Genomic DNA, 57197 nt, shown 5'->3' with positions numbered 1-57197 from the left:
CCGGGCGGCGTCGGCGGCGTAGTCGAGGTCGGTCCATGCACCGTCGAGATCGTCGATGATCCGCTTCACGGTGGCCCGCCCAATCCATGCACGGCAACGCTCCGCGTCGGTCGTGGCAAATTCGAGGGCGGATTCGAATGCGTAGAGTGCCGACTGCATGTCACCGACGTCATACAGGACATTGCCATGCAGACACTCGAGTGCGGCGTGGTCGCTGCGTCGATGCGCAAGATCGAGCCCCCGTTCGACAAGCCGAAGCGCGGATTCATACCGGTATCCCGACGCCTGCGAGCGCGCTGCTTCGCAGTAGGCGAGCGCCGCCTCCGGCTCGCCCGCGCGATCGAGATGCTCCGCCCGCAGGACGAGATCACGCTCGCCGTACCACTGTGCGGCGCGACGATGCAACTCGCGACGCCGGCTTTTCAGCAGCCCGTCATAAATGGCGTCGCGAACCAATGCGTGATGAAAGATGAATCCCGTGCCTTGACGTCTCAACATGAGACTGGTTACAAGCGGTTCCAACGCAACGCCGGCATCGGCGTCAGCGCTATCGACAAGAAAATCGACCGCCTCCTTCTCGAACAGCTGGCCGAGCACCGAAGCAGCTTGCAGCACGGTCCTGTTGACGGGATCGAGACGATCCAGGCGCGCCTGTACGAGGCTTCGCACCGACCCCGGTACGCCAGTCCCGTTGCTTTCCTGCGCATCGGTTAGCAACTGCTCGAGAAACAGCGGGTTACCCGCCGCCCGGGCGATGCAGCGTCCTGCCAGATCCGCCTGCGCACCGGAAAACGATTCGGCCATGGCATGCGCGTCGCTGGCGCTCAGCGGACCCAGATCGATCAGCGAACATTGCTCACCGGTCACGACGCGCCACGGTTCTTCGAGCGAATTGCCGTGCGTTCGCGCAGTCAGCACGAGTACGGCCGGGCATTCCGCCGTCGTTGCCGACAGTCCGGCGAGGTCACGAAGCGTCGATTCGTCCGACCAGTGAATATCTTCGACGACCAGCATCCGGGGCCGGTGGCGGCTCGCGCGTCGGACAAGCCGCGTGAGGACGTGCCGTCGGCCGCGGACGCGCATCGCGTTGTCCATCGCTTCGTAGACGGCACGGTCTTCGAACGCCATTGGGAACTCGATCAGATCCTGAAGGAAGAGTGCGTCGCCCGCGTCGATCAAACCGGTCTTGATCGCGTGCTCGCTGCAAGTTGCACTGGCATCGTTATCGGCTAGGCAGCCAGATGCCAGCAAGCCGCTCACGAGAGACTGAATAGCGCCCCGTCCGGTTGACGCGCCGAAGTCGAGCACGAGGCCGGTATGGCAAAGGAAACCTGACTCCCGCGCCTCGCGTTCGAATTCTTCGACGAGGCGTGTTTTGCCGATCCCTGCCTCGCCACGCAGCAAAACAGTGCGTCCACCCCCGGTCGCGCGGCACGCATGGAGCACCGATCGAAACTCCGCCAGCTCGTCACGACGACCTATGAACGGCCTGCCTCGGCACGAGCGCCGAAGGCCGACAATGCCCCACGCTGGGACCGTTTGCGCGAAGCCCTTGACCGTAAGCGCACCGCGTTCGACACAGTCCAGACGATCAGCCAGTGGGCGCCGCACAGTTTCCGATATCAGGATCTGCCCCGGCCCGGCCGCATTGGTGAGACGTGAGGCGAGATTGACCGTGTCGCCGGTGACGGTGTATTCCCTGTAAGTCGCACTGCCGGTGCCGCTTGCGACGACCTCGCCGCCGGCTATGCCAATGTGTACGGAGACTGAGCGGCCGAGCGCGCGCGACAGATCGGGCATCCCGTCCCTGACTGCGAGCGCCGCTCGCACGGCGCGTTCGACATCGTTTCCATGCGAGACTGGCGCACCGAATACTGCCATGACGCAATCGCCGACATGCTTGTCGACGTGCCCGCCGTGCTCCTCGATGATGCGGTCGACCTGTTCGAAAAAACGATCGAGCACAGCGAGCACTTCCTCTGCGTCGACCGAGCGGCTCATCTGCGTGAAGCCGGATAGATCGGCGAAAAGGACTGCGACCTGCCGCCGTTCTCCTTTCAAGTCGCCTGGACTCGTGGCCAGATGCCGGGGCTCGGTTCGCGCCCTCAGTTCAGCCAAAGCATCAAGCAGTCTGCGCCGATGACCGACTGACGCGATACCGAGTTCCTTCAGATCGTCCGCGGTGAGATTGCGGAGTACGTCGGGGTCGATGGCGTTCTCGCGAAACACCGATTCATACCGCTCCATTCCGAGGCTGTGCAGCCACGTGGCGACGTCCACGAGCACTCCCGAGTGGAAGTTGTCGGATCCGCTAAAGATAGCACGTGGCCGGTTATGCCGAGCGGTAGCCTGGCGGGCAACGACGCCATCGCCCGTTTGTTCACTAGACGCTGCGGTCCGCGCCATCGATCGCAAAGTTCATGGCGGAATCAGGTGGGGCGCTTGCATGGCAGTCTCGCGCGATGCCAGAACCGGTACGCTCAATGGCCTCGTCGAGCGGCAAGCGCTGCGAGTGAATCCACGCCACGCGGAGATGGTTGCGGTGATTGAACGCAGACGGCGGCCGCCGACAGGTGGGAAGTAGGCTCAAGCCCATTTGCCGTCCATTCGAACGGAATCGGTGGCGGCCGCCGGAATAGCGACGCGAGTAAAGGGCTCGCGAGGCGTTCGATGAAGGCAAATAGACGTCAATTGCCTCACATCAGCACGATGTCGTACTGCTCCTGACTCAGATTCGATTCCACCTGCAACGACACCGGCTTGCCGATGAAATCGATCAGCATCGCCAGATGCTGCGACTCTTCCTCGAGAAACAGATCGATGACCTGCTGCGAAGCGATCACGCGAAACTCGCGCGGATTGAACTGCCGCGACTCGCGCAGAATCTCGCGCAGCACGTCATAGCAAACCGTTCGCGCCGTCTTCACCTGCCCCTTGCCCTGACAAACCGGGCACGGCTCGCACAGCACATGCGCGAGCGACTCGCGCGTACGCTTGCGCGTCATCTCCACGAGTCCGAGCTGGGAGAAGCCGTTGACGGTCACACGTGTGCGATCACGCGATAACGCCTTCTTCAGCTCGCCCAGCACCTGGTCGCGATGCTCAGGATTTTCCATATCGATGAAATCGATGATGATCACGCCGCCCAGATTGCGCAGCCGCAATTGCCGCGCAATCGTGTGCGCGGCTTCGAGGTTGGTCTTGAAGATCGTGTCGTCGAAGTTGCGCGCGCCGACGTAACCGCCGGTATTCACGTCGATCGTCGTCATCGCCTCGGTCTGGTCGATCACGAGGTAGCCGCCCGACTTCAGGTCCACGCGACGCGACAGCGCGCGTTGGATCTCTGCCTCGATGTTGTACAGATCGAAGAGCGGCCGCTCGCCGGTGTAGTGGTGCAGCTTCGACGATACCGCCGGCGTGAACTCGCCCGCGAAATCGGCGAGCATCTGATGCGTCTCGCGCGAATCGACCTGGATGCGCGACGTTTCATCGTTGACGAAATCGCGCAGCACGCGCTGCGCGAGATTGAGATCCTGGTAGAGCAGGCTGGTGGGCGGCATGCGCTGCGCCTGCGACAGAATCGTCGCCCACGTCTTGCGCAGGTACGCGACGTCGGCCGCGAGCTCTTCGCTCGTCGCGTCTTCGGCGATCGTGCGCACGATGTAGCCGCCTTTCTCGTCGGCGGGCAGCACCGCGGTCAGGCGTGCGCGCACGGCCTCGCGCTCGGCTTCGCTTTCGATCTTCTGCGAGATGCCGATATGCGGCTCCTGCGGCAAATACACGAGCGTGCGCCCCGCGATGCTCACTTGCGTGGACAGCCGCGCGCCCTTGGTGCCGATCGGATCCTTGACGACCTGCACCATCAGCGTCTGGCCTTCGAAGACGATTTTTTCGATCGGCTGATGCGGCGTTTGATGTTGTGCTTCGCCGGCAATGCGCGGATGCCAGATGTCGGCGACATGAAGGAACGCGGCGCGTTCGAGGCCGATGTCGATGAACGCCGATTGCATGCCCGGCAGCACGCGCACGACCTTGCCGAGATAGACATTGCCGACGCGCCCGCGCGACAGCGTTCGTTCGACATGAAGTTCCTGGACGGCGCCCTGTTGAACGAGCGCGACGCGCGTTTCCTGCGGCGTGACATTGATCAGGATTTCTTCATTCATGGTGTTGTTCTAGAAGTCGATGCGCGCTGCACGCAGGAGGGCAGCGGTTTCAAAGAGCGGCAAACCCATGATACCCGAATAGGACCCGTCGATATGTTCAATGAACTCCGCCGCGCGTCCCTGCACGCCATAAGCGCCCGCCTTGCCGAGCGGCTCGCCGCTCGCCGCATAGCGGCTCAGCGCATCTGCGTGCACTGCAGCAAAACGCACCTTCGAGACCGACAGCGCCGCCGGCAGCAAGGCGCCATCGGCATCGATCACGGCGAGCGCGGTCAGCACTTCGTGCGTGCGGCCCGCGAGGCGCGTGAGCATCGCGACTGCGTCCTCGGCATCGATGGGCTTGCCGAGAATGGCATCGTCGATCGTGACGGTGGTGTCGGCGACGAGGATCGGCCGCGCCTCGTGGCCGCCGTCGACGAGCCGCGCGCGCGCCGCATGGGCCTTCGCGATGCATACGCGCTGCACGTAGTCGCGCGCGTGCTCGCCGGGCCGTTCGGCTTCGAGCGCTTCGGCGTCTTCGTCGGGGCGCGGCAGCAGCAGTTCGAATCGCACGCCGAGCTGTTGCAGCAACTCCTGACGGCGCGGACTTTGAGAGGCGAGGTAGACGAACGGATGCAGCGAAGCGGAGGGCGTGGGCATGAACGGGTCTCGATGGAGCGGAAAACGGATGGCGTGAGGGGCGAGGCGAGCGATGCGCAAGCGCATCGACACCAGCCGACCCATGACGCAATGCGGCAGCGACTGGTTCAGACGCGACGGGCCGAGCGCCCGCGACGCGCCATCACCAACGAACGGGGGCAACGCGTCGCCGCGCCTCGCTCAGGCACTCACGCGCGATGATAGGGGTGATTTTGCGTGATGGTCCACGCGCGGTAAAGCTGTTCGGCCAGCAGCACGCGCACCATCGCATGAGGCAGCGTGAGGCTCGACACGCGCAGCATCATATCGGCCCGCGCCTTCAGCTCGGGATCGAGCCCGTCCGCGCCGCCGATCAGAAAGGCCACGTCGCGGCCGTCCTGTTGCCAGCCCGGCAACGCGCCCGCGAGCTGCATCGTGGTCCAGTCCTTGCCGCGTTCGTCGAGCGCGATGATGCGTGCGTTCTTCGGCAACGCGGCTTCGATCTTCTGCCGCTCGGCGGCCATCACGCTGTCGGCGGAACGTCCCGACGAGCGCTGCTCCGGTTTGATCTCGCGCAGCTCGATGCGCAGCTCGGGCGGCATGCGCTTCGCGTATTCATCGAAGCCGGTCGCGATCCAGTCCGGCATCTTGTGGCCGACGGCGAGGATGTGCAGTTTCATCGCGAGCAAAGATGGAGCATGGCTGACACGTCCGGCTTACTTGCGGCGGGCCGTGGCCTTGCGCGCGGGCTTCGCCGCAGGCGCTTCCTCTTCGTCCTCGTCGTCGGATTCGCTCGCGCGCGCGCCGCCGAACGGACTCGGCGTCGACAGCTTGATGCGCACCGGCTTGTCACCCCAGATTTCCTCGAGGTTGTAGTACTGGCGCAGCGCCGGCTGCAGGATGTGGACGATCGCGTCGCCGCAATCGACGAGCACCCACTCGCCGATGTCCTCGCCCTCGGTGCTGACGATCTCGCCGCCGGCTTCCTTCACGCCTTCGCGCACGCTCGACGCGAGCGCCTTGGTTTGCCGGTTCGAGGTACCGCTCGCGACGATCACGCGATCGAACAGCGAGGTCAGATGGGTGGTGTTGAACACCTTGATGTCTTGCGCCTTGACGTCTTCGAGAGCGTCGACGATCACGCGCTGCAGTTTGCGAATATCCATGGAGTTACCGGTGGTACAGATGATGTTGAATCAGCTAACGGCGGGGGTTACGCGCGTTGCCAGAAGTTGATTGTTTGCCCCTAACCCTTGTCAGTACGGGCTTTCAGGGAAAACGTGGGATTCCCTGTTGTCGAGGGCTGTTGATTAGTTTTGATAGAATCCGCTTACACAGGGGTTACATGGGTGGGCCGTGTAACCGCTCGTGTACCGGAGGCATCAATGGCCACAGTGAATTTTACAACAGGGCGCGTCGCGAGCCACGCGTGCGAGGCCGGGCGCTCGCAGTCGTTCATATGGGATAGCGGACAACCGGGGCTTGGACTGCGGGCGACGGCGGGCGGCGCGAAGGCGTTTGTCTATCAGGGCAAGGTGGCCGGCGCGACCGTGCGCCTGACGATTGGCGACCCGGCAACCTGGTCTATCGGGAAGGCGCGAGGCGAGGCGCGCCGGCTGCAACTCATTGTTGACGCCGGGCGCGATCCGCGCATCGAGGCGGGCAAGGTCGCGGCCGGGGTACTGGCCGAGCGGCAACGGATGACGCGCGAGCGTGCGACGCTGGCCGATGGCTGGAATGCCTGGGTCGAGGCGAGGCGCGAGAAGTGGGGAGCGCATCACCTGCGCGGGGTGCTGACGGCGACGCATGACGGTGCTGACGGGGCTGTTCGTGGGCCGCTGGCGGATTTGATGCCGCTGCGACTGGCGGCGCTCGACAAGGATGCAATCGCGCTGGTGCTGGAGCGCGAAACACACGAACGGCCGGCGCGGGCCCGCCTGTGCTGGAGCTATCTGCGCACGGCGCTGCGGTGGATCGACGAACAGCCGGAATATGCGGGACTGCTGCCGGCGTCTGCCCGCTCGCGTTCCATCGCGACCGATCACCTTGCCAAACCGCAGGCGAAAACGGACGCGCTCGAACGCGGGCATCTGGCCGCGTGGTTCCAGGCGCTCGACGTCGTGCCGACGCTCTCGCGCCGGGTGTATCTGGCAGGGCTGCTGCTGACCGGTGCCCGCCGTGAGGAACTCGCCGCGCTGCGCTGGCGTGACGTGTCGCTCGAATGGCACACGCTTTCGATTGCCGACAAGGTGGAGGACGCCGGCCGTGTGATCCCGCTGACGCCGTATTTTCAAAGCCTGCTGGAGGTGCTGCACGAACAGTCGGGCGGCGCGCCGGATGCGTTTGTGTTTCCGTCGACGGCATCGCCAAACAAATCGCTAACGCGCGTTTGCAAGGTCGCAGGCGTGCCACGCGTGACGCTGCACGGCCTGCGCCGTTCGTATGGCTCGCTTTCCGAGTGGATCGAGTTACCCGCTGGTGTTGTCGCGCAAATCATGGGCCACAAGCCGAGCGCGACCGCAGAGCGGCACTACCGGGTGCGTCCGGTCGACCTGCTGCGGCTGCACGCGACGAAGCTGGAGCGCTTCATTGTCGAAAACGCCGGCATTGCCTTCGCGTACCCCGCCGCGCGCGGGGCGCTGGAGGTGGCCGCATGAAAAGCGCCGACGAACTGAAGGCCGAGTTTATGGACGTGTCGGCGCTCCTGCACGAGCATCAGCGCGCGCGGGCCGGGCTAGCTGCTGATGACGTGTCAGCGCACGGACGCTGGCGTGTGCAGTTCGACGCGCTGCAGGGGCAGGCGCGGGAGTTGGCGCAGCTATGGATCATGACCGTATACGCGTTTGAAACGGGGCACGCGACGCCGGAGGCCAGAATGCTCGGCTATGTCGCGCGATCCGTTATGGGGAAGCCGGGCGGGCCGCAGGCGACGAGGCTGCGTGATGTTAACTTTGCCCTGGCCGTGGGCTGGCGCGTGTGGCGGGAGGGCACGAAACTGAACAAGGCAATCCGTGAGGTGGTAGCGGAAAACGCGCCCTACGTGACCGAGGACATGGTTCGTAATGCGTGGTACGCCAATAAGGCCCATGTTGAATCAATACCAGGCATGCAAGCAAACCCCGACGACGACTAAGCACAAAAGTGTGTAAATCCCGCTGCGTTTTACATGTAATTTCCCCGGACTTTTACATGTAAAGCGCGCCTCGTTTAACACTACCGGTCCTGCCTTCCTCACGCACACAATCCTTCTCAACACAACGGGCAATCCCGAAGTGTCAAACCATAGAGAAGGAGGTTGCGACATGGAGAGCAACAAATCCCCCACTAAAACCGTGCTGCCGGAAATCCTCACGACAGCGGAAGCGGCGCGCGCAATCAACCGTCAACCGCAAACGCTGCGGAAATGGGCATGCCTTGGCAATGGGCCGCTCATTCCGGTGCGTATCCATGGTCGACTTGGCTGGAAGGCCGCAGACATCGCCGCGCTGATTGGCTAACCACTACTCGGGAGATCTCCATGACCATCCGCCATCCTTGGCAAGATCAACGTGTGCACGTCACCCAGGGCAAGTACAAGGATCGTACGGGTAAGGTGTTGCGCATACTCGCTGACTACGGCGAGGCCGGCTTCGCTGAACTCGAATTCGACCCGCCGCAAGCGTCGCAACCGAAGCACAAGGAACGCGACCTGATATCCATGCAGTACATCGGGCACGTGGCGGGCGCATCATGACCGGCTCACATGAAAGCGCCCGCGTGGCGGCGGGCGCGGACTACTCACCTGGACGGGGCGGCACGCCAGACGGCGCGCGCGACAAGCATAAGCCGAATGGCGGGTCCGTGCAATTTGCCACCAACGATGCGCAGGTCCGTCAGTTCGTCGACCTGGCACGCCCGGACGGCGGCGCGCTCACGATCCTGTCTATCGCTGCGGCCGGCGGCGCGCCGGCGGCGCGGACCTTCGACGTGCCGGCAGAAAACGGCGCGCTGGTCGCCTACGTGCGTAAGCACAACTCGATGGCGCGCAATGTTTATTGGCTGCCCAATGGCGCCCGCGTCCGGGACTGCAAGCCCGACAAGACCGGAATGACCCGGGCCCACTTCTGCTGGGCTGACTGCGACCCGGACGTTGCTCAATACGGCACCTACGACGCTGCGCGGGCGCATCTGCTCGGCGAACATCTCGAACGTCTGGCATTGGTCGCAAGTTTCGTGATCGACTCCGGGCACGGCCTGCAGGCGTTTTTCCAGCTCGCCGAGCCGGTCGCACTGCCTGGATGCCTCGAAGCATTCGAGCGCGTGAATGCTGCCATCGGCCACGCGTTCGACGGTCCTGGAACGTTCAATTGCGACCGCATCATGCGGCTGCCTGGCACGACGAACTATCCGACGCCACCGAAACTGGCGAAGGGTTACCCGGCTGCACCTTCACACGCGAAAGTGCTGTGCAGCGCCGGTCGCGTCTATACGCTCGACGAGCTGGCCGGCATGGCCATTCCGCGCGACACGCACGACGACGAAGTCCGGCACCGGTTCGAGGCGCTGCTGAAAACCGACGCGAAACTGCGGGCACGCTGGCAGGGTAGCGTCGAAGGGCTGACCGACACATCGGGGAGCGCGCGTGATTTCAGCCTCTACGCGATGCTCGTGGCGCGCGGCTTCACGCACGACGACGCGGTTGACCTGATGACGCCGTGGGAGTGCGGGAGTATCAACGGGCGGGCGCAGGGGGCGAGGTACTGGGAACGGATGCGCGAGCGCTCGGCCGTGCCGGCGGGCAGCAGGCCCGCGCCAGCACAGGGTTACAGCGTGGACGATTTTTTCACGTATTTGCCCGCTCACAAATATCTGCACGTGCCGACCGGCGAGTTGTGGCCCGCGTCAAGCGTGAATGCGAAGCTGCCGCCGGTAAAGGTGAGCGGCGACCAGTGCGTCAGCGCGTGCTCATGGCTCGATGAGCACCGCGCGGTGATGCAGATCGTGTGGATGCCGGGAGAGCCGCAGGTGATCGCTGACCGCGTGATGCAGGCCGCCGGCTGGCAGACACACGCGGGTGCACAGTCCTTCAACCTCTACCTGCCGGCCGCGCCGGTCACGGGCGACGCATCGAAGGTCGGGCCGTGGATCGGGCACCTCGAGCGGCTGTACCCGGACGACTGGCCGCACCTGGTGAGCTGGTTCGCGCACACGGTGCAGCACCCGGAAGACAAGATCAATCACGCGATCGTGCTCGGCGGCGGTCCGGGCATTGGCAAGGATACGTTGCTGGAGCCGTTGCGCCTCGCCGTCGGCGCGCATAACACGAGCGATATCACGCCGGCAGTCATGTTCGGTCGCTTCAACCGCTGGGTGCGCAACAAACTCGTGCGAGTGTCTGAGGTGCGCGACCTGGGCGATCTCGACCGGTACGCGTTCTATGAGCATTGCAAGCCGTATCTGGCAAGTCCGCCTGACGTGATCCGCGTGGACGAAAAGAACCTGCGCGAATACTACGTGGCGAACGTCAGCAACGTAATTTTCACGACGAACCATCTGACCGACGGGCTCTATCTGCCCGCCGACGACCGTCGACACTACGTTTGCTGGAGCACGTGCACGAGCGCCGATTTCACCGAGGCGTACTTTCGCAAACTCTGGACGTGGTACGCGGCCGGCGGCATGGCGAACGTGGTGGCGTTCCTGCGCGAACGGAACATCGCGACGTTCGATGCGAAGGCGCCGCCGCCCAAAACGCCCGCGTTCTGGCAGACGGTCGCGGCCGGCGAATCAACCGAAAGCGGCGAGATGCGCGACCTGCTCGACCTGCTCAGGAACCCGGACGCCGTGACACTCACCGACCTGATCGACGGCTCGATGCGTCACGGCCTGTCTGCACTCGAAAACGAGCTTGGCGATCGCAAGAACCGGCGCCGGGTGCCTCACGTCATGGAGCGCGCCGGCTATGTGAATGTCCGCAATCCGGACGCGGACAGCGGCCTGTTTCAGGTGGCAGGCCGGCGCGTGGCGATCTATGCAAAACGTTCGATGACCGTCCAGCAGCAGATTCAGGCGGCCCGCGAGCGCACGCGGCGCGAGTCATCGCCCTGAAGTCCCGGAGGTGAATGCAGTAATTGCACTGGATTTCTATCTTGTTCCCACGCGCGCGCCCAGCCCCTGATTTTTACAACCTGAACGACAGCTGCGGTAAATGATGGGGATAGGAGTTCACTGTAATCACTACCTCTACTGCGCACGTAAAGGAGGTTTCGATGATCGATGCACTGCTCGGCGGGTCGCTCGCGAAAGACCCGGAATCCCGCACGGCGAAGAACGGCAACCCGTATGCACTCGTCACCCTGCGCGTGCCGAACGGTGGCAACATTGCACTCTTCGCCCGCATCACGGCATTCGATGCGCATGTGCGCGACGAACTGCTCTCGCTCGGAAAGGGTGACGCGCTGAGTGTGGCCGGGCCGCTCGAAGTCGGGGCCTGGAAGGCCGATAACGGCGAGGTGCGGCCGTCGCTGTCGATGGTGGCGCACGCGATCGTGTCGCCGTATCACGTGAAGCGCCGCCGCGCTGCCATACAGGGTTCGCCCAAGGCACGCGCGCCTCATCAGGGTTCGCAAGCGCCTGCGCCGGCCAACGATCCGGTTGATTTTCTGGCGTGACCCGCGATGCGCGACCGCGACGCGATGACCGACGAGGCTGCCGCGACCTTGCTCGCATGGCTGGTTGCCGCCGGGTTCGACTACGATCCGGTCTACGGTGAGTGCTGCGAAAAGGCAACGGCCAGGGCAATGCGTGTGGCGCCGTCGACGCTGTCGCGCTGGTACTGGGAAGGCAGCGGGCCGATCAGGCCGGCGCGCATATTGAACGGCCGCCGCTGGTATTCATTGGACACCATTGTCCAATGGCTCGTCGACGGCGCCATGGAGGCCGCTGACTGATCGATTCGCGTTCCATCCGTTCCATCCGTTCCATCCGTTCCATCCGCGCTGGCGGGCGCTGCCGTCATGGCGCATTGTCAGGCGTGACTCACGACCGGAGACGCGCCATGCCGCCCGTCGTTCTTGCCGAATCAACCCGCGCCGCCACCGCCGCCGTGCGCGCCGGCCGCGCACTCGCCATTAGCGGAAACGATCCGCAGGCGGCTCGCGCCTGGGTGGCCGCGCAATATGGCTCGAATGATCCGGCGCTCGCGCTCATCGGCCGCGCCGCCATGATTGGCACCGGTTCAATCGAGCCGCCCGACGAATATGGCGCAGCCCTGGCCGCAGCCACGATCCGCCGTTCGGTGCTGGGCCGGATTGAAGCCGTCTCGGCTTTCGCCCGCGTCAACTTCAACGAGCCGCTCATGCGCGCGAGCGACACTGCTGTCGGGTTTTGGGTTGAGGAGAACATGGAAACTCCCATGCTCGAAGGCGTCGATCCGTTCGCGATCACCCGCCTGCCCGTGACGAAACTTGGCGGGCTTGCGGTTTTTTCCACTGAATTCGTCAGGCAGGCCGGCCCGCGCGCCGATTCGGTCATCCAGCGCTGCATGGAGAACTCATTGATCCGGCGACTCGACGTGAGCCTGTTTGACGGACAGGCCGGCGACCCGAGCCGCCCGCCGTCGCTGATCGACAGCACCATAGCCGGCACCGGCAACGCCGGCGAGGACATCGGCGCGGCGCTCTCGACGCTGCCGGAAGAATTCGGTGAGCAGATCGTGCTCGTGGTCTCGCCGTGGAGCGTGCCCGCGCTGATTGCCTCTGGCGTCGCCGATAGCTCGACGCTGAACGCGCGCACCGGCGGCGTCCTGCTTGGCTTCCCATGCATCACATCAACGGCCGTGCCGGTGAGTTCGATTGCATGGCTCGCGCCCGCGCTGATCCAGCTTGCCGACGCGGGCGTAATCGTGGGCGCGAGCGAAGCGTCAATCGTGCGCGTGGACACCGGTGACGGAGTCGAGCTGCACTCGTGCTGGCAGGAAAATCTGACGGCCATGCGAGCCGTGCTTTACGTCGGCTGGCGCAAGCTCGAACCGGCCGCCGCAGGCATGGTCACCGATGTTGTGCCTGCAACGATCCGGCCGCGCGCGCCGAAGGCGAAGCGCCCGACGGCAGCCCGGTGAGGAGGCAACGGTCATGTGTACATGCGACGAATTACTTGGCGTCTGCCGCTATCGCAGCGAAGCGGAATACCAGGCCGAACGCGCACGGCAGGCCCACGCGGGAAGGATTGAGCATCGGATACTTGCGGTGCTGACCGGCGAGCGCATCGCCCACCCGTCACCATTCGTCATGGCCTGCGTCAAGGTGTTGCGCGCGCAACCCGATGTGTCGGACATTCATGTGGGCGGCAGCTGCGTGTGGTGGTGGTCGACCGACGGGTCGCAATACTCCGCGCAGATCGACACCATGCGGCCCGCTATCAGGCTGGCAGCGTGATAGCCAGGAGAAGAGCACATGAGCACGCATGACCAATCCGACGAAAGGGCGGCAACTTGCTGGATCCGAACGAGCGACGTTCCGCGCATCGATGCGATCGCCGCCTGGTATGAAACGGACCGGCGCGCGGTCCTGCGCGAGCTGATCTCGCTCGGCTTGCAGGCGGTCACGCAGGGCGCGCTCGGTGTGCCGTTTGTCCCGCCGCATGAAGCGCGGGCCGCACTACTTGCTGAGCCCGGTCGCGACGCGGTGCACACGGTGCGACTTATCGGCGGCGCAAGGACGCGGGTCAAGTGAGGGGGTGGCGGCGGGGTGGGGGGGCGATCGCAAAAAAATTCGGGCCTGCCCGGAAACCGCGCGCCCAGCTTAGCTTTTTCTGAATCCGGCTTTTCGGGGGCGTCACCCGGACGCGACCCGACCGCGACCGGCGCGCGACCCCGCGCCGACCCGCCGCCGTCCCCCCGCGCGCACGCGCGCACGCGCGCAAGAGATTAAACCCCGGTCACGATTTCGGGGGTTTGCACGTGAACGTTGCGCGCGGTGTCCGCTGACGCTGAAAAAATTTTGGCATGGCCCCCGCCACATCGCGGCGGCGTCCGCGATGCCAGCACACGAAAGAGGATGAGGCCGATACCGGCCCAACCCAATCAACTGGCTTTGTTACGGAAGGCCTCAAGCGAGTTGACGGAATCTCGTTGCGAAGCGGTTTCCTGATCCGCAGCGCGGGAAAAAAGGCAGTTCTCTTGAAACAAGAGAACTCGATAAAACCCGTATTTCGTATGCGCGCATCGTGCAGCGCAAATGTCCGCACCTGATCGAACTCGTGGTCTCCGGGGAGATGGGCCTCGACGCCGCTTACGAGCAGGTGCCACCAGCGACCGGTGCGCGCACTGACATCGAACCTAAGGGGGGTGTCCCCCCGAAGTTGACGCGCGAGCGCGCCGCCACGGCCGCTGAATTTTTGTTGACTAAAGTCAACAGCGTTCCGATGCGCGAAATGTCCACCGCGGTGGGAGCATGAACCGCAGACCGTTAATCGGATCATCGCGGCTGCTAATGCTGCTGAAAAACTCGACCAATTGGTCGGGTCTTCGCCATCTCGTGAGTCTCACGTGCGTCCGCTGCTGCGTCTCGAAAAGGACGACGAGCGTGCGAACGTGTGGCGTGCGGCGCGGTGGGAGCGTGCGCAGGCATATCGCCTGATCGACGCAGCGACGCTCGCAGAACGTTTGTCTCCAATTGGTGACATTCCTTCGCGCGAGTCTCATGTGCGTCGGCTGCTGCGTCTCGAAAACGACAAGGACCGCGCGCTATAATCGGCTCGCCGGGAGACACCCGGCACGGGATTGGCGTCCCGATTGTTCTCTGGCGGACAAACCGCCGACCGGCGGTCTTTTTTTGTCCGCACATCAATGCACACCTTCAATGGTCGGGCCTTGGTGGGGGTGCGCTTGCGCACGCCGGTATCCAGAGACGCCGGTACGCCAACCCTGTCTCGTGCCCGGCCACCCCCGTCTGGGAGCGGCTGCCGGGTATCTGACCCAGCAAAGGAGGCCGCACATGCGCGACAGCACGCCCGACCTGAATGCCAGCGACGAAGTCAGAACTGCGCTCGGCAAGGTCGTCCAGCTTCTGGTCGCAGAAGAGCGCGCAAACCGGAAGCTCGACAACGATCCGGACGAAGTGCCCGAACAGATTGACGACATCCTGAAGATCGTCACCGACCGTCTGCTTCGTCACGCACTCGTTCTGCACGAGATAGCCCTGGGGGGAGCAAGAACCGGAAGCACCAACTTGATAAAGGCTATAGCGTCTTCACAAGGGCCGGTTGCGAAGGTGCGTGAGCGAAAACCGCGACGGATCAGGAAACAAGGCTTGCCGACACCAGCATACGTGCCCGACCCCGATGACCTGCGCGAGCTGTGCGGCCTCGTCGCTTGCCTGCGCGCCTGGATACGCGCCGCCGGCAACCAATACGACAACGGGCGCGAACATGTGCTCTTTCCCAGGCTTGTTACGGGGCAGCCAATCTGGAAAGCCGAGTCACCACTCTGGCAGGCGATACAACGTGTGCTTGACCGACACGGCTTTGGCAGGCCCTGAACCTGCCGCCTTACTCGACCGATGTCGGGCCCGTGCGATGGCTACGGCACTTGTGCCACCCGATCAGGGCGGACAGATGTGAGCCGCCCTATCTGTTCTGGCAGGTAGCGCCCGCCGGCCATTGCGGCCAGACTGCATGCGGGCATTTCCGTGCCCGAGCCTGAAGTGTGTGTTTGGCCCGCCTCGCGCGGGCTTTTTTCTGCCTGCGCGTCGAATCCGGGCCCGTGGTGCCGCTCGAGCGGGCCGATACGCATGCTGGCATCGGCGGCGATGTGGGGCCGTCAGAAGGCCGGAAACAACCAGATCGATCCGACTGGCAAAACGCAGCCATGTGAACCGTAGCGGTTACATGGCGGTTACATGGCGGGATAAAAGCCGGTTATTTCAACGAATACCCCACGAAACAAGGGCTATTTATCGTCTGTACAGATGTTGTTGAAGAATATAGTCCCACACCGCGGCGGGGACGTGACTCGCGGCCTGATTCCGTGCGCTGCCCGCATCCGCGTGGGCGAGCCGCTGCTTGACCTGCTCGCGCAGATGCGCGCGGATATCGGTGGCCGACACGTTGAATGCAAGCGTCGTGTCGATCAGTAAATGGCCGCAGGGCGTGGCCTGCAGCACGTCGGCGCTTGCGCTGCGCGCGGCGATCTCCCTGGAAACCGCCGGGCCGATCGACGCGAGGTCGAAGCCGGGCCGCGTAGCCGCGCCGATATGCGCGAGCTCGAACAGGCGCTGCCAGTCGCGCCACGTGTCGAGATGCACGAGTTGATCCGCCCCGATCAACAGCGTGATCGACGCGTCGCCGCCTTCGCGTTCGCGCCAGCGCTCCAGCGTGTCGACCGTGTAGGTGGGGCCTTCGTGCTCGATTTCGTCGGTCGCGACGCGCACCGTCACGCCCGGCAGCACGAGCGAAGCGGCCGCCGCCCGCGTCATCGCGAGTCGATGTTCGGCCGGTGACACGTCGGTCTTCTGCCACGGCTGGCCGGCCGGCAGCAGGACCAGTTCGGTCAGCCGCAGCGCCTCGGCGAACCGCCGCGCGAGCGCGAGGTGGCCGTCGTGGATCGGGTCGAAAGTGCCGCCCAGCACAGCAATCCGGCGAGGCAGGGCGACGAGGTGAGGGTTCGGCTTCAGGTGAGGATCCTTTGTCGTGACCGTAGCCAGGACGAATGGCGCGTCACACCCACTCGCGCGGCACGAGGAAATCGCTGTACAAACGCGCTTCCGGCGTGCCCGGCTCGGGCTGCCAGTCGTAGCGCCAGTTCACCACGGGCGGCATCGACATGAGGATCGATTCGGTGCGTCCGCCGCTCTGCAGCCCAAACAGTGTGCCACGGTCGAAGACCAGATTGAACTCGACGTAGCGGCCGCGCCGATAGGCCTGGAACGCACGCTCAGCTTCGCCGTAAGGCGTGTTGCGGCGCCGCTCGATGATCGGCAGGTACGCCTTGAGGAAGCCTTCGCCGACACTTCTGAGCATCGCGAACGACTCGTCGAAGCCCGGCGCCGAGAAATCGTCGAAGAAAATCCCGCCGATGCCGCGTGGCTCGTTGCGGTGCTTCAGGAAAAAGTATTCGTCGCACCAGCGCTTGAAGCGCGGATACAGGTCCGCACCGTACGGCGCGAGCGCGTCGCGGCACACCCGATGGAAATGCCGCGCGTCTTCCTCGTAGCCGTAGTACGGCGTCAGATCCATGCCGCCGCCGAACCAGAACACCGGCTCTTCGCCTTCCTTGGTCGCAAGGAGCAGGCGCACGTTCATATGCACGGTCGGGCAGTGCGGATTGCGCGGATGGAGCACGAGCGACACGCCCATCGCCTCGAAGCCGCGCCCCGCCAGTTGAGGCCGCGCGGCGCTCGCCGAGCCCGGCAGCGCGTCGCCCGCGACGTCCGAAAAGCCGATGCCCGCGCGCTCGAAGAACTGCCCGCCTTCGAGAATTCGCGTGACGCCACCGCCGCGCAGCTTCTCGCCGGGCGCGCGTTGCCATGCGTCGGTCGCGAACGCGGTGCCGTCGAAGGCGCCCAGCGTGTCCGCGATATGCGATTGCAGGCCTTGCAGCCAGCTGCGCACGGCCTGTGCGTCGTAGCTCGAGTTGCTCATGAATGCAGGTGCTGAGGGCGGCACGCTCGTGGTGCCGCGAGTTCTTCGAAAGAGGGCGACGGCCCCGTTCGCGTCAGACGGGAGCCTGCGCGGGCGGGCCGTTCGTTCGGATCATGCGGGAGGCGGCGAGTGCCGCTTCAGTCGATCCGTGGACTCCCGGGCCCGTTTGTCGTGACGAGCGCGAAAGACGCAGTGTAGCGCGCGCCGTGTTGCGTGCCCGCAGCGTGGCGCCGGAGGCTCCGGCAGTGCGCTGCCTGCGGCACGCGCTCGCCGCTTACTTGCCGTCGTGCCTGCGGCTGAGCGCGCGATAGCCGATGTCGCGGCGATACTGCATGCCGTCGAACGCGATCTGGTTGATCGTTTGATAGGCGGCCGCCTGCGCGGTGCGCACCGAATCCGCAAGACCGACGACGCACAGCACGCGCCCACCCGAGGTGGTCAGCTTGCCGTCCTCCAGCGTGGTGCCGGCGTGGAACGTGACCGACTCCGCGGTTTCGGCGGGAATGCCGTTGATGAGGTCGCCCTTGCGCGGCGTGTCCGGATAATTGTGCGCCGCGAGCACGACGCCGAGCGCGGTGCGGCGGTCCCATTCGAGCTCGACGGTGTCCAGCGTGCCGGCGATCGCGTGTTCGACCACCTTCGAAAAGTCGCCCTTCAGGCGCGCCATGATCGGCTGTGTTTCGGGGTCGCCCATCCGGCAGTTGAACTCGAGCGTTTTCGGGTTGCCTTGCGCGTCGATCATCAGGCCCGCGTACAGGAAGCCGGTGTAGCGGATGCCTTCCTTCTCCATGCCGCGCACCGTCGGCAGGATGATTTCGCGCATCACGCGCGCATGCAGTTGCGGGGTGACGATCGGTGCGGGCGAGTAGGCGCCCATGCCGCCTGTGTTCGGGCCCTGGTCGCCGTCGAGCAGACGCTTGTGATCCTGGCTCGACGCGAGCGCGAGCACGTGCTTGCCGTCGACCATCACGATGAAGCTCGCTTCCTCGCCGGCGAGGAATTCCTCGATCACGACGCGCGCGCCGGCGTCGCCGAGCTTGTTGTCCGACAGCATCATGTCGACCGCGGCGTGCGCTTCTTCCAGCGTCTGAGCGACTACCACGCCCTTGCCTGCTGCGAGGCCGTCGGCCTTGATCACGATCGGCGCGCCCTTGGCGTCCAGATACGCGTGCGCGGCGGCGACATCGGCGAACGTCTCGTATTCGGCGGTCGGGATGCCGTGGCGCTTCATGAACGCTTTGGCGAAATCCTTCGAGCTCTCGAGCTGGGCGGCCTCTTTGGTCGGCCCGAAGATCTTCAGACCGCGCGAGCGGAACAGGTTGACGATGCCTGCCGCGAGCGGCGCTTCCGGCCCGACCAGCGTGAACGCAACCTGTTCTCTCTCGACGAAATCCGCGAGTGCGGCCGGTTCGGTGATGTCGATGTTGAGCAGACGCTCATCCTGAGCGGTGCCGCCGTTGCCCGGCGCGACGTAGACGAGCTGGACCCGCGGCGATTGCGCGAGCTTCCATGCCAGCGCATGTTCGCGACCGCCGGAACCGACGACGAGTAACTTCATGTGAATCCCCGAGACTTGAAAACCATAAACGGCCGAGCGGAGTGCTCAGCCGTGCAATAAACCATCAACAGCAAGGGCAAGCGATGCCTCGCGTCCCGTCATTCGCTGGCGATCGACGCGTTTGTATAGACTTCCTGCACGTCGTCTAGATTCTCCAGCGCGTCGAGCAGTTTCTGCATTTTCACGGCATCGTCGCCCGTGAATTCGACTTCGGTCTGCGGCTTCATCGTGACTTCGCCCACTTCGGCCTTGAAGCCCGCTGCCTCGAGCGCAGCCTTCACCTTCGAAAAATCGTGCGGCGGACACAGCACTTCGATACTGCCGTCCTCGTTCGTCAGCACGTCGTCGGCGCCCGCTTCGAGCGCGGCTTCCATCAGCGCGTCTTCGGCGGTGCCGGGGGCGAACAGGAACTGGCCGACGTGATCGAACATGAACGACACCGAACCGTCGGTGCCCATGTTGCCGCCGTTCTTCGAGAACGCGTGACGTACTTCCGCGACCGTGCGCGTGCGGTTGTCGGTCATCGTGTCGACGATCACCGCCGCACCGCCGATGCCGTAGCCTTCGTAGCGGATTTCCTCGTAGTTCGCGCCGTCCGCGCCGCCGACACCGCGCTGGATCGCGCGGTTGATGTTGTCCTTCGGCATGTTGGCGTCGGTCGCCTTGTCGACGGCGAGCCGCAGACGCGGGTTCGAGTCGATCTCGCCGCCGCCCAGACGGGCCGCGACCTGGATTTCCTTGATGAGCCGCGTCCAGACCTTGCCGCGCTTGGCATCGGCCGCTGCTTTCTTATGCTTGATGTTGGCCCATTTCGAATGACCCGCCATACTTTTCTCCGTCGCGCACGCCAGCGGGGCGCACGCATAGTGCAATTTCGTTGCGATGTCGGGCGCCTTGCGTGTTGCGCCTCGATGTCAAACCGTCAGGTGAAAGGCTGCCGGCCGCTCGTGTTGGCCCGCCGGGGCGGCCACGCCTGCCGCCGATTCCAGCCGGGCTGTTCCCGCACGCCGTTGCGCGCTTGCCCGCCGGTAGGCGTTCGTGCCGTTTCATGCAAGACCGGCCGGGCGGGCCGCAGCGCGATGGGGGCGGGGCAGCTTGCGCGGCCAGGCGCCGCATGACCTGATGCGAAAGCGCGGTGCGCCGGTCGAAATGGCAGACGGTGGTGCGAGTGATCGTGCGGGTCGAGCCGCTCGTCGAGCGGATTCGAATTTTATCACGCCGTGCGGGTGCGGCAGAGGGGGCCACGCCGTCAAACCGCGCGCAAATGGAATGAAATTGGAGCGGAAATGAAAGGAAGCTGTCGCCGGGAAGGTCGGGTGCGCTCGAAAGCGGGGCCGGCTGCGGCGCCGTGGCGACACAATGCCGCCCCGCCGGCCGCCCGCGTCAGTTCTTGGTGCCGAACAACCGGTCGCCCGCGTCGCCGAGACCCGGCACGATGTAAGCGTGCTCGTTCAAATGCGAGTCGAGCGACGCAACGAACAGCTTGACGTCCGGGTGCGCGTCCTGGAACACCTGCACGCCTTCGGGCGCGGCGATGAGCGCGAGGAACAGGATGTGTTCGGCGGCCACGTTGCGGCGCTTGAGCACATCGACCGCGTGCACGGCCGAGTAGCCGGTTGCGACCATCGGATCGCAAAGGATGAAAACGCGGTCTTCGAGATCGGGCAGTCGCACCAGATATTCGACCGGCCGATGGTCCTCCGCGCGGTACACGCCGATGTGGCCGACCCGCGCCGAGGGCACCAGTTCGAGCAGACCATCCGACATGCCGACGCCCGCGCGCAGCACCGGTACGATCGCGAGCTTCTTGCCGGCGATCACCGGCGCGTCGATCTCGACGAGCGGCGTGGCGATGCGGCGCGTGGTCATCGGCAGATTGCGGGTGATTTCGTAGCCCATCAGCAGCGTGATTTCGCGCAGCAGTTCGCGGAACGTGCGCGTCGACGTGTCCCGGTCGCGCATATGGGACAGCTTGTGCTGGATCAGCGGGTGATCGAGGATGAAAAGATTGGGAAAACGGCTGTCCTGGGTCATGGCGGGCTCGCGCGTGGCGGCAACGTGGATCGGGTCGGCGCGCCCTCCTTTCGTCCAGTCAGCACCCGGATGCGGGGCGGAGGGCAGAAGAAGCGCGCCACCGCGCAAGTTTACCGAAAGAGTCGCGCCCGGCGATACCTGAGATTGCAGCGGAGCGGCACAGTCCGGCACCGATTCTTCTAGAATCGGGGGAAACTTCGCCACCAGGACACATACACATGGACATGGGAATCGCAGGTCGTACCGCGCTCGTCTGCGCGGCGAGCAAGGGTCTGGGGCGCGGCTGCGCCGAAGCGCTCGCCGCCGAGGGCGTCAACCTCACGATCGTCGCGCGCACCGCAGAGACGCTCGAAGCGACCGCCGAGGCAATCCGCAAGCAGAGCGGCGTCGAAGTGAAGACGGTCGCATGCGACATCACCACGCCCGAAGGGCGTGCCGCCGCACTCGCCGCGTGCCCGCAGCCGGATATCCTCGTGAACAACGCGGGCGGGCCGCCCCCGGGCGACTTCCGCGACTTCACGCATGAGGACTGGATCCGTGCGCTGGAAGCGAACATGCTGACGCCGATCGAGCTGATCCGTCAGACCATCGACACGATGAGCGCGCGCGGCTTCGGGCGCATCGTCAACATCACGAGCTCGGCGGTGAAGGCGCCGATCGACGTGCTCGGTCTGTCGAACGGCGCTCGCTCGGGGCTGACCGGCTTCGTCGCGGGCCTCGCGCGCAAGGTCGCGCCGACCGGGGTGACGATCAACAGCCTGCTGCCGGGCCTGTTCGATACCGACCGCATCGCGGTCACGTTCGAGGCGCAGGCGAAGACGTACAACATTTCCGTCGACGAAGCGCGCAAGCAGCGCATGAAAACCATCCCGGCCGGACGCTTCGGCAATCGCGACGAATTCGGCCGCGCCTGCGCCTTCCTGTGCAGCGTGCACGCGGGCTACATCACTGGGCAGAACTGGCTGATCGACGGCGGCGCTTACCCCGGCACGTTCTGAGCCGCCCGCGCAAACGGCGCACATCACCACAACACGACAACCATCATTACAACGGTTTGAGGAGTCTTACGTCATGCCCACCCGCATTGCGCTGATCGCGCACGATCACAAGAAGGACGACATCGTCAAACTGGCCGGCGAATACGCCGACACGCTCGCGCGCTGCGAGATCGTGGCGACCGGCACGACCGGCGGACGCATCAGCGACGCGCATGGCCTCACGGTCGAGCGCATGCTGTCGGGCCCGCACGGCGGCGATCTGCAGATCGGCGCGCAGCTCGCCGAAGGGCGCGTCGACATGGTCATCTTCCTGCGCGACCCGATGACGCCGCAGCCGCATGAGCCGGACATCAACGCGCTCGTGCGCGCGTGCGACGTGCACAACATTCCGTGCGCGACGAACATCTCCACCGCGCGCATGGTGCTCGACGTGCTGACCCTGCGCCTCGCCGGCAAGGCGTAAGCGTGCGCGTTGCCGCGCGACGATCCGCAACGGCATTCAGACAACCATTCAGACAAATCAAGGAGGCAAGATGGTCAAGGCAATCCGATTCGACAAAACCGGCGGCCCTGAAGTGATGAAATGGGTCGACGTCGAGGCGGGCGAGCCCGGCGCGGGCGAGATCCGCATCCGTCAGACGGCGGTCGGCCTCAACTATATCGACGTGTATTTCCGCACCGGTCTGTATCCGCTGCCGCTGCCGGGCGGGCTCGGCATGGAAGCGGCCGGCGAGGTCAGCGCGGTCGGCTCGGGCGTGAGCGGTCTGAAGGTCGGTGATCGTGTCGCGTATGTCGCGCGGCCGCCTGGCGCCTATGCGCAGGAGCGCGTGCTGCAGGCCGCGCAGGTCGTCAAGCTGCCCGACTCGATCAGCGACGAGCAGGCGGCGTCGGTGATGCTGCAAGGCTTGACCGCGCAGTATCTGCTGCGCCGTACGTATCCGGTGAAGCCCGGCGACACGATCCTGATCCAGGCCGCGGCGGGCGGCGTCGGTCTGCTCGTGTGCCAGTGGGCGAAGGCGCTCGGTGCGACGGTGATCGGCACGGTCGGTTCCGACGAAAAAGCCGAGATCGCGAAAGCGCACGGCTGCGATCACGCGATCGTCTATACGCGCGAGAACTTCACGAAGCGCGTACGCGAGATCACCAATGGCGCGGGCGTGCCGGTCGTCTACGATTCGATCGGCAAGGACACCTTCGAAAAATCGCTCGACTGCCTCGCGCCGCTCGGCATGTTCGTGAGCTTCGGCAACGCGTCGGGTCCGCTGCCGCCGATCGATTCATCGGAATTGGCGGGGCGCGGCTCGCTGTTCTTTACGCGCCCGACGCTCTTCACCTATATCGCGAAACGCAGCGATTACGAGGCAATGTCGGCCGAGCTGTTCGACGTGCTGACTTCCGGCAAGGTCAAGACCAGCATCAATCAGCGCTATGCGCTGCCCGACGTCGGGCAGGCGCACGCGGATCTCGAAGGACGGCGCACGACCGGCTCGACGATCCTGCTGCCGTAGAACCCTGGAGGCAATAGCGCAGCCTCACTGCGATTCGAGTCGTCAAGCAATGGCCGTTTCATCGCGAGATGAAACGGCCATTGCCGTTTACGCGATTTTTACGCGCACCCGGCCATCTTTGACCCGCCCTTTAGACGGATCGGCATACCTTTGCGTTTATCCAAAATCCGTCAATGGGGAAGAAAAATGGATGTGCTGTATGTCGGAGGGATCGTGGTATTCGCCGCGTTGACCTTTGGGCTGATAGGCGGATGCGAGAAGCTGATGCAGTTCCGTCGTGGGCAGGGAGACCGTTCATGACCTGGATACTGTGGCTTTCCGGCGCGTCCACCGCGCTGCTGTTCATTTATCTCGTGTATGCGCTGCTGCGCGCGGAGGACATTGAATGAACGAGAACGATGTCCTGCAGGCGAGTCTTTTTATCGTCGTGCTATTGGCCGCCGCGGTGCCGGTGGCGAGCTATCTTGGCGCTGTCATGGACGGCAGCTCGCGCGTGGTGCGCTTTGGCGCGCCGCTCGAGCGGCTGCTTTACCGCATCGCGGGCGTCGATCCGTCGCAGGAAATGGGCTGGAAGCATTACGCGATTGCGACGGTCGCGTTCAACGTGCTCGGCGTGGCATTCCTGTACGTGCTGCTGCGCGTGCAGGGCTGGCTGCCCGGCAATCCGCAGCAGTTCGGCGCGATGTCGGTCGACAGCGCGTTCAACACCGCGGTCAGCTTCGTGACCAACACGAACTGGCAGGACTACACGCCCGAGCAGACCGTCAGCTACCTCACGCAGATGCTCGGCCTGACCGTGCAGAACTTCATGTCGGCGGCGACCGCCATCGTCGTCGTGATGGCGCTGATTCGCGGCTTCGCGCGTCACACCGCGCAGACGATCGGCAACTTCTGGGTCGACATCACTCGGGTCACGCTGTACGTGCTGATTCCGATGGCGGCGCTCGTCGCGGCGCTGCTGATGAGCCAGGGGGTGATCCAGAACTTCAAGGCGTTTCAGGACGTGCCGACGCTGCAGACGACCACCTATGCCGCGCCGAAGCTCGACGCGCAAGGCAACCCGGTCAAGGACGCGAAGGGTAATCCCGTGACCGTCGATACCCAGGCGAAGACGCAGACCATCGCGATGGGCCCGGTCGCGTCGCAGGAAGCGATCAAGATGCTCGGCACCAACGGTGGCGGCTTCTTCAACGCCAATTCCGCGCATCCGTATGAAAACCCGACGCCGTTCTCGAACTTCGTGCAGATGCTCTCGATCCTGATCATTCCGGCCGCGCTTGCGCTCGTGTTCGGCCGCGTGATCGGCGACCGCCGGCAGGGCGTGGCCGTGCTCGCGGCGATGACGATCGCGTTCGGCGTCTGCGTGTTCGGCGAGATCAGCGCCGAGCAGAGCGGCAATCCGGCGTTCACCGCGCTCAACGTCGATCAATCGGCGAGTGCGCGGCAGGCGGGAGGCAATGCGGAAGGCAAGGAAACGCGCTTTGGCATCGCGCAGTCGGGCATCTTCACGGTGGCGACGACGGCGGCGTCGTGCGGCGCGGTCGTCAATACGCACGATTCTCTGACGCCGATCGGCGGCCTGTATCCGATGCTGTTGATGCAGCTCGGTGAAGTGATCTTCGGCGGCGTCGGCTCCGGCATGTACGGGATGCTCGTGTTCGCGCTGCTCGCGGTGTTCGTCGCGGGTCTCATGATTGGACGCACTCCTGAGTATGTCGGCAAGAAGATCGAGGCGTACGAGATGAAGATGGTGTCGATCGTCGTACTGCTCACGCCGCTGCTCGTGCTGGTCGGTACGTCGATCGCCGTGCTGACCGATGCGGGCAAAGCCGGTATCTCGAACCCCGGCGCGCATGGCTTCTCCGAAATCCTTTACGCGTTCAGCTCGGTCGGGAACAACAACGGCAGCGCGTTCGCGGGTTTGTCGGTGAATACGCCGTTCTACAACTGGCTCACTGCGATCGCGATGTGGTTCGGCCGCTTCGGCACGATCGTGCCGGTGCTCGCGATCGCCGGCTCGCTCGCCGCGAAGAAACGCATCGGCGTCACCGGCGGCACGCTGCCGACGCACGGACCGCTGTTCGTCGTGCTGCTGCTAGGCACGGTGCTGCTGGTCGGCGCGCTGACCTACGTCCCGGCGCTCGCGCTCGGTCCGGGCGTCGAGCATCTGATGATGATCGGCGTGCAGTGACGCGGTGCGCGAACCAACGACCGAACCGGCGCTTGCCCGGACGAACCCTGCAAGCGCACACGGAAATTCGAGGATTCAATGACTGAACATAACGCTACGCGGTCCATGTTCGACCCCGCGCTGCTGCGCCCGGCGATCGTGGACTCCTTTAAAAAGCTCACGCCGCGCACGCAGTTCCGCAACCCGGTGATGTTCTGCGTGTACGTCGGCAGCATTCTGACCACCATTCTGTGGATCGCCGCGCTCGGCGGCCAGGCCGAGGCGCCCGCGGGCTTCATTCTCGCGGTCACGCTGTGGCTGTGGTTTACGGTGCTGTTCGCGAACTTCGCGGAGGCGCTCGCCGAAGGCCGCTCGAAGGCGCAGGCCGCGTCGCTGCGCAGCGCGAAGAAAGACGTGATGGCCAAGAAGCTCAACGAGCCGCATCCGAAGTCGCCGATCCGCATCATGACCGCGTCCGATCTGCGTAAAGGCGACGTCGTGCTGGTCGAAACCGGCGACGTGATTCCGGCCGACGGCGAAGTGGTCGACGGCGTCGCGTCGGTCGACGAGTCGGCGATTACCGGCGAGTCGGCGCCGGTGATCCGCGAATCGGGCGGCGACTTTTCGTCGGTGACGGGCGGCACGCGCGTGCTGTCGGACTGGATCGTCGTGCGCGTCACCGCGAACCCCGGCGAGGCGTTTCTCGACCGCATGATCGCGATGGTCGAAGGCGCGAAGCGTCAGAAGACACCGAACGAAATCGCGCTGACGATCCTGCTCGTCGCGCTGACGATCGTGATGCTGCTCGCCACCGCGACGCTGCTGCCGTTCTCGATGTTCTCCGTCGAGGCCGCCAAGGCTGGCCAGGTGGTGACGATCACCGCGCTCGTCGCGCTGCTCGTGTGCCTGATTCCGACGACGATCGGCGGTCTGCTCTCGGCGATCGGCGTGGCCGGCATGAGCCGCATGATGCAGGCGAACGTGATCGCGACCTCGGGCCGCGCCGTCGAAGCGGCCGGCGACGTCGACGTGCTGCTGCTCGACAAGACCGGCACGATCACGCTCGGCAACCGCCAGGCGTCGCAGTTTCTGCCGGCGCCGGGTCTCACCGAAGAAGCGCTTGCCGATGCGGCGCAGTTGTCGTCGCTTGCCGACGAAACGCCGGAAGGCCGCAGTATCGTCGTGCTCGCGAAGCAGCGCTTCAATATCAGGCAGCGCGAGATGAGTTCATTGCACGCGACTTTTCTCGCGTTCACCGCGCAGACGCGCATGAGCGGCGTCGATCTGTCGCCCGAAGGGACTCCCCCGGGGACGCACGGCCGCGAAATCCGCAAGGGCGCAGCCGATGCGGTCAAGCACTACGTGGAAGCGCATGGCGGCCGTTTCCCGAACGAAGTCAGCAATACGGTCGCCGATGTCGCGCGACGCGGCAGCACGCCGCTCGTGGTTGCCGAGAAGGGCGAGCAGGGCGCGCGCGTGCTCGGCGTGATCGAGTTGAAGGACGTCGTGAAGGGCGGCATCAAGGAGCGCTTTGCCGAGTTGCGCAAGATGGGCATCAAGACCGTGATGGTGACGGGCGACAACCGGCTGACCGCCGCCGCGATCGCGGCCGAAGCGGGCGTCGACGACTTCCTCGCCGAAGCGACGCCCGAAACGAAGCTCGCGACGATTCGCGCGCATCAGGCCGAAGGGCGGCTGGTCGCGATGACCGGCGACGGCACCAACGACGCGCCCGCGCTCGCGCAGGCCGACGTCGCGGTCGCGATGAACACCGGCACGCAGGCGGCGAAAGAGGCCGGCAACATGGTCGACCTCGATTCGAATCCGACCAAGCTGATCGAGATCGTCGAAATCGGCAAACAGATGCTGATGACGCGCGGCTCGCTCACGACATTCTCGATCGCCAACGACGTCGCCAAGTACTTCGCGATCATTCCGGCCGCCTTCGCGTCCACGTATCCGGCGCTCAATGCGCTGAACGTGATGCATCTGGCGACGCCGGCCTCCGCGATCATGTCGGCGGTGATCTTCAACGCGCTGATCATCGTGCTGCTGATTCCGCTGGCGTTGAAGGGCGTGCGCTATCGCGCGCTCGGCGCGGCGATCCTACTGCGCCGCAATCTGCTGATCTACGGCCTCGGCGGGATCATCGTGCCGTTCATCGGCATCAAGCTGATCGATATGGTGCTGGCCGCCTTCGGCTGGGTTTGAGCGTGAAGTAACCAGAAGTGATGAAAAGGGAAAGAGACCCATCATGAAAAATCTGTTCCGTCCGCTGATCGTGATCTTCGCGGTGCTGACCGTGATCACGGGACTCGCTTATCCCGCGGTGATGACCGCGTTCGGCCAGGCGGCGTTCCACGAACAGGCCAATGGCAGTCTGATCGAGCAGAACGGCAAGGTGGTCGGCTCGAAGCTGATCGGCCAGCAGTTCGACGCGCCGCAGTACTTCTGGGGCCGGCTGTCGGCGACGACGCCGATGCCGTACAACCCGCTGAACTCGGGAGGCTCGAACCTCGGTCCGAACAATCCGGCGCTGCTCGACGAGATCAAGGGCCGGCTCGCCGCACTGAAGGCAGCGGGCACCGACATGTCGAAGCCGGTGCCGGTCGATCTGGTCACGTCCTCAGGCAGCGGCCTCGATCCGGAAATCAGCCCGGCCGCCGCCGCGTATCAGATCGAGCGGGTCGCGCAGGCGCGTCATCTCGCGCCGAACGAGGTGCAGGCGCTCGTCGAGCGCTACACGACGGGGCGCCAGTTCGGCGTGCTCGGCGAGCCGCGCGTGAACGTGCTGAAGCTCAATCTCGCGCTCGATGAAATGAAGCGAGGCTGAGCCACCGGCGCAACGCGCCGGTGCACCGACAGCCCGTCGACCGCGCTTGCGCTTGATCGATCAGACAGCGGCGTCCGCGTGGCGCCGCGCTTTCATTTGCGAGCCGGCGCGGGCCGTGCCACCATGCAGACACCGCCGCTTGCACGACTATCAGAACCACCGAGCATGAACCGCCCCGATCCTGACGAACTGCTCGACAAGCTGCAGCGCGACGAAGAGAAACGTCTGCGCGGCAGGCTGAAAATTTTCTTCGGCGCGTCCGCTGGCGTCGGCAAAACCTATGCAATGTTGCAGGCCGCGCGCCGCCGCAAGGAAGAGGGCGTCGACGTGCTGGTCGGCATCGCTGAAACGCACGGGCGCGGCGAAACCGCCGCACTGCTCGCGGGGCTCGAAGTGCTGCCGCTCGCGCAGATCGAGTATCGCGGCCGCAAGCTCGGCGAGTTCGATCTCGATGCCGCGCTCGCGCGCAAGCCGCAACTGATTCTCGTCGACGAACTCGCGCATTCGAACGTCCAGGGCGCGCGCCATCTGAAGCGCTGGCAGGACGTCTACGAACTGCTCGACGCGGGAATCGACGTTTATACGACCGTCAACGTGCAGCATCTGGAAAGCCTGAACGACGTGGTCGGCCAGATCACCGGTATCCGCGTGTGGGAGACGGTGCCCGATCGGGTGTTCGATCAGGCCGACGAAGTCACGCTCGTCGATCTGCCGGCCGAGGAACTGCTCGACCGTATGCGCGACGGCAAGGTGTACATGGCGCAGCAGGCCGAGCGCGCGGTGCGCAACTTTTTTCGCAAGGGCAACCTGATCGCGCTGCGCGAGCTGGCGCTGCGCCGCACCGCCGATCGCGTCGACGCGCAGATGCGCGAGTACCGCGCCGACCGGTCGATCCAGCGTATCTGGCAGGCGCGCGAGCGGCTGCTGGTGTGCGTCGGTCCCGGTCCGGAAGCGCCGGCGCTGGTGCGCTCGGCGGCGCGCCTCGCCGCGAGCCTGAAGGCCGACTGGCTCGCCGTGTACGTCGAAACGCCCGCGTTGCAGCGGCTGCCCGACGCGCGACGCGCACGCACCCTGAACGCGTTGAAGCTCGCCGCCGAGCTCGGCGCCGAAACCGCGACGCTCGCCGCCACAGATGCGCTCGACGCGCTGATCGGTTACGCCCAGGCGCGCAACGTTTCGAAGCTGGTGGCGGGCGCATCGTCGCGTACCGGCCTCAGCCGCTGGCTGCGCCGGCCGCTTGGCGAGCGCATCGCCGAGAAAAGCGGCGATCTCGATCTCACGCTGATTCGCGTGTCCTCGGAGCGCGATGGCGGCGAGCAGCGGCGTCTGCTGAACACGACCGCGAATGCGTGGCGCGAAGCGTTGAGCGCGGCCAGCGAGCGTCGTTCACCGGCGCGCGCATATGCGCTCGCGCTTGCGATCGGCACGGCGATCACGCTGCTGTCGAGCCAGCTGATCGACCACATCGATCTGACCAACCTCGTGATGCTGTACCTGCTCGGCGTCATCTTCACGGCGGTGAAGCTGGGGCGCGGGCCCGGCGTCGTATTGTCGTTCGCGAGCGTCGCCGCGTTCGATTTCTTCTTCGTGCCGCCGCGCATGTCGCTGTCGGTCTCCGATACGCAGTACTTGCTGACGTTCTTCGGCATGTTGCTGACCTCGCTCGTGATCAGCCATCTGACATCGAGCCTGCGCCGCGAGGCGAGCGTCGCTCGACGCCGTGAGCAGCGCACCGGCGTGATGTACGAGATGACGCGCGAGCTTGCCGCGGCGCTGACCACCGAGCAGATCGTCGGCATCGGCACCCGGCACGTGAGCGAAGTGTTCGGCGCGCGCGTCGCGATTCTGCTGCCCGACAGCGCCGATCAGGTCAAACAGAAGATCGAGGACCCCGACGCGGCGATCACGCTCGAAGGCGACGCGCTCGATCTCGACGTCGGCCAGTGGGTCTACGACCAGCAGAAACCGGCCGGCCACGGCACCGACACCTTGCCGGCCGCGCTCGCGCTGTATCTGCCGCTGAAAGCGCCGATGCGCACGCGCGGCGTGCTCGCGGTCGTCGTGCGCGACGAGCGCGAGCTGACCGTGCCCGAGCAGCGGCGCATGCTCGACGCGTTCGCCGCGCAGATCGCGCTCGCGCTCGAACGCGTGCACTACGTCGATATCGCGCGCGACGCGCTCGTGAACATGGAATCGGAACGGCTGCGCAATTCGCTGCTGTCGGCGATTTCGCACGATCTGCGCACGCCGCTGACGACGATCGTCGGATTCTCGTCGATGCTCGCGCAGGGGCGGCAGGGGCGCTCGGCGGGTGCGGCGAACGCTGCGCAAACCGAAGCGCAGTCCGCCGTGCAGCGTGACGACGAGCTGGTCGACTCGATCCACGAAGAGGCGCTGCGCATGACCGGCATCGTCACGAACCTGCTCGACATGGCGCGCCTGCAGGCGGGCGGCCTGCAACTGAACCAGCAATGGACGCTCCTCGAGGAGACCGTCGGCGCCGCCTTGCGCGCCTGCAAGCGCACGCTCGCGGACCGTCCGGTGCAGGTCAGGCTGCCGCCCGATCTGCCGTTGCTGCATCTCGACGCGGTGCTGATGGAGCGGCTTTTCTCGAACCTGTTCGAAAACGCGGCCAAATACACTCCGTCCGGCACGCCGCTCGCGATCGGCGCGCAGCAGATCGATGCGGACGGCGCGCCATTCGTGCGCATCACGATCGACGACAACGGCCCCGGCCTCCCCGCCGGCATGGAAGCGCGCGTGTTCGAGAAATTCACGCGCGGCGAGAAGGAGTCGGCGAAGCCGGGTATCGGTCTGGGGCTCGCGATCTGCCGTGCGATCGTCGAGGCGCACGGCGGTACAATCGGCGCGCTCAACCGGATTGCGGCGGATGGCCACGTCGAAGGCGCGCGCTTCTGGTTCACGCTGCCGGTGAAGACGCCGCCCGCCGCGCCCGATACGCTCGAAGACGAAAGCGTCGCCACCGATGCCGCCGCCGGGCTCAACCCGCTCAACCGACCCGCCCATGAGTGACCTGAGCATCACCGTCGTCCTGATCGAAGACGAAAAGCAGATTCGCCGCTTCGTGCGCACCGCGCTTGAAGGCGAAGGCATCACCGTATACGACGCCGAAACCGGCAAACAGGGGCTCGTCGAAGCGGCGACGCGCAAGCCCGACCTCGTGATCGTCGATCTCGGCCTGCCCGACACCGACGGCCTCAACGTGATCCGCGAGCTGCGCGGCTGGAGCGAGCTGCCGGTGATCGTGCTGTCGGCGCGCACCCAGGAAAGCGAGAAGGTCGCCGCGCTCGACGCGGGCGCCGACGACTATCTGACCAAGCCGTTCGGCGTGTCCGAACTGCTCGCGCGGATCCGCGCGCATCTGCGGCGGCGCAATCACGGTGGCGCGAGCGAATCGCCGCAGGTGCGCTTCGGCGAGGTCACCGTCGACCTGGCGCTGCGCCAGGTCACGCGCGACGGCGCCGCGATCCATCTGACGCCGATCGAATACCGGCTGCTCGCGACGCTCGTGCGGCACGCTGGACGCGTTCTCACGCACCGGCAGTTGCTGCGCGACGTGTGGGGGCCGTCGCATGTCGAGAGCCACCACTATCTGCGCATCTACATGGCGCATTTGCGCGGCAAGCTCGAGCGCGACCCGGCGCAGCCCGAGCATATCGTCACGGAGACGGGCGTCGGCTACCGGCTGGTGGGTGCGGCCTGAGGGCGGCCACGATGCCGCTGCGGTTATAATCTCCTGACGTAAGGACGACCTTACGCTTGCATCAATCATCGGGGACGGCCCCATTTTTCATGGAGCTGTTTCGATGTCCTGGTTTCTTCTCCTGATTGCCGGTTTGCTCGAAGTCGCGTGGGCGGCCGGTCTCAAGACTTCCGAAGGTTTCACCCGCTTCTGGCCGTCCGTCTTCACGGTCGTGACCGCACTCGGCAGCTTCGTGCTGCTCGCGCTCGCGATGCGCCAGCTGCCGCTCGGCACGGCCTATGCCGTGTGGACCGGGATCGGCGCGGTCGGCGCGTTCATTTTCGGCGTCGTGATGATGGGCGAGGCCTTGACGCTCGCGCGCGTCGCCAGTGCGTCGCTGATCGTGATCGGGCTCGTCGGGTTGAAGCTGTCGTCGGGGCACTGACTCGACGGCCGCGAGCCAGACGGCTCGCGGCGACCATTGCTGGCAAGCCACAGTGGGGCTTCACCGTTCGACGTTCCGCGAATTATCGTCGCTATAATGAGGCAGACACGACCGTGAGATTGTCCCCGGCCAGGCTGGTGCGGCCTGACTGGCGCGGCCGGCCTGGCGAGTCTGACGGCTTCGGCGCGGAACCCCCGCTTGTTTGCGCCGCGGCGCCCGGCACGCACAAAGCGCGTGGAGGCGGCCATGCTTGAATCACTTTCGCTTGCAGCGGGCCTTTCGTGGGGCAGCGGTCTGCGCCTCTATCTGACGGTCCTGCTGGCCGGCGTGTTCGAACGTCTTGGCCTGATTCATTTGCCGAACAGCTTGTCGGCGCTGTCTTCGCCGTGGGTGATCGGCGCGGCGGTCGTGCTGACGCTCGCCGAATTCCTCGCCGACAAGATCCCCGCGTTCGATTCACTGTGGGACGCGATCCACACCTTCATCCGCATTCCGGCCGGCGCCGTGCTGGCCGCCGGCGCGCTCGGCCACGCCGATCCAGCGCTGCTGACCGTCGCGGCGCTTGCGGGCGGTACGCTCGCCGGCACCGCGCATCTGGCGAAGGCGGGCACCCGCGCGTTGATCAATCTGTCGCCTGAGCCGGTGTCGAACGTCGTCACGTCGACCGCCGAGGACGGCCTCGCGATCGGCGGCGTGCTGCTCGCGCTGTTCGCGCCGCTCGCGTTTCTGGTCTTGATGGTAGGCTTCCTGCTGCTCGCGGCGTGGGCATTGCCGCGGTTGTGGCGTGGCGTGCAGGGCGGTTTTCGCGGCATGGCCACGCACATGGTGTCGCGATTTGCGAGGAGCAGGCACGATTGAGCGAAGCGCTACCAGGGTCTAAGGCGGGTTCAAGGGCGCGCGTCGGCACGAGGGCCGCGCGCGGGTTCGGGGGCATCGATCTGGTGCGCCAGGCCATGCGGATGACGGCGCGCGACTGGCGCGCGGGCGAGTTGACGATGCTGCTGCTCGCGCTCGTGCTGGCGGTCGCGGCGTTGTCGAGCGTCGGGTTTCTCGGCGATCGTCTGCATCAGGGACTCGAGCGCGACGCGCGGCGCATGATCGCGGCTGACTTCATCGTGCGCGCCGATCATCCGGTCGATCCGCAATTCGCCGCCGAGGCGCGCCGGCTCGGCCTGCGCACCGCCACCACGGCGATCTTTCCGAGCATGATCAATTCGACCGGCCCGCAACCGGCGTCGCGGCTCGCCGCCGTCAAGGCGGTGTCGCCGGGCTACCCGCTGCGCGGCGCGTTGCGGATCGCGCCGGCGGCAGGCGCGGCCGATCATCCGGCGACGTCGATTCCGGCGCCGGGCACCGTGTGGGTCGATGAGGAGTTGCTCGACGCATTGAAGCTCAAGCTCGGCGATGCGGTGAAGGTCGGTAATCGCAATTTCACGGTCGGCGCGCTGATCACGCGCGAGCTCGACCGCGGCTTTTCGTTCGTCAACTTTTCGCCGCGCCTGATGCTGAGCGCCGACGACGTGCAGTCGACCGGCCTCATCACATACGGCAGCCGCGTCACGTACCGGCTGCTGGTCGCCGGCCCCGACGACGCGGTCGCGCGCTTCGCCCAGTTCGCGCATGAACGCGTCGACAACGGCAAGATGCGCGGCGTCGCGCTCGAGTCGTTGCAGGACGGCCAGCCGCAAGTGCGCCAGACGCTCGACCGCGCGAGTCACTTCCTGACGCTCGTATCGTTGTTGACCGCGCTGCTCGCGGCGGTCGCGATCGCGATGGCCGCGCACCGCTACATGCGCCGGCATCTCGACGGCTGCGCGGCGATGCGCTGTCTCGGCGTGAGCCAGACCGCGCTGCGCGCGCTGTTTACGCTCGAATTCGTCGGGCTCGGCGTGATGGGCGGCGCGCTCGGCGTGGCGCTCGGTTATCTCGGACATCTCGCACTGCTGACCTGGCTTGGCGGCCTGATCGACGTGGCGCTGCCACAGCCGACGCTGTGGCCCGCGCTCGAAGGCATCGCGGCCAGCCTCGTGCTGCTGCTCGGCTTCGCGCTGCCGCCGCTGTTGCCGCTCACGCGCGTGCCGCCGGTGCGCGTGCTGCGCCGTGAATGGGGTGAGGAGGCACGCACGGTGTGGGCCGCCTACGCATTCGGCATCGTGCTGTTCGCGGGGCTGCTGATTCTCGCCGCCGGGGAATTGAAGCTCGGCGGCATCGTCGCGGGCGGTTTCGCGGGCGGGCTGCTGGTGTTCGCGGGCATCGCCCGGCTCGTCCTGTGGGGCGCGGCGCGCGTGGTGCGCAGCGAACGCGTCGATGCGGGCATCGGCTGGCGCTATGCGCTGGCGTCGCTGGAGCGGCGCAGCAGCACGAGCGCGCTGCAGATTACCGCGCTCGGCATCGGCCTGATGTGCCTGCTGCTGATCGCGATGACGCGCAACGACCTCGTGCAGGGCTGGCGGAAATCCACGCCGCCCGACGCGCCCAACCAGTTCATTATCGACATCCAGCCCGATCAGCGCGCCGCGGTCACGCAGTATCTGGACGCGCACGGCATCGCCGGCGCGGCGCTTTCGCCGATGGTGCGCGGCCGGCTCGTCGCGATCAACGGCAAGGCAGTCAACCCCGACTCGTTCAAGGGCGCGGACGCGCGGCGCCTCGTGGACCGCGAATTCAACCTGTCGTACACGACGCGGCTGCCCGAGGACAACCGGATCGCCGCGGGCACCTGGTTCGGCGACACGACGAAGCCGCAGATCTCGATCGAGCAGGGTCTCGCCAAGCTGATCGACGTGAAGCCCGGCGACGTGCTGCGTTTCGACGTGACGGGCCTCACGGTCGACGCGCCGGTCACGAGCGTGCGCAAGCTCGACTGGGGTTCGTTCAAGGTCAACTTCTTCGTGCTGATGCCGCCCGCCTCGTTGCAGGATTTCCCGGCGACGTTCATCACGAGCTTCCATCTGCCGGCACGCCAACAGTCGACGATCGACGGCCTGATCGCCGCGTATCCGAATCTCACCGCGATCGACACCGGCCCGATCCTCGCGCAGGTGCAGCGCGTCCTGCAACAGGTGATCGGCGCGGTGCAGTTCCTGTTCGCGTTTACGCTCGCGGCCGGCGTGCTGGTGCTGTACGCGGCGCTCGCCGGCACTCGCGACGAGCGTATGCGAGAATCCGCGCTGCTGCGCGCGTTGGGCGCGTCGCATCGCCAGGTGCGTGCGGTGCAGGTGGCCGAATTCGTCGCGGTCGGCGCGCTCGCCGGGCTGATGGCGGCGCTCGGCGCGCAGATCGTCGGCTCGCTGCTCGCTACGCACGTGTTCGAGTTTTATCTGGACGTCGATCCGTGGCTGCCGCCGGCGGGCATTGCCGCTGGCGTCGCGTGTGCGGGCGTGGGCGGCTGGCTGAGTCTGCGGCACGTGTTGGCGCGGCCCGCGCTGCAATCGCTGCGCGACGCGTGAGCGTTCTTTCTGGGTTTTCTTGCGGTTAAGCAGGGTATGAGCGATTTGAACGACGAAGTGGCCTCGGACCAGCCGACGGCCTTCGAACTGGTGGGCGGCGAGGCGCGCGTACGTGAGCTGGTCGACCGGTTTTACGACCTGATGGATCTCGAGGCGGAGTTCGCCGGGATTCGCGCGCTGCATCCGGCGTCGCTCGATGGTTCGCGCGACAAGCTGTTCTGGTTTCTGTGCGGCTGGCTCGGGGGCCCGGATCATTACATCAGCCGCTTCGGGCATCCGCGTCTGCGCGCGCGGCATTTGCCGTTCGCGATCGCATCGGGCGAGCGCGACCAGTGGTTGAGATGCATGGCATGGGCCATGGAGGATGTCGGCTTGCCGGAGCCGCTGCGCGAGCGTCTGCTCGGCTCGTTCTTCGAGACCGCGGACTGGATGCGCAACCGCAATGGCTGATGCGCCGCGGCGTTCCACACCCACACCGTACTCGGTCGAAGCCGACTATGCGGCGCTCGCGCCGCGGGCGAGGGAAGTTCTCGACTTCTGGTTCGGTGCGCCGGATTCGCCGGACTACGGCAAGGAGCGCAAGCTCTGGTTCAAGCGCGACGAGGCGCTCGACACGAGGCTGCGCGAATGTTTCGGCGATCTGATCGACGAGGCGAACGCGGGTGCGCTCGACGCCTGGCAAGCTAGGCCGTTGGGCGCGTTGGCGCTCGTCATCGTGCTCGATCAGTTTTCGCGCAACTGCCATCGCAATACACCCCGCGCCTTCGCGGCCGACAGCAAGGCACTGCATACCGCGCAACGGATGATCGCGAGCGGCGCCGACCGGTTGTTGCCGGGCACCCAGCATCGGGCGTTCGCGTATCTGCCGTTCGAGCACGATGAATCGTTCGCGAGCCAGCAGGAGTCGCTGCGTCTGTTCAAGCAGCTCTCGGCGGAGCCTGATGGTGACGGCTACTACCGGCACGCACTGCGCCATGCGAAAGTGATCGAGCGGTTTGGGCGCTTTCCACATCGCAACGTTGTGCTCGGGCGTCAATCGAGCGACGAGGAGATCGCGTTTCTGCGCGAGCCCGGCTCGTCATTCTGAAGCAGCGCGGCCCCGCGCGGGGCACTCAGCCGCCGCGACGCGGGCCGCGGTTCGGCTCGTCACCTTGCACACTGCTCGCCGCCGGCGTGTGCACGAACACCCGCAACAATTCATCCGAATCGCCGGGCCGCGCACCGGTCCAGAACAGCCGCCATTCGCCGGTCGGCTCTTGCGCGTTGTCGTGGCGGCTTTCCTCGATCAGCCACGTGCAGGCGGTCGTGCGCGGATCTTCGCTCGGCCGATGCTCGATGCCCGTGTAGTAGTAGAGCATCGGCGCTTCGGATTCGCCGAGTCCGATGCTTGCCATGCAGTCGCCGTCGTTCCATTCGAGATCCATCTTCGCGCCGAGGTCCCGGAACACCGAGCGGTAGCTCTTCGCATAGTCGAGCCAAGGCAGCAAGAGCGTGCTGACCAGCCCCCACACGAGCATCGCGCCGGCGCACCAGCTGAGCGCGCCGCGCCATTTGCCCAGGTGCTTGAACGACGGCAGCAGCCACAGCCAGCCGATCGTCAGCAACAGCCCGCTGCCGATCAGCTCGGGCGTGATCGGCAGCACCCAGTCGAGCGGCAGCCAGCGGCCGAGCAGATGCAGCGACGCATGTGTGCTCGCAGGACTCGTCATGATCGACCAGACGACCCATACGAGCGCGGCCGCGCTGCCGAACAGCACGCGGCTCGTCATGTCCCAGCCGGTATGCAAACGCGCGGGCAAGCGCTCGACGCCCCGCATCGCGACGAGCGCGAGCGGCGCGATGAACGGCAGGATGTACAGCTCGCGAACCGTCGCCGAGCTTTGCAGCACCGCGAAACCGATGCCCGCGAACAGCAGCGGCAACGCGACGCGTGGATCACGCCAGCGCCGCCACGCACCACCGGCGACGGCGGCCAGTGCGAGCGGCACGACCGGAAAGCCGACGCTCAGCACGGTGCGCAGCACGAACAGACGGCTCTCGTTCTCGGAGCCGAGCTCGGCGACCGAGAAACCGAAGAATCTCCCGACGTTGTTATCCCACAGCCACACCTTGAAGAGTGCCTCGGAGCGCAGGTAGAAGCAGATCGGCCAGATCAGCGCGAACGGCGCGCAGACGAGCGCGGCGAGGCCGAGCGCGCCCGCGAAACGGCGGCTGCGGCACGCGGGATAGAGCAGCAGCACGGCGCAGGTGGTTGCGCCGAACACGAGCGGTACGAACAGCCCCTTCGCGAGCAGCGCTACACCGACGCCGGAGCCGAACATCGTTGCTGCGTTGATGATCGCGTGGCGCCGCTCGCGGGCATCGAGCAAGTGGGATTGCCGTGTGGCTTGCGCAGCCTGCGGAAAATACGACGCGGCGCGCGGGTCGTCGCGCAGATGCACGAGCACGAGTTCGAACAGCCCGCAGAAGCCGAGCGCGGCGCCGGCCATGAGTGCGACGTCGGTCATCATGTCGTGCACGTGCTTGACGACGACGAGGGTGCCGCCGAACAGCGCGAGCGTGCCGATCACGCGCAGGTCGAACCAGCTGGACGCATCGATCGCGCGACGCGCGACGCGTCCTGTGTAGTAGACCGTCAGGCCCGCGAACAGCGCGCTCGCGAGCCGCGCCGCGTCGTGCAGGGGCAGATAGCGGCCAAACATCCACGCGAGGCCGGCGGCGGCCCAGTCATAGAACGGTGGCTTTTCGACGAAGGGCTGACCGGCATTGGTCGGCACGACGAGGTCGCCGCTCTCGAGCATGTGCTGGACGATGCCGAACGTGTAGGTTTCGTCCTGCTTCCACGGCTCGTGACCGAGAACGCCTGGCAGGAGCCAGGCGCATAGGATCGCCAGCGCGACGAGCCACAGCAGCGGACGGATCGCCGCAAGCGCGCGCCAGCGCTGCAGGCCGCGCGTGGCGCGGTCGACGGCGACGGCGGAGCCTGATGTTCGAGCGGTGCCGGTGGAAAATGCTGCCTCAGGCGCGCCGCCCGAGGATGCAGCCGAGGTCGAGGCCGTCGCGCTGGAATTGTGCGCGCGTCCTCGCGGGGACTGCTTCTCTTGCATGGAAGTCTCTGGTCATCGTACGCGGCGTTGCCCTCGTACTTTTGTTTTGCAGGGCGAAGCCTACGATCGGGCCGATTGTAGCGTCGCAATATTACGGAGGATTACAGCCAAGAGGAGACGCGCGTATTTGATTAGCGGCTGTATCGGTCTGCCGTCAGATTGATGGCTCGGAAAAGGAGAGCAGGGGCACCGGGTGTTGTCAAAACGCAGCCGTAGCGGACCACGCTTCGCGCTTGAGGCGCCGCTCCCATTCGCACGCAGCCTTCGTTCAGCGGCCGCCCGCGACGTCGAACAGCGCGCCGGTCACGTACGAGGCCGCGTCGCTGAGCAGCCACACGATCGCCTCGGCGACTTCGTCCGCGCGGCCGGGGCGGCCGAGCGGCGTGGTCAGGCCCAGTTGGGCGGCGCGCTCGGGCTTGCCGCCGCTCGCATGAATCTCGGTGTCGATCAGACCCGGACGCACTGCGTTCACGCGCACGCCCTGCGGGCCGAGTTCTTTCGCGAGGCCGAGTGTCATCGTGTCGATCGCGCCTTTCGACCCCGCATAGTCGACGTATTCGTTCGGCGACCCGAGCCGCGCCGCCGCCGATGAGATGTTGACGATCGCGCCGCCCGCGCCGCCGCGCCCGGTCGACATGCGCCGCGCCGCTTCGCGCGCGCACAGATAGGCGCCAAGCACGTTGACGTCGAACATGCGTTTCAGACGGGCGAAGTCCATGTCGGCGAGCGCGCTCGACGGTGCGACGATGCCGGCGTTGTTGACGAGCGCATCGAGACGACCGAAGGTTTTCTGCAGCGTCTCGAACATGCCGATCACGTCGTCTTCGCTCGCGACATCGCCGGCGATCGGCACCGCGCGGCCGCCCGCGCGCTCGACCTCGGCGACCGTCTGCTGAGCAGCGGCGAGATCGCGCACGTAGTTCACGCCGACGCACCAGCCGCGCGCGCCCAGCAGACGCGCGGTGGCGCGGCCGATGCCGCGGCTGCCGCCAGTGATGAGAACAGCTTTCGTCATTGCAACCTCATTGTTCGGGTGAGGCGCGCGGTGCGCTTCACTCGGGTTTGAGCCGGAGTTCAGATTGCGTCGCTTCGAACCGCCGCCCACTTGTCGCGTGCGGGGGGCTCGTAGCGTCGCAGCTTGCCGATCAGGGCGGCCGGATCGGCGTCGATCTGTAGCATGTCCAGATAGGTCTTGCTCATGAAGCCTTCGTCGACCGTATGCTGGAGCAGGCGGATCAGCGGTTCGTAGAAGCCGCCGATATTCAGAAGAGCGACCGGTTTGCCGTGGTACCCGAGCTGCGCCCACGTGAAGACCTCGAACAGCTCTTCGAGCGTGCCCGCGCCGCCCGGCATCGCGACAAACGCGTCGGACAACTCGGCCATCATCTTCTTGCGATGATGCATGTCGGGCACCACATGCAGCTCGGTCAGACCGTCATGGGCCACTTCCTTGCTGACGAGCAGCTCGGGAATCACGCCGATCGCGCGGCCGCCTTCGGACATCACGGTATCGGCGATCACGCCCATCAGCCCAACCTTGCCGCCGCCGTAGACGAGCGCGAGATCAGCCGCGACCAGCGCGCGTCCGAATGCGCGCGCCGCCTGCGCATAGAACGGCTGGGCTCCCATCGAGGAGCCGCAATACACACACACCGACTTCATGCTCAACTGTCCTTCGATTCGTTGCGAGGCGCGGCGCCTTCACGGGGCGGCAGGTAGTCATAGAACTCGCGCTTGGGCAGCTTGCCCGATACGAGGTCGTCGAACAGCTGCCGCGAGCGGCCGCGCAGGTACGGCGCCATCAGCGAGACGATCTGCACGCTCACCTGGTGCAGCTCCTCGCGGATCGCTTCCTGCTCGTTGTATTTGCGCGGATTCATCACGAACTGATACGACAGCCAGTAGGTGCCGATCACGCCGACGTTGGTCGCGATCACCTGGATTTCCTGCGGCGACGCGACCATTTCGCCGTCGGCGACGAGTTGCTCGCAAAATTGGCTCGCGAAGCGCACCTTGTGGCTGATGATCTGCTTGAAGTGCGTCTCGAGGGTGCGGTTGCGCGCGAGCAGGTCGTTCAGGTCGCGGTACAGGAAGCGGTAGCGCCACGTGAAATCGACCATGTACTGCAGGTACGACCACATTTCGTCGATGGTCGCGCGATGGTCGTCGGGGAAACGCAGACGCTTCTCGATCTCCTGCTCGAACTGGCTGAAGATGCTGTTGATGATGTCGTCTTTGTTGCGGAAGTGGTAGTACAGGTTGCCTGGACTGATTTCCATTTCCTCGGCGATCGTCGTCGTCGTGACGTTCGGCTCGCCGATTTCGTTGAACAGCTTCAACGACAGTTCGAGAATCCGTTCGCGCGTGCGGCGGGGAGGTTTGGCTTCCATGTCGTCCGGCCCTGGTTATGCCGGGCTGGGCGCGTGGCGGCGTGCCGCTGCTGCGTGTTCCACCCGGATGCGGTTGGTATATTGAGCGCGCCCGAACCCGCCGCCACGCGGCGGGCCCCGTGAAAGGGCAGGACGACGCCAGGCGGTGTTGCGAATACGCCGACGCTTTCCTGTCAGACCATCGAACGATTATAAACCGAGCGTTCTAATACCCGACCGCCTGCGCGGATTTTCATTCCATAAGACAAGGCACTGCGTGCGCCGATGCGGGCGCTGCAATCGGCATCGAATCTCAAAGCGAGGCGCGCACCCAGCCGACGACGAGCGGCCCGACGATCACACCCCATGTCATCACGCACATACCGAGCGCGACCATCACGGCCGCACTGCCAAGATCCTTTGCACGGCGCGACAACTCGTGACGTTCGAGCGAGATCCGGTCGATCGCCGCTTCGACGCTCGAATTGAGCAGCTCGACGATCAGAACGAGCAGCACCGAGCCGAGCAGCAGCACGCGCGACACGGGTTCGACGGGCACGACGAGGCCGCACGGAATCAGAATCGCGGCGAGCGTGAGCTCCTGACGAAACGCGCTTTCCTCGCGAATCGCGACGCGAAAGCCGGCGAGCGAGTTTTTCATCGCGTGCCACGCGCGCGTGAGACCGCGGTTGCCCTTGTAGGGGTTGAAGGGCAGCGGGGCGAGCGGGTCGTCGGGGCTGAGAGGTTCGGCGGGCGCGTCGCGGGGCGAGTCGTGGCTGGCGTTCTGCTGCGCGCCCCCGCAGACGTTCACGCCGCTGTTCGTCGCCTTGGCGTCTGTTACCCGGTGTACGGCATTCGCAGGCCCGGGCACGCCAGGCTCGCGCACCTCGTCGAACGGTTCGATGCTCGAGGCGTCGCGGGTGGATTCGACGGCGCGCAGCGCGCCGTTCGACGCGCCTTCCGCGCTGGATCGGCTGCTTCGCATGGATAGCTCCGGGCGCGCCGCATCACGCGGCGGCGCTTTCCTCGCGATACGTCGCGCCGCGCAGCGGCTTCAGGTGCGCCGCGAATTGCGCGGAGGCCGCCGCCCACGAGAAGCGCTCAGCCCATGCGCGCGCGTGCGATCGATCGATCTTCAGTGCATCGAGACAGGCTTCGCGCAGATCCTCGCGCATCGCACCGGCGCCGCCGTCGCCAAGCACGTCGATCGGACCCGTGACCGGATACGCGGCCACCGGTGTGCCGCACGCGAGCGCTTCGAGCAGCACGAGCCCGAACGTGTCGGTGCGGCTCGGAAACACGAAGACGTCGGCGGCCGCATAGACCTTTGCGAGTTCAGCCTGCGACAGCACACCCAGATAGTTGACCTGCGGATAGCGCGACTTCAGTTCGGCGAGCGCCGGGCCTTCGCCCGCGACCCACTTCGAGCCGGGCAAATCGAGCTGCAAGAATGCTTCGACGTTTTTCTCGACCGCGACGCGTCCGACGTAGAGGAAGATCGGCCGCGCGGTGTTGAGCACCTTCGAGTCCATTGGGCGGAAGATCTCCAGATCGACGCCGCGCGTCCACAGCACGACGTTCGTGAAGCCGAATTTTTCGAGGTCCAGCTTGACGACGGGCGTCGGCGCCATCACCGCGAGCGACGGCTTGTGGAACCAGTGTAGAAACTTGTAGGTTGCCGCGAGCGGGATGCGAAAGCGCGCCTGCACGTACTCGGGAAAGCGCGTGTGATACGCGGTCGTGAAAGGCAGCTTGTGCTCGAGAGCGTACGCGCGCGCGGCCATGCCGAGAGGCCCTTCGGTCGCGATGTGCAACGCGTCGGGCGCAAAGCGGTCGATGCGCTCGCGCAGCTTGCGGCGCGGCAGCAGCGACAGGCGTATCTCCGGATAGGTCGGGCACGGTATGGTGCGGAATTCGAGCGGTGTCAGCAGATCGACCTGATGGCCGAGCGCCACGAGTTCGCGCCGGGTGTTCTTCAGCGTGCGCACGACGCCGTTGACCTGCGGTTCCCAGGCGTCGGTGACGATCATGATTTTCATCGCTTTGTTCATCGCTGCGGGCCCTATGGAAGTGGAGGGGTGAGGCGTTCAGGCGGTGGCGCGGGCTTTCTGCGGGCCCGCCTGCGGCGCGCGCAGCGCGGTCCAGAAGATCACCTTGAGTTCGCCTTCATAGGTCTCGACGAGCGCCGACAGACTCTCCACCCAATCGCCGTCGTTGCAATAGAGCACGCCGTCGATCTCGCGCATCTCCGCCTTGTGGATGTGCCCGCAGACTACGCCGTCGCAGCCGCGGCGACGTGCTTCGTCGGTCATCACGTGTTCGAACGACGAGATGAAGTTGACCGCGTTCTTGACCTGATGCTTCAGGTATTGCGACAGCGACCAGTACGGGAAGCCGAGCTTGCTGCGGATGCGGTTGAACCAGCGGTTCAGCACGAGAATCATCGTGTATAGCGTGTCGCCGAGATAGGCGAGCCATTTCGCGTGCTGGATCACGCCGTCGAACAGGTCGCCGTGCACGATCCATAGCCGCTTGCCGGCGAGCGTCGTGTGGAACGCTTCGCCGCGCACGTGGATGTCGCCGAACGCGAGGTCGCAGAACTGACGCGCGGCTTCGTCGTGATTGCCGGGCACGTAGATGACCTGAGTGCCTTTGCGCGCCTTGCGCAGCACTTTCTGCACGACGTCGTTGTGGGCTTGAGGCCAGTACCAGCCCTTCTTCAGTTGCCAGCCGTCGATGATGTCGCCGACGAGGTACAGGTACTCCGATTCGTTGTGGCGCAGGAAGTCGAGCAGATAGCCCGCCTGGCAGCCGCTGGAACCGAGGTGGATGTCCGAGAGCCAGATCGTGCGATAGCGGTGCGGATCGGCGTGGCTGTCGTCGGGATGGTCGGCGTGGGCATCGAGCGCCGGCGTCGCCGGCAGCGGCAGGCCGTGATGAGTAGAACCCGGGGCGGGCCGGAACGTGACGGGGTCGACGCTCGGGCCGGTCTGACGAAACAGGGAAGTCGCGGACGTGTTGGGGTCCATGGCTCACGCGTCGAGTGGCGGTGCCCGTATTGGGCCGGGCGCGCGTGACCGGCGCGTGACAGTCATGAGAAGTTCTTATTACGGGGGGGCTGCCGGGGCCTTCTGTCGTTTTTCTCGCCAACCCCGCAACAAAACAGACATCATGCGCGCTCAGCGCACAACAGCCACGACGCGCGTCCCCGCCAGCCGATCATGCAAAAACCGCCGCTGGGAATCAAACCGACCGCTCGCGGCCCACAGCACGAACCAGACACCCGCGATAACAAGCGTCTGCGGCACCCGCAACCCCAGCATCGGATGCAACGCCAACGGCGGCAAGAACCACAGCCACGCGAGTACGTACCGCACAACTGCCCGTCCGACCGAAACCGGCGCGCCATCAGCGCCAACGATCCGCAACCTCCAGGTTTTCATCGGCAATGTCTGGCCGCCATGCGTCCAGAACCAGACAAAGTACACGCCAACCACGAGGCCGATCCACGCGGCCAGCAGGTTGTGATGCGTGAGCCCGTTGCGCTGCTGCGTCAGCGTGCTGAACAGGTAACCGGCGAGGAACACGATGCCGAACAGAATGACGGCTTCATAGAGCAGTGCCGCGAGCCGCCGCCGGACGGTGGGCGCCGTGGCGTCAGGCGTGGCGGCGGGTAAGGGCGGGGCGGCGAGCGGTTTGGACACGCAACGGGCTCGGGAGCGCAATCAGGAGCCGTGGAAGATCGCCGGCGCTTCGGCCGGGGACACCGGCACCGGCGTGGCCGGCACGAAGCTGCCCGCCTCCGGCACCGCGGGAGGCGAAGGCAGCGGGGCCGCGGCCGGCCCGGATGCGGCGGGCGCCGGGCTCGCTGCCGCCGCATCGCTGGCGCCGGCGGTATGCTCGCGCGCGTTCACGAGCCGGTCGATGCCCTTGATCTCCTTGCGAGCCGACGGCGGCGCGCTGACGACGCTAGGACGCCGCTTGCGTTCGCTCGCGGCAAGCCGCTCCTTGGTTTCTTCGGGCAACTGCTGGTACGCCTTCCAGGCGTTCTGACGCGTCTCGCGAGGCAGCTCCTTCGAAACCTGGTAGTTCTCGCGCGCGACGCGGCGCTGCTCTGGCGTCATGCGCACCCATTCGCTCATGCGCTCATGTAGCCGTTTTTGTGCATCCGGTGACATCTTCGCGTATCTCGACGCGATCCTGATCCATTTGCGCTTGCGTTCCTCGCTAAACGAATCCCACTGCGATTCGAACGGCGCCAGCGCGACATGCTCGGCGGCGCTCAGGCGCGACCACGCGAGCGGGCTGTTGCTGCCCGGCAGGCTGGGCAATTCGACGGACAGTGCGGGGGCGGGGGCATGCGCGCCGATGTTGGCGCCCGGCGACGGATTGCTCGCGACTGACGGTTGCGCATGAAAGCGCGGATACGTCGCGGCAAACGACACCAAAGCCGCGATCGTGCATCCGAAAACAACGGCCAGGCCGCGTTTGTAACTCACCCGAGGAATCTCCCGCTCAGTGGGCGCGCGATAGATACGCGTTGAAGCCGTGGTCGAGATAGGCATTGAGCGGCAAATCGTCGCTTAGCATTGCGGCATCGATATCGGCGAGTTCGGCGGTGCGCTGGTGGTCTTCCCAGTAAGCAATGCCGATCAGGCTCACGACCAGCGCGGCGAGCGGCCACGCGAGCGCGAGGCGGCGCAGCGGCGAGCGGCGCGGCTCGCGGCCTTCCTGCGGCAAGCCCGTCATCCCGGGCGGCACGCCCGCGACTGCGGGTACGAACACCGGTGCGCTGACGGCTTCGGGCTTCTTGCGCGACAGCGCTATGCGGCGAGCGGCGGCGAGCCGGTCGACGGTGGCCGGGGGAAGGCTGGCGGCGTTTTCGTCGAGCGCGCGGCGCAGTTGACGCGCAAACTCGAGTTCTGTGTTTTCGAGGGAGCTCATAGCGTAATTCCTTTCGCCTTGAGCGCTTGCGCCAGCGTGTGGGTGGCCCGGGAGCAGTGCGTTTTCACGCTGCCTTCGGAGCAACCCATTGCGGCGGCAGTCTCGGCGACATCCATATCCTCCCAATAACGCATGAGAAACGCCTCCCGTTGACGTGCCGGCAATTTCTGGACCTCGTCGTCGATCAGCTGCAGGACCTGCTCGCGTTCGAGCTTCTGTTCGTTGCTCTCGGCGCCGGCCGAACCCGCCTCGGCCTCGAAGGTCTCGAGCGGGTCGAATTCGTCGTCGTCGGCATTGCCGAGCGACGAAAACAGACTAACCCAGGTGTTGCGCACTTTCGCACGACGGAAATAGTCGTGCGTCGCATTCTGCAGAATACGCTGAAACAGCAGCGGCAGTTCGGCCGCCGGGCGGTCGCCGTATTTCTCGGCGAGCTTGATCATCGCGTCCTGCACGATGTCGAGGGACGCATCGTCGTCCCGCACGGCGTAGACCGTCTGCTTGAACGCGCGCCTTTCGACGCCCGCCAGAAAATCGGCGAGTTCCTTGTCTGATGCCATCCGTGTGGGGGTCGGCGCAGCAAGCGTGCGCGTAATCGTTCGAAAAAATGTCGTAAAACTCGCGGATGCTAACAAACTTTTGCTCCGCCAGGGGCGAAACGTGCGAGAGCTTGCATTTGCATGACAATCGACGATTCGACCGATCGCGCGTCCCGGCGCGCGATTGCACGGCAATATTTGCTTGACCGCGAACGCGGTAGCCGCTATCGTCGCAGGTTCGCAACATAAGTGACTTGTCTCAATTGAGGTGCAGCCCAAGAAGCTCACCGGTCAACTGGACGCGCCGCTTGAACCCGAGCCACAAGCCCGGCAGAGAGCACCCGATCAATTTTTTGCCGAAAATTCGAAAGGTCAACCAATGAATATGCCCAGCGCGGAATTCTCCACGTCGGATACGACTCCCCCTCACGAAGCAGACTCTATCGGCGCCACCGTGCTCATGAAGGCACTGGCCGACGAAGACGTCGAGTTCATCTGGGGCTATCCCGGCGGCTCGGTACTCTACATTTACGACGAGCTGTACAAGCAGGACAAATTCCAGCACGTCCTCGTTCGCCACGAGCAGGCCGCAGTCCACGCTGCCGACGCGTATGCGCGTTCTACCGGCAAGGTCGGTGTGTGTCTCGTCACTTCCGGCCCCGGCGTCACCAATGCGGTGACCGGCATCGCCACGGCGTACATGGATTCCATCCCGATGGTGGTGATCAGCGGCCAGGTGCCGACTGCCGCGATCGGCCAGGATGCGTTCCAGGAATGCGACACGGTCGGCATTACGCGTCCCTGCGTGAAGCACAACTTCCTCGTGAAGGACGTGCGCGATCTCGCCGCCACCGTCAAGAAAGCTTTCTACATTGCCCGAACCGGCCGTCCGGGCCCGGTGCTGATCGACATCCCCAAGGATGTGTCGAAGGCGCCCTGCCAATACGAGCCGATCAGGAGCGTGTCGCTGCGTTCGTACAACCCGGTCACGAAGGGCCATTCCGGTCAGATCCGCAAGGCGGTATCGCTGCTCCTGTCGGCGAAGCGCCCGTATATCTACACCGGCGGCGGCATCGTGCTCGCCGATGCGTCGCGTGAGCTGAACCAGTTCGCCGATCTGCTTGGCTACCCCGTCACTAATACGTTGATGGGTCTCGGCGGATATCGCTCGAGCGACCGGAAATTCCTCGGCATGCTCGGCATGCACGGCACGTACGAAGCCAACATGGCGATGCAGCACTGCGACGTGCTGATCGCGATCGGCGCGCGCTTCGACGACCGCGTGATCGGCGATCCGAATCACTTCGCGTCGCGGCCGCGCAAGATCATCCACATCGACATTGATCCTTCTTCCATTTCCAAGCGCGTCAAGGTCGACATTCCGATCGTCGGCGACGTTAAGGAAGTGCTGAAGGAACTGATCGAGCAGTTGCAGACGGCCGAGCATGGGCCGGACACCGCGGCCCTCGCCGACTGGTGGAAGGACATCGAAGGCTGGCGCGCGAAGGATTGCCTCAAGTTCGACCGTAAGAGCGACATCATCAAGCCGCAGTACGTGGTCGAAAAGGCGTGGGAGTTGACCGACGGCAACGCGTTCGTGTGCTCCGACGTCGGCCAGCACCAGATGTGGGCCGCGCAGTTCTACAAGTTCAACAAGCCGCGTCGCTGGATCAACTCTGGCGGCCTCGGCACGATGGGCTTCGGCTTGCCGGCCGCGATGGGCGTGAAGATGGCCCACCCGGACGACGACGTGTTGTGCATCACCGGTGAAGGTTCAATCCAGATGTGCATCCAGGAGCTGTCGACCTGCAAGCAGTACGATCTGCCGATCAAGATTCTTTCGCTGAACAACCGCTATCTGGGCATGGTGCGCCAGTGGCAGCAGATCGAATACAGCAAGCGCTATTCGCATTCGTACATGGATGCGCTGCCGGACTTCGTGAAGCTCGCCGAAGCGTACGGTCACGTAGGCATGCGCGTCGAGCGCACCGCCGACGTCGAGCCGGCGCTGAAGGAAGCGCTGCGCCTGAAGGATCGCACGGTGTTTCTCGACTTCCAGACCGACCCGACCGAAAACGTCTGGCCGATGGTTCAGGCCGGCAAGGGCATCACCGAGATGCTCATGGGTTCGGAAGATCTTTAACGACGGAGCGTTTGGATAAACCCAGCGCCGGCTTCGCGATGCGCGCCTCCACAAAGGGCGAGGTCACACGAAGCGGCGCCGCTCCGCTCGCAGACATCGACACAACATCTGGAAGAAGCGAAACATGAGACACATCATTTCCGTCCTGCTGGAAAATGAACCGGGCGCGCTGTCGCGCGTGGTGGGTCTTTTCTCCGCACGCGGCTACAACATTGAAACCTTGACGGTGGCTCCGACCGAAGACCGTTCGCTGTCGCGCATGACCATCGTCTCCGTTGGCTCGGACGACGTGATCGAACAGATCACGAAGCATCTGAACCGCCTGATCGAGGTGGTGAAAGTGGTCGACCTTACCGAGGGCGCCCATATCGAACGCGAGCTGATGCTGATCAAGGTGAGGGCGGTCGGCAAGGAACGTGAAGAGATGAAGCGGATGTCGGACATTTTCCGCGGCCGCATCATCGACGTCACCGAAAAGACCTACACGATCGAACTGACGGGGGCGAGCGACAAGCTCGACGCCTTCATCGAGGGGCTCGATTCCACGGCGATTCTCGAGACGGTCCGCACGGGCAGTTCGGGCATCGGTCGCGGCGAGCGCATCCTGAAGGTCTGACGTCACGATCGCAAGGCCGGGTAACGGGATTTCGCCCGGCTGACAACACCAACATACGCAGTACCTGAATTCTCTGAATCATCGAATCTAGCCAAGGAACCGACATGAAAGTTTTCTACGATAAGGACGCCGATCTCTCCCTCATCAAGGGCAAGCAGGTCACCATCATCGGCTATGGCTCGCAAGGCCATGCGCACGCGCTGAACCTGAAGGAAAGCGGCGTGAACATCACGGTCGGTCTGCGCAAGGGCGGCGCATCGTGGAGCAAGGCCGAGAACGCCGGCCTGCAAGTGAAGGAAGTCGCGGAAGCGGTGAAGGGCGCGGACGTCGTCATGATGCTGCTGCCCGACGAGCAGATCGCCGACGTGTACGCGAAGGAAGTCCACGCGAACATCAAGCAGGGCGCAGCGCTTGCGTTCGCGCACGGCTTCAACGTTCACTACGGCCAGGTGATTCCGCGCGCCGACCTCGACGTGATCATGATCGCGCCGAAGGCGCCGGGCCACACGGTTCGCGGCACCTACTCGCAAGGCGGCGGCGTGCCGCACCTGATCGCGGTTGCGCAGGACAAGTCGGGCGCGGCGCGCGACATCGCGCTGTCGTACGCAGCAGCGAACGGCGGCGGCCGTGCTGGCATCATCGAAACGAACTTCCGCGAAGAAACCGAGACCGACCTGTTCGGTGAGCAGGCTGTGCTGTGCGGCGGTACCGTCGATCTGATCAAGGCCGGCTTCGAAACGCTGGTCGAAGCGGGTTACGCGCCCGAAATGGCGTACTTCGAGTGCCTGCACGAACTGAAGCTGATCGTCGACCTGATTTACGAAGGCGGCATCGCGAACATGAACTACTCGATCTCGAACAACGCCGAGTACGGCGAGTACGTGACGGGTCCGCGCATCGTGACCGCTGAAACGAAGAAGGCGATGAAGGCCGTGCTGACCGACATCCAGACCGGCGAGTACGCGAAGAGCTTCATTATCGAGAACAAGGCCGGCGCACCGACGCTGCAATCGCGTCGCCGTCTGACGGCCGAGCACCAGATCGAACAGGTCGGTTCGAAGCTGCGCGCGATGATGCCGTGGATCGCGAAGAACAAGCTCGTCGACCAGTCGAAGAACTAAACGTCCCGACGCCACGAGGTCCGGCGCGGCGCTTCGGCGCGGCGGCCGGACCAGTCAAAAAGCCGTCCAAGGGTGCTGAACCCTGGGCGGCTTTTGCTATCCTACGGTTTTACAAAAATACAGAAGCCACCCATGAATTACCCTCATCCGATCATCGCGCGAGAAGGCTGGCCGTTCATCGCCATCGCGGCCGTCGTTGCACTACTGGTTCACGCCTTCGCGGGGTTTGGTATTGCGTGGCTCTTCTGGCTCATCCTGATCTTCATCGTGCAGTTTTTCCGCGACCCGGCCCGTCCGATTCCGACGCAGGCCAATGCGGTGCTGTGTCCCGCGGACGGTCGCATCGTCGCGGTCGAAACAGCGCACGATCCTTATGCGAATCGCGAAGCGCTGAAGATCAGCGTGTTCATGAATGTGTTCAACGTGCACTCGCAGCGCTCGCCGGTCGATGGCGCGGTCTCGAAGGTCGAGTATTTCCCCGGCGCATATCTGAACGCGGCGGTCGATAAAGCTTCGCTCGAAAACGAGCGCAATGCGGTCGTGATCGAAATGGCCGGCGGCCAGACGGTCACGTCGGTGCAGATCGCGGGGCTGATCGCGCGGCGTATTCTTTGCTACGTCCGCGCGGGTGAGCCGCTGACCCGCGGCCAGCGTTACGGATTCATCCGCTTCGGTTCGCGCGTCGACGTGTATCTGCCGGTGGGCAGCCGTCCGCGTGTGTCGATCGGCGAGAAGGTAGCGGCGTCGTCCACGATCCTCGCCGAGCTGTAAAGCGGCATACAGGAGGTTGTCCGAATGGCCGCATTCAAACCGCGTCGACCTCGCAGCAGCGGACCGCTGCCGCGTCCGTTTCGCCGCAACAAGCCGCCCGTGGTCACGGAGTCGCCGGTCGCCGACAGCCGGCGCGCGCAACGTCAGCAGTTCCTCAGAAAACGCGGCATCTATCTGCTGCCGAATGCGTTCACCACGGCCGCGTTGTTCTGCGGCTTCTTCGCCGTCGTGCAGGCAATGAACGTGCGTTTCGAGATCGCGGCGATCGCAATCTTCGTCGCGATGGTGCTCGATGGCATGGACGGCCGCGTCGCGCGCATGACGCATACCCAAAGCGCGTTCGGCGAGCAGTTCGACAGTTTGTCGGACATGGTGTCGTTCGGCGTCGCGCCTGCGCTCGTGATGTACGAGTGGATCCTGAAGGATCTCGGCCGGTGGGGCTGGCTCGCGGCGTTCGTCTATTGCGCGGGCGCGGCGCTGCGGCTCGCGCGCTTCAATACCAACATCGGCGTGGTCGACAAGCGTTTCTTCCAGGGCATGCCGAGCCCGGCCGCAGCGGCTCTGATCGCCGGTTTCGTGTGGCTCGCCACCGACAACCGCGTGCCGCTCAAGCTCGTGTGGCTGCCGTGGGTCGCATTCGTTCTCACCATCTATGCGGGCGTGACGATGGTGTCGAACGCGCCGTTCTATAGCGGCAAGGCGCTCGACGTGCGTCATCGCGTGCCGTTCGGCGTGATCCTGCTGGTGGTGGTCGCGTTCGTGCTCGTGTCGTCCGATCCGCCGTTGATGCTGTTCGGTCTGTTCGTGTTGTACGGTCTTTCCGGCTACGTGTTCTGGGCATACCAGGCGATGCGCGGCAAGGCCAATCCGGCGCGCTCGATGTCGCACGACCGGTGATGCATCAAGCCGCGCCATATCGCGGCGGCGTGCGAAAAACGGCGGCCCACGGGCTGCCGTTTTTCATCGGGTTGTCGCATTATCGCGTCGCATCGGACTGCGCTGCAGCCCGCCCGGGCGCGCATTGCGCGGTAACGGGAATGCCGCTATAGTCGTCGGATAAGTGCGTGGGCGTGGCCGATCATGGCTGGTTGCCCAGACTGTTCGCTGCGCCGCGCCACCACGTCTCATTCACGCCTTTATGCGTTTTTGCGTTCCGTCAGCTCCGGCCGCGATCATCGCGATCGCCCCACCTCGCCAGCGGCGGCGCCCATCGTCCCATTCCAAAATCAATTCCCACATCTGAACGACTCCGAGGAGGCCCGACATGTCCGACAAACTGATCATTTTCGACACCACGCTGCGTGACGGCGAGCAATCGCCAGGCGCTTCGATGACGAAGGAAGAGAAGATCCGCATCGCGAAGCAGCTCGAGCGGATGAAAGTCGACGTGATCGAGGCGGGTTTCGCTGCGAGTTCGAACGGCGACTTCGACGCGATCCATACGATTGCGGGCCTCGTGAAGGACAGCACGGTCTGTTCGCTTGCGCGCGCGAACGACAAGGACATCCAGCGTGCCGCCGACGCGCTGAAGCCGGCGGATCACTTCCGCATCCACACGTTTATCGCGACGTCGCCGCTGCACATGGAGAAGAAGCTGCGCATGACGCCCGAGCAGGTGTTCGAGCAGGCGAAACTCGCGGTGCGATTTGCGCGCAAGTTCACTGACGACGTCGAATTTTCTCCCGAAGACGGCAGCCGCTCGGACATGGACTTTCTGTGCCGTGTGCTCGAAGCGGTGATTGCCGAAGGCGCGACCACCATCAACATCGCGGACACGGTCGGCTACGGCGTGCCGGAGCTCTACGGCCAGCTCGTCAAGACATTGCGCGAGCGCATTCCGAACGCGCACAAGGCGGTGTTCTCCGTGCATTGCCACAATGACCTCGGCATGGCGGTCGCGAATTCGCTGGCCGGCGTGCAGCTTGGCGGCGCGCGCCAGGTCGAATGCACGATCAACGGTCTCGGCGAGCGCGCGGGCAATACGTCGCTCGAGGAAATCGTGATGGCGGTGAAGACCCGCAAGGATTACTTCGGACTCGACGTCGGCCTCGATACGACGCAGATCGTGCCGACCTCGAAGCTCGTGTCGCAGATCACCGGCTTCGTCGTGCAGCCTAATAAGGCCGTGGTCGGTGCGAACGCGTTCGCGCACGCGTCGGGCATCCATCAGGACGGCGTGCTGAAGGCGCGCGACACCTACGAGATCATGCGCGCCGAAGACGTGGGTTGGACCGCGAACAAGATCGTGCTCGGCAAGCTGTCGGGCCGCAATGCGTTCAAGCAGCGCCTGCAGGAACTCGGCATCGCGCTCGATAGCGAATCCGAATTGAACACCGCGTTCGCGCGTTTCAAGGAGCTTGCCGATCGCAAGGCGGAGATTTTCGACGAAGACATCATCGCGATCGTCAACGAGGAATCGGCGGAGGCGCACGAGAAGGAGCACTACAAGTTCCTGTCGATGTCGCAGCATTCGGAAACCGGTGAGCAGCCGCACGCGAAGGTCGTGTTCGCGGTCGAGGGCAAGGAGTTTACCGGCGAAGCGCACGGAAACGGCCCGGTCGACGCGACGCTCAACGCGATCGAAACGGAAGTGGGCAGCGGCTCCGAGCTGCTGCTGTACTCGGTCAACGCGATCACGACCGGCACGCAGGCGCAGGGCGAAGTGACCGTGCGGCTGTCGAAGGCCGGGCGCATCGTCAATGGCGTGGGCACCGATCCGGATATCGTCGCGGCATCCGCGAAGGCGTATTTCTCGGCGCTCAACAAGCTGTATTCGAATGCAGACAAGTTGAATCCGCAGCGCTCGGAGTAACGCCAGAACGGCGCGCCGGTGGCGCGCCATCTCGAACGTAAGTCGAAGGAGAAGCCCCGTGATGCTCTGCACACGGGGCTTTTTTCCGCCACCGTCGCGTACGTCCTGCGACGCGATTCTCCGGAACTACTCCGCCGCCGTGCGCCGCAGTGACCAGCCGCGCGTTGCGCGCGCCTGCTCGCGGACCTGATATCTGACGTCGACGGTGATTCCGCGGCGGGGAGCATCCGCGACGAACGTGCTCAGCAGCTCGCGCACGTCGTGATCGACGAAATCGGCGCGCGTCGCGTCGACGATGACGGTGGCGCCATCCTGAATCTGTTGCAGATAGTGCTTGAGCGGCACCTTGCCCAGAAACGATACGTCCTTGCGAAACGACAGCAGGTAGTGATCGCCATGCTGCGCGAGCACGATCGGGCCGCGCAGGTTCGCGTACAGCGCGAACAGCATGCTGCAGAGTATGCCGAGCACGATGCCGATCAGCAGATCGGTGACGAGCACACCGACGAGTGTGACGACAAACGGTGCGAACGGCGCGAATCCCTGCCGCGCGAGTCCGGTGAACAACGACGGCTTCGCGAGTTTGAACCCGGTGAAGATCAGGATCGCCGCAAGGCAGGCGAGCGGGATCAGATTGATGACGCTCGTGAGCGCGAGCACGCTGACGAGCAGCAATACGCCATGAACGATTGCCGAGAGCCGGCTTTTTGCGCCGGCATGCACGTTCGCGGAACTGCGCACGATGACGGAAGTGATGGGCAGGCCGCCGATTACACCCGCGATCAGATTACCCACGCCTTGCGCCTTGAGTTCGCGGTCGGGCGGCGCGCGGCGACGTTCCGGGTCGATCTGCTCGACCGCTTCGAGGCTCAGTAGCGTTTCGAGACTCGCAACGATGGCGATCGTGATCGCAACGCGCCATATGTCGGGATTGACGAGCTGGGCGAACTGCGGTCCAAAGTCGGCCGACTCGAGCGTGGACAGCAGTGCGCCGAAAGATTCGAGCGACGGCAACGCGACCCGTCGTTCGGCGGGCGGTGCCAGCGACGGCGCGACGAGATCCAGCGCGAGCGTCGCGCCGATGCCGAGCAGGACGACCGCGAGCGGCGCGGGCATGATGCGCACGACAGCGAAGCGGCGCAGTGCGCGTGTTTCCCAGCCGGCGAGGATTGCGAGCGACAGCAGCGTGATCAGAACGGCGGTCGGCGCGATCGCCCCGGGCGGCGTTGCGGCTGCCGCTGCCGACTTGACGGCGGCATTCGCCTCGACCAGACCTAGCGCAACGGGAACCTGCTTCAGGATCAGCAGCACGCCGATGGCCGCGAGCATTCCCTTGATAACCGGGGACGGCACGTAGGCGGCGAACCGGCCGGCCTTGAGCATGCCGAAGCCGAACTGGATGATGCCCGATAGCAGTACGGCCACCAGGAAAGCGGAAAAGCCGCCCAGCCGCGCGATGCCGTCGACGACGATCACGACGAGCCCCGCGGCCGGGCCGCTTACGCTCAGGCGCGAGCCGCTCAGCGCGGCCACCACGAGCCCGCCGATGATGCCCGACAGGAGCCCCGCGATCGGCTCGACGCCCGATGCGTGGGCAATGCCGAGACAAAGCGGTAGGGCCACCAGAAAAACGGCCGTTCCGGCGAGCACATCGCGCTGGAGCGTGGAGAAAGAGGTTTGAGTGTTCATGGTGTCGAAGAGCGAGAGGTAGGACGACGGGCGAGGTGCTTCGCTAGGCCGCGCTGTGCGCTGCGGTCGTGCAGGTCATCGCGTCGTCGGCGGTATAGCCGGAGGCGAGCACCTTGATGCGCCCGTCGTCGAGCGCAAAGATCCAGCCGTGCACGAGCGGAGCAGGGGCAGCCTCGCGGACGATCGGGCTCGCGCGTAGTTGCCGCACCTGTTCGAGGACGTTCAGTTCGGCGAAACGGTTGACGCGCTCGGACTCGGTCGCGGCGCCGTCCAGTCGCGCGCGATGCGTATTCGCGAGTGTGCAGAGCGGCGCGATACGCCGGTTCACGTGGGGCAGCGCGGGATCTGGCGGTAGCAGTGCGGCGCGTACGCCGCCGCAGCCGTAGTGGCCGCAGACGATCACATGGCCGACCTTGAGCACGCGCACCGCGTATTCGAGGACGCTCGCGACGTTGTCGTCGTCGGGCTGAAACAGATTGGCGATGTTGCGATGGACGAACAGATCGCCGGGCTCGCAATGCGTGATCGTTTCGGCGGGCACCCGGCTGTCCGAGCAGCCGATCCACAGAACGTGCGGATTCTGTCCGCGCATGAGTTCGCGAAAAAATGCCGGATTGAGCGTCGCGGTTTCATGTGCCCAAGCGACGTTGGCAACGAGCAGATGTTTGGGGCCATTCATCGTGGCAGCTCCGTAAAAGAGACAGTTGACCTGGTACCGGACCGCGACAGCGGCCGCGCGACTGATCGCGAGCCGGTACCGGAACGGTGTTTACAATAACCTTTCTGCCGAGAAAAAGTTGAAGCGGGCAGGATAAAATTTGTTCTTATGCGCAAAAAATAAAAAAGCCACCTATCGAAGGTGGCTCAGACTGCTGACAAAGTACCCCCAAAGCCTGGCCACGCGCCGGGCTTTGTCGTTTAATGGGCGTCATGCTCAAGAAACCAACACCGATGCAGCACGAACTCGAGATGGTCACGCTCGAGGA

Annotated in this window: 56 protein-coding genes (1 of these 56 running past the window's edge); 33 read left to right on the top strand and 23 right to left on the bottom strand. The window is 65.1% G+C overall.

What is annotated here, in order from left to right; all coding sequences use genetic code 11:
* From LJ655_RS03495 to rsfS, 5 genes are all read right to left on the bottom strand, one after another.
* Positions 1-2280 carry the 5' portion of an adenylate/guanylate cyclase domain-containing protein gene (locus LJ655_RS03495; protein WP_230559876.1) on the bottom strand. Its footprint begins 1011 nt before the window's first position, so only the first 2280 of its 3291 coding nucleotides appear in the window; the start codon lies at positions 2278-2280; its stop codon lies off the left edge, out of view.
* 416 nt (positions 2281-2696) lie between these two features.
* On the bottom strand, positions 2697-4166 hold the full coding sequence (gene rng, locus LJ655_RS03490) for a ribonuclease G (protein WP_230559875.1): 1470 nt from the start codon (positions 4164-4166) through the stop codon (positions 2697-2699).
* A 9-nt stretch (positions 4167-4175) separates the two neighbouring features.
* Complete coding sequence (locus tag LJ655_RS03485) at positions 4176-4805, bottom strand: Maf family protein (RefSeq protein ID WP_230559874.1); 630 nt, start codon at positions 4803-4805, stop codon at positions 4176-4178.
* Between the two features lie 188 nt (positions 4806-4993).
* Positions 4994-5464, bottom strand: coding sequence for a 23S rRNA (pseudouridine(1915)-N(3))-methyltransferase RlmH (gene rlmH / locus LJ655_RS03480; RefSeq protein ID WP_230559873.1), 471 nt, complete (start codon positions 5462-5464; stop codon positions 4994-4996).
* Positions 5465-5500: 36 nt separating this feature from the next.
* Complete coding sequence (gene rsfS, locus LJ655_RS03475) at positions 5501-5950, bottom strand: ribosome silencing factor (RefSeq protein WP_230559872.1); 450 nt, start codon at positions 5948-5950, stop codon at positions 5501-5503.
* A gap of 219 nt (positions 5951-6169) precedes the next feature.
* On the opposite strand from rsfS, the gene LJ655_RS03470 reads away from it, so the two are divergent.
* From LJ655_RS03470 to LJ655_RS03415, 12 genes are all read left to right on the top strand, one after another.
* Entirely contained in the window at positions 6170-7441 is a 1272-nt protein-coding gene (locus LJ655_RS03470; RefSeq protein WP_230559871.1) for a tyrosine-type recombinase/integrase, read from the top strand.
* Positions 7438-7917 (top strand): hypothetical protein, encoded by a 480-nt coding sequence (locus LJ655_RS03465; protein ID WP_230559870.1) that lies wholly within the window; start codon positions 7438-7440, stop codon positions 7915-7917. Before LJ655_RS03470 ends, LJ655_RS03465 begins: the two co-directional genes overlap by 4 nt.
* A gap of 169 nt (positions 7918-8086) precedes the next feature.
* A complete protein-coding gene (locus LJ655_RS03460) occupies positions 8087-8281 on the top strand; it encodes a DNA-binding protein (RefSeq protein ID WP_230559869.1) in 195 nt (64 codons plus the stop codon).
* 20 nt (positions 8282-8301) lie between these two features.
* Entirely contained in the window at positions 8302-8517 is a 216-nt protein-coding gene (locus LJ655_RS03455; RefSeq protein WP_230559868.1) for a KOW domain-containing RNA-binding protein, read from the top strand.
* Positions 8514-10871 (top strand): primase-helicase family protein, encoded by a 2358-nt coding sequence (locus LJ655_RS03450; protein WP_230559867.1) that lies wholly within the window; start codon positions 8514-8516, stop codon positions 10869-10871. The genes LJ655_RS03455 and LJ655_RS03450 overlap by 4 nt, the downstream gene beginning before the upstream one ends.
* A 161-nt stretch (positions 10872-11032) precedes the next feature.
* A complete protein-coding gene (locus tag LJ655_RS03445; RefSeq protein WP_230559866.1) occupies positions 11033-11434 on the top strand; it encodes a single-stranded DNA-binding protein in 402 nt (133 codons plus the stop codon).
* Positions 11435-11440: 6 nt separating this feature from the next.
* Positions 11441-11713, top strand: coding sequence for a hypothetical protein (locus LJ655_RS03440; protein ID WP_230559865.1), 273 nt, complete (start codon positions 11441-11443; stop codon positions 11711-11713).
* 107 nt (positions 11714-11820) lie between these two features.
* Entirely contained in the window at positions 11821-12882 is a 1062-nt protein-coding gene (locus LJ655_RS03435; protein ID WP_230559864.1) for a hypothetical protein, read from the top strand.
* Between the two features lie 13 nt (positions 12883-12895).
* Positions 12896-13198, top strand: a complete 303-nt coding sequence (locus LJ655_RS03430; RefSeq protein WP_230559863.1) for a hypothetical protein — start codon at positions 12896-12898, stop codon at positions 13196-13198.
* 18 nt (positions 13199-13216) lie between these two features.
* Entirely contained in the window at positions 13217-13495 is a 279-nt protein-coding gene (locus LJ655_RS03425; protein ID WP_230559862.1) for a hypothetical protein, read from the top strand.
* Positions 13496-14310: 815 nt separating this feature from the next.
* On the top strand, positions 14311-14514 hold the full coding sequence (locus LJ655_RS03420; protein WP_230559861.1) for a hypothetical protein: 204 nt from the start codon (positions 14311-14313) through the stop codon (positions 14512-14514).
* Positions 14515-14758: 244 nt separating this feature from the next.
* Positions 14759-15301, top strand: coding sequence for a hypothetical protein (locus LJ655_RS03415; RefSeq protein ID WP_230559860.1), 543 nt, complete (start codon positions 14759-14761; stop codon positions 15299-15301).
* Positions 15302-15715: 414 nt separating this feature from the next.
* On the opposite strand, the gene LJ655_RS03410 is transcribed toward LJ655_RS03415, so the two are convergent.
* From LJ655_RS03410 to upp, 5 genes are all read right to left on the bottom strand, one after another.
* On the bottom strand, positions 15716-16408 hold the full coding sequence (locus LJ655_RS03410; RefSeq protein ID WP_230560256.1) for a nicotinate-nucleotide adenylyltransferase: 693 nt from the start codon (positions 16406-16408) through the stop codon (positions 15716-15718).
* Between the two features lie 70 nt (positions 16409-16478).
* Positions 16479-17402, bottom strand: coding sequence for an oxygen-dependent coproporphyrinogen oxidase (gene hemF, locus LJ655_RS03405; RefSeq protein WP_230559859.1), 924 nt, complete (start codon positions 17400-17402; stop codon positions 16479-16481).
* 274 nt (positions 17403-17676) lie between these two features.
* Entirely contained in the window at positions 17677-18960 is a 1284-nt protein-coding gene (gene purD / locus LJ655_RS03400) for a phosphoribosylamine--glycine ligase (protein WP_230559858.1), read from the bottom strand.
* A gap of 98 nt (positions 18961-19058) precedes the next feature.
* Positions 19059-19787 (bottom strand): YebC/PmpR family DNA-binding transcriptional regulator, encoded by a 729-nt coding sequence (locus LJ655_RS03395; protein ID WP_230559857.1) that lies wholly within the window; start codon positions 19785-19787, stop codon positions 19059-19061.
* 556 nt (positions 19788-20343) lie between these two features.
* Positions 20344-20994, bottom strand: a complete 651-nt coding sequence (gene upp, locus LJ655_RS03390; protein WP_230559856.1) for a uracil phosphoribosyltransferase — start codon at positions 20992-20994, stop codon at positions 20344-20346.
* Between the two features lie 218 nt (positions 20995-21212).
* Here upp and LJ655_RS03385 point away from each other — a divergent pair, with 218 nt between their 5' ends.
* The 15 genes from LJ655_RS03385 to LJ655_RS03315 all read left to right on the top strand — a co-directional run bounded on the left by LJ655_RS03385 (position 21213) and on the right by LJ655_RS03315 (position 37187).
* Entirely contained in the window at positions 21213-21992 is a 780-nt protein-coding gene (locus tag LJ655_RS03385) for an SDR family oxidoreductase (RefSeq protein WP_230559855.1), read from the top strand.
* A gap of 73 nt (positions 21993-22065) precedes the next feature.
* Positions 22066-22455 (top strand): methylglyoxal synthase, encoded by a 390-nt coding sequence (locus tag LJ655_RS03380; RefSeq protein WP_230559854.1) that lies wholly within the window; start codon positions 22066-22068, stop codon positions 22453-22455.
* Positions 22456-22525: 70 nt separating this feature from the next.
* A complete protein-coding gene (locus tag LJ655_RS03375) occupies positions 22526-23500 on the top strand; it encodes a quinone oxidoreductase family protein (protein ID WP_230559853.1) in 975 nt (324 codons plus the stop codon).
* Positions 23501-23686: 186 nt separating this feature from the next.
* Complete coding sequence (locus LJ655_RS03370; RefSeq protein WP_230559852.1) at positions 23687-23800, top strand: potassium ABC transporter ATPase; 114 nt, start codon at positions 23687-23689, stop codon at positions 23798-23800.
* Positions 23797-23889 (top strand): K(+)-transporting ATPase subunit F, encoded by a 93-nt coding sequence (gene kdpF / locus LJ655_RS03365; protein ID WP_230559851.1) that lies wholly within the window; start codon positions 23797-23799, stop codon positions 23887-23889. Before LJ655_RS03370 ends, kdpF begins: the two co-directional genes overlap by 4 nt.
* A complete protein-coding gene (gene kdpA, locus LJ655_RS03360; protein ID WP_230559850.1) occupies positions 23886-25691 on the top strand; it encodes a potassium-transporting ATPase subunit KdpA in 1806 nt (601 codons plus the stop codon). The genes kdpF and kdpA overlap by 4 nt, the downstream gene beginning before the upstream one ends.
* A gap of 78 nt (positions 25692-25769) precedes the next feature.
* Positions 25770-27881, top strand: coding sequence for a potassium-transporting ATPase subunit KdpB (gene kdpB, locus LJ655_RS03355; protein ID WP_230559849.1), 2112 nt, complete (start codon positions 25770-25772; stop codon positions 27879-27881).
* 43 nt (positions 27882-27924) lie between these two features.
* On the top strand, positions 27925-28503 hold the full coding sequence (gene kdpC / locus LJ655_RS03350; protein ID WP_230559848.1) for a potassium-transporting ATPase subunit KdpC: 579 nt from the start codon (positions 27925-27927) through the stop codon (positions 28501-28503).
* A 165-nt stretch (positions 28504-28668) separates the two neighbouring features.
* A complete protein-coding gene (locus LJ655_RS03345; protein ID WP_230559847.1) occupies positions 28669-31536 on the top strand; it encodes a DUF4118 domain-containing protein in 2868 nt (955 codons plus the stop codon).
* On the top strand, positions 31529-32227 hold the full coding sequence (kdpE, locus tag LJ655_RS03340) for a two-component system response regulator KdpE (RefSeq protein ID WP_230559846.1): 699 nt from the start codon (positions 31529-31531) through the stop codon (positions 32225-32227). Before LJ655_RS03345 ends, kdpE begins: the two co-directional genes overlap by 8 nt.
* Before the next feature lie 103 nt (positions 32228-32330).
* Positions 32331-32651 carry a quaternary ammonium compound efflux SMR transporter SugE gene (sugE, locus tag LJ655_RS03335; protein WP_230559845.1) on the top strand — a complete coding sequence of 107 codons (321 nt, stop codon included), beginning with the start codon at positions 32331-32333 and terminating at the stop codon, positions 32649-32651.
* A 246-nt stretch (positions 32652-32897) separates the two neighbouring features.
* Complete coding sequence (locus tag LJ655_RS03330) at positions 32898-33509, top strand: DUF4126 domain-containing protein (protein ID WP_230559844.1); 612 nt, start codon at positions 32898-32900, stop codon at positions 33507-33509.
* Complete coding sequence (locus tag LJ655_RS03325) at positions 33506-36100, top strand: ABC transporter permease (RefSeq protein WP_425605767.1); 2595 nt, start codon at positions 33506-33508, stop codon at positions 36098-36100. Before LJ655_RS03330 ends, LJ655_RS03325 begins: the two co-directional genes overlap by 4 nt.
* A 36-nt stretch (positions 36101-36136) precedes the next feature.
* A complete protein-coding gene (locus tag LJ655_RS03320; RefSeq protein WP_230559843.1) occupies positions 36137-36550 on the top strand; it encodes a group II truncated hemoglobin in 414 nt (137 codons plus the stop codon).
* Positions 36543-37187 carry a DUF924 family protein gene (locus tag LJ655_RS03315; protein WP_230559842.1) on the top strand — a complete coding sequence of 215 codons (645 nt, stop codon included), beginning with the start codon at positions 36543-36545 and terminating at the stop codon, positions 37185-37187. The genes LJ655_RS03320 and LJ655_RS03315 overlap by 8 nt, the downstream gene beginning before the upstream one ends.
* A 25-nt stretch (positions 37188-37212) precedes the next feature.
* Here LJ655_RS03315 and LJ655_RS03310 read toward each other — a convergent pair whose 3' ends face one another.
* The 11 genes from LJ655_RS03310 to LJ655_RS03260 form a co-directional block, all read right to left on the bottom strand.
* A complete protein-coding gene (locus LJ655_RS03310; RefSeq protein WP_230559841.1) occupies positions 37213-39207 on the bottom strand; it encodes an ArnT family glycosyltransferase in 1995 nt (664 codons plus the stop codon).
* Positions 39208-39475: 268 nt separating this feature from the next.
* Positions 39476-40222 (bottom strand): SDR family oxidoreductase, encoded by a 747-nt coding sequence (locus LJ655_RS03305; protein ID WP_230559840.1) that lies wholly within the window; start codon positions 40220-40222, stop codon positions 39476-39478.
* Positions 40223-40281: 59 nt separating this feature from the next.
* On the bottom strand, positions 40282-40869 hold the full coding sequence (locus LJ655_RS03300; protein ID WP_230559839.1) for an LOG family protein: 588 nt from the start codon (positions 40867-40869) through the stop codon (positions 40282-40284).
* Between the two features lie 2 nt (positions 40870-40871).
* Complete coding sequence (locus LJ655_RS03295) at positions 40872-41597, bottom strand: TetR/AcrR family transcriptional regulator (protein ID WP_230559838.1); 726 nt, start codon at positions 41595-41597, stop codon at positions 40872-40874.
* A 292-nt stretch (positions 41598-41889) separates the two neighbouring features.
* On the bottom strand, positions 41890-42561 hold the full coding sequence (locus tag LJ655_RS03290; RefSeq protein ID WP_230559837.1) for a diacylglycerol kinase: 672 nt from the start codon (positions 42559-42561) through the stop codon (positions 41890-41892).
* A gap of 22 nt (positions 42562-42583) precedes the next feature.
* Complete coding sequence (locus tag LJ655_RS03285; protein WP_230559836.1) at positions 42584-43615, bottom strand: glycosyltransferase family 4 protein; 1032 nt, start codon at positions 43613-43615, stop codon at positions 42584-42586.
* Between the two features lie 48 nt (positions 43616-43663).
* The gene (locus LJ655_RS03280) at positions 43664-44605 is read right to left on the bottom strand and encodes a UDP-2,3-diacylglucosamine diphosphatase (RefSeq protein WP_230559835.1); all 942 of its coding nucleotides are present in this window, start codon (positions 44603-44605) and stop codon (positions 43664-43666) included.
* Between the two features lie 150 nt (positions 44606-44755).
* A complete protein-coding gene (locus tag LJ655_RS03275) occupies positions 44756-45280 on the bottom strand; it encodes an RDD family protein (protein ID WP_230559834.1) in 525 nt (174 codons plus the stop codon).
* A 21-nt stretch (positions 45281-45301) separates the two neighbouring features.
* On the bottom strand, positions 45302-46075 hold the full coding sequence (locus LJ655_RS03270; RefSeq protein WP_230559833.1) for a DUF3106 domain-containing protein: 774 nt from the start codon (positions 46073-46075) through the stop codon (positions 45302-45304).
* A 16-nt stretch (positions 46076-46091) separates the two neighbouring features.
* Positions 46092-46520, bottom strand: a complete 429-nt coding sequence (locus LJ655_RS03265) for a DUF3619 family protein (protein ID WP_230559832.1) — start codon at positions 46518-46520, stop codon at positions 46092-46094.
* Positions 46517-47080, bottom strand: coding sequence for an RNA polymerase sigma factor (locus LJ655_RS03260; RefSeq protein ID WP_230560254.1), 564 nt, complete (start codon positions 47078-47080; stop codon positions 46517-46519). Before LJ655_RS03260 ends, LJ655_RS03265 begins: the two co-directional genes overlap by 4 nt.
* A gap of 358 nt (positions 47081-47438) precedes the next feature.
* On the opposite strand from LJ655_RS03260, the gene LJ655_RS03255 reads away from it, so the two are divergent.
* The 6 genes from LJ655_RS03255 (at position 47439) to LJ655_RS03230 (ending at position 54522) form a co-directional block, all read left to right on the top strand.
* A complete protein-coding gene (locus tag LJ655_RS03255) occupies positions 47439-49202 on the top strand; it encodes an acetolactate synthase 3 catalytic subunit (RefSeq protein WP_230559831.1) in 1764 nt (587 codons plus the stop codon).
* 124 nt (positions 49203-49326) lie between these two features.
* The gene (gene ilvN / locus LJ655_RS03250; protein ID WP_008920618.1) at positions 49327-49818 is read left to right on the top strand and encodes an acetolactate synthase small subunit; all 492 of its coding nucleotides are present in this window, start codon (positions 49327-49329) and stop codon (positions 49816-49818) included.
* A gap of 104 nt (positions 49819-49922) precedes the next feature.
* A complete protein-coding gene (gene ilvC / locus LJ655_RS03245) occupies positions 49923-50939 on the top strand; it encodes a ketol-acid reductoisomerase (RefSeq protein WP_008920617.1) in 1017 nt (338 codons plus the stop codon).
* A gap of 132 nt (positions 50940-51071) precedes the next feature.
* A complete protein-coding gene (locus LJ655_RS03240) occupies positions 51072-51710 on the top strand; it encodes a phosphatidylserine decarboxylase (RefSeq protein ID WP_230559830.1) in 639 nt (212 codons plus the stop codon).
* A 24-nt stretch (positions 51711-51734) separates the two neighbouring features.
* Positions 51735-52607 (top strand): CDP-diacylglycerol--serine O-phosphatidyltransferase, encoded by an 873-nt coding sequence (gene pssA, locus LJ655_RS03235; protein ID WP_230559829.1) that lies wholly within the window; start codon positions 51735-51737, stop codon positions 52605-52607.
* A 367-nt stretch (positions 52608-52974) separates the two neighbouring features.
* On the top strand, positions 52975-54522 hold the full coding sequence (locus LJ655_RS03230) for a 2-isopropylmalate synthase (protein ID WP_230559828.1): 1548 nt from the start codon (positions 52975-52977) through the stop codon (positions 54520-54522).
* Positions 54523-54648: 126 nt separating this feature from the next.
* On the opposite strand, the gene LJ655_RS03225 is transcribed toward LJ655_RS03230, so the two are convergent.
* Positions 54649-56211, bottom strand: coding sequence for a SulP family inorganic anion transporter (locus tag LJ655_RS03225; RefSeq protein ID WP_230559827.1), 1563 nt, complete (start codon positions 56209-56211; stop codon positions 54649-54651).
* Between the two features lie 43 nt (positions 56212-56254).
* A complete protein-coding gene (locus tag LJ655_RS03220; RefSeq protein WP_230559826.1) occupies positions 56255-56890 on the bottom strand; it encodes a carbonic anhydrase in 636 nt (211 codons plus the stop codon).
* Positions 56891-57197 lie beyond the last annotated feature (307 nt).

The sequence above is a fragment of the Paraburkholderia translucens genome, assembly GCF_020881035.1.
GTDB classification, from domain to species: Bacteria; Pseudomonadota; Gammaproteobacteria; order Burkholderiales; family Burkholderiaceae; genus Paraburkholderia; species Paraburkholderia translucens.
This window is presented reverse-complemented; position numbering and strand designations above follow the sequence as displayed.

Excerpts from the sequence above, each read along its gene's own strand:
- hemF (WP_230559859.1), bottom strand. The coding sequence starts at position 17,402 with ATGAGCAACTCGAGCTACGACGCACAGGCCGTGCGCAGCTGGCTGCAA.
- kdpB (WP_230559849.1), top strand. The coding sequence starts at position 25,770 with ATGACTGAACATAACGCTACGCGGTCCATGTTCGACCCCGCGCTGCTG.
- LJ655_RS03425 (WP_230559862.1), top strand. The coding sequence starts at position 13,217 with ATGAGCACGCATGACCAATCCGACGAAAGGGCGGCAACTTGCTGGATC.
- LJ655_RS03220 (WP_230559826.1), bottom strand. The coding sequence starts at position 56,890 with ATGAATGGCCCCAAACATCTGCTCGTTGCCAACGTCGCTTGGGCACAT.
- LJ655_RS03465 (WP_230559870.1), top strand. The coding sequence starts at position 7,438 with ATGAAAAGCGCCGACGAACTGAAGGCCGAGTTTATGGACGTGTCGGCG.
- LJ655_RS03310 (WP_230559841.1), bottom strand. The coding sequence starts at position 39,207 with ATGCAAGAGAAGCAGTCCCCGCGAGGACGCGCGCACAATTCCAGCGCG.
- LJ655_RS03440 (WP_230559865.1), top strand. The coding sequence starts at position 11,441 with ATGCGCGACCGCGACGCGATGACCGACGAGGCTGCCGCGACCTTGCTC.
- LJ655_RS03265 (WP_230559832.1), bottom strand. The coding sequence starts at position 46,520 with ATGAGCTCCCTCGAAAACACAGAACTCGAGTTTGCGCGTCAACTGCGC.
- kdpC (WP_230559848.1), top strand. The coding sequence starts at position 27,925 with ATGAAAAATCTGTTCCGTCCGCTGATCGTGATCTTCGCGGTGCTGACC.
- pssA (WP_230559829.1), top strand. The coding sequence starts at position 51,735 with ATGGCCGCATTCAAACCGCGTCGACCTCGCAGCAGCGGACCGCTGCCG.
- LJ655_RS03330 (WP_230559844.1), top strand. The coding sequence starts at position 32,898 with ATGCTTGAATCACTTTCGCTTGCAGCGGGCCTTTCGTGGGGCAGCGGT.
- LJ655_RS03305 (WP_230559840.1), bottom strand. The coding sequence starts at position 40,222 with ATGACGAAAGCTGTTCTCATCACTGGCGGCAGCCGCGGCATCGGCCGC.
- LJ655_RS03300 (WP_230559839.1), bottom strand. The coding sequence starts at position 40,869 with ATGAAGTCGGTGTGTGTGTATTGCGGCTCCTCGATGGGAGCCCAGCCG.
- LJ655_RS03320 (WP_230559843.1), top strand. The coding sequence starts at position 36,137 with ATGAGCGATTTGAACGACGAAGTGGCCTCGGACCAGCCGACGGCCTTC.
- LJ655_RS03285 (WP_230559836.1), bottom strand. The coding sequence starts at position 43,615 with ATGAAAATCATGATCGTCACCGACGCCTGGGAACCGCAGGTCAACGGC.
- LJ655_RS03415 (WP_230559860.1), top strand. The coding sequence starts at position 14,759 with ATGCGCGACAGCACGCCCGACCTGAATGCCAGCGACGAAGTCAGAACT.
- LJ655_RS03345 (WP_230559847.1), top strand. The coding sequence starts at position 28,669 with ATGAACCGCCCCGATCCTGACGAACTGCTCGACAAGCTGCAGCGCGAC.
- LJ655_RS03385 (WP_230559855.1), top strand. The coding sequence starts at position 21,213 with ATGGACATGGGAATCGCAGGTCGTACCGCGCTCGTCTGCGCGGCGAGC.
- LJ655_RS03435 (WP_230559864.1), top strand. The coding sequence starts at position 11,821 with ATGCCGCCCGTCGTTCTTGCCGAATCAACCCGCGCCGCCACCGCCGCC.
- LJ655_RS03240 (WP_230559830.1), top strand. The coding sequence starts at position 51,072 with ATGAATTACCCTCATCCGATCATCGCGCGAGAAGGCTGGCCGTTCATC.
- LJ655_RS03315 (WP_230559842.1), top strand. The coding sequence starts at position 36,543 with ATGGCTGATGCGCCGCGGCGTTCCACACCCACACCGTACTCGGTCGAA.
- LJ655_RS03485 (WP_230559874.1), bottom strand. The coding sequence starts at position 4,805 with ATGCCCACGCCCTCCGCTTCGCTGCATCCGTTCGTCTACCTCGCCTCT.
- rng (WP_230559875.1), bottom strand. The coding sequence starts at position 4,166 with ATGAATGAAGAAATCCTGATCAATGTCACGCCGCAGGAAACGCGCGTC.
- ilvN (WP_008920618.1), top strand. The coding sequence starts at position 49,327 with ATGAGACACATCATTTCCGTCCTGCTGGAAAATGAACCGGGCGCGCTG.
- LJ655_RS03295 (WP_230559838.1), bottom strand. The coding sequence starts at position 41,597 with ATGGAAGCCAAACCTCCCCGCCGCACGCGCGAACGGATTCTCGAACTG.
- LJ655_RS03260 (WP_230560254.1), bottom strand. The coding sequence starts at position 47,080 with ATGGCATCAGACAAGGAACTCGCCGATTTTCTGGCGGGCGTCGAAAGG.
- rlmH (WP_230559873.1), bottom strand. The coding sequence starts at position 5,464 with ATGAAACTGCACATCCTCGCCGTCGGCCACAAGATGCCGGACTGGATC.
- LJ655_RS03370 (WP_230559852.1), top strand. The coding sequence starts at position 23,687 with ATGGATGTGCTGTATGTCGGAGGGATCGTGGTATTCGCCGCGTTGACC.
- LJ655_RS03255 (WP_230559831.1), top strand. The coding sequence starts at position 47,439 with ATGAATATGCCCAGCGCGGAATTCTCCACGTCGGATACGACTCCCCCT.
- LJ655_RS03230 (WP_230559828.1), top strand. The coding sequence starts at position 52,975 with ATGTCCGACAAACTGATCATTTTCGACACCACGCTGCGTGACGGCGAG.
- purD (WP_230559858.1), bottom strand. The coding sequence starts at position 18,960 with ATGAAGTTACTCGTCGTCGGTTCCGGCGGTCGCGAACATGCGCTGGCA.
- LJ655_RS03290 (WP_230559837.1), bottom strand. The coding sequence starts at position 42,561 with ATGCGAAGCAGCCGATCCAGCGCGGAAGGCGCGTCGAACGGCGCGCTG.
- LJ655_RS03280 (WP_230559835.1), bottom strand. The coding sequence starts at position 44,605 with ATGGACCCCAACACGTCCGCGACTTCCCTGTTTCGTCAGACCGGCCCG.
- LJ655_RS03430 (WP_230559863.1), top strand. The coding sequence starts at position 12,896 with ATGTGTACATGCGACGAATTACTTGGCGTCTGCCGCTATCGCAGCGAA.
- ilvC (WP_008920617.1), top strand. The coding sequence starts at position 49,923 with ATGAAAGTTTTCTACGATAAGGACGCCGATCTCTCCCTCATCAAGGGC.
- LJ655_RS03455 (WP_230559868.1), top strand. The coding sequence starts at position 8,302 with ATGACCATCCGCCATCCTTGGCAAGATCAACGTGTGCACGTCACCCAG.
- LJ655_RS03395 (WP_230559857.1), bottom strand. The coding sequence starts at position 19,787 with ATGGCGGGTCATTCGAAATGGGCCAACATCAAGCATAAGAAAGCAGCG.
- LJ655_RS03460 (WP_230559869.1), top strand. The coding sequence starts at position 8,087 with ATGGAGAGCAACAAATCCCCCACTAAAACCGTGCTGCCGGAAATCCTC.
- LJ655_RS03445 (WP_230559866.1), top strand. The coding sequence starts at position 11,033 with ATGATCGATGCACTGCTCGGCGGGTCGCTCGCGAAAGACCCGGAATCC.
- kdpA (WP_230559850.1), top strand. The coding sequence starts at position 23,886 with ATGAACGAGAACGATGTCCTGCAGGCGAGTCTTTTTATCGTCGTGCTA.
- upp (WP_230559856.1), bottom strand. The coding sequence starts at position 20,994 with ATGACCCAGGACAGCCGTTTTCCCAATCTTTTCATCCTCGATCACCCG.
- kdpF (WP_230559851.1), top strand. The coding sequence starts at position 23,797 with ATGACCTGGATACTGTGGCTTTCCGGCGCGTCCACCGCGCTGCTGTTC.
- sugE (WP_230559845.1), top strand. The coding sequence starts at position 32,331 with ATGTCCTGGTTTCTTCTCCTGATTGCCGGTTTGCTCGAAGTCGCGTGG.
- LJ655_RS03225 (WP_230559827.1), bottom strand. The coding sequence starts at position 56,211 with ATGAACACTCAAACCTCTTTCTCCACGCTCCAGCGCGATGTGCTCGCC.
- LJ655_RS03375 (WP_230559853.1), top strand. The coding sequence starts at position 22,526 with ATGGTCAAGGCAATCCGATTCGACAAAACCGGCGGCCCTGAAGTGATG.
- kdpE (WP_230559846.1), top strand. The coding sequence starts at position 31,529 with ATGAGTGACCTGAGCATCACCGTCGTCCTGATCGAAGACGAAAAGCAG.
- rsfS (WP_230559872.1), bottom strand. The coding sequence starts at position 5,950 with ATGGATATTCGCAAACTGCAGCGCGTGATCGTCGACGCTCTCGAAGAC.
- LJ655_RS03450 (WP_230559867.1), top strand. The coding sequence starts at position 8,514 with ATGACCGGCTCACATGAAAGCGCCCGCGTGGCGGCGGGCGCGGACTAC.
- LJ655_RS03380 (WP_230559854.1), top strand. The coding sequence starts at position 22,066 with ATGCCCACCCGCATTGCGCTGATCGCGCACGATCACAAGAAGGACGAC.
- LJ655_RS03470 (WP_230559871.1), top strand. The coding sequence starts at position 6,170 with ATGGCCACAGTGAATTTTACAACAGGGCGCGTCGCGAGCCACGCGTGC.